Below are 57,671 nucleotides of genomic sequence, written 5' to 3' on the forward strand. Positions count from 1 at the left end.
TATGGGCGCTCTGGTTTGGGGAATGTGTAGCCTTCTAGTCATGCCTCTCTCTCCGGCGTTCGGTGAGAATTCCCAAGACACCTTTCATCTTTCGCCGAAGGTCGTGGCTGATTTTATTCATTCGGTGATCCAGGCGGATCGGACGTTGTACACCACCCATATTGTGGAGCGGTTAGAGGGACACAAGGTGGTGACTGCTCAAGAATATTGGAAGCAGCAAAAGGCGCTGCCCTTACCTGCCCAAATGCTCATGCTCTCTGGTTTACAGGTGAAGCAAGAAGGCACGGGGCTTCAATTTCGATTAGCCAGCCTTTACCCCATTTATGAGAAGAATGGACCCACGACAGATTTTGAAAAAGTGGGCTTGGAAGCCGTAGCCAAAGATCCCAGCCAACCGTACACTGGTGTCATTCAGCGTGGGGATAGAAATTTTTTCAAAGCCATCTATGCCGACAAGGCGGTCTCACCAGCCTGTGTCAATTGTCACAATGGGCACATTCTCAGTTCCAAACATGATTATCAGTTGGGGGATGTGATGGGAGGGATTGTTATTTCCTTTCCGTTGAATTGACGGGTAATTGGCAAAATTGAAGGTGAGCTCAGTTATTTGTGGGATTGCGTTTGAGGGTTGACCCAGTTGAAATAGGGAAAAAATATGGCACAATGATGTGGGTATTAGGTAGAGAGTATCGGAAGATGAAGTGTTCACATGGAAGGCGTGATTGGAGAGGGATGTTTCGTGAAATTACAAGTTGGTGATTTCGTTATCGTCAAAAAGTTTAAGGCCTCGACCCGTCCCAGCCTTCGGGCCAAAGATATCGATCCCGCCACCCATGGCGATACGTACTCCTACCGGATCGACAAATATTGGAAAGTGGTTGAAGTGGGGAATGATGGCAGGATTGAAATTGAGACCCGACGGGGTAAGCGTCATACCATCGATACGCGGAATCAGGATTTCCGCAAAGCCAACATACTTGACCGTTTCTTTCATCGTGATCGGTTCTTTTAAGAATGCCACGTGAGAGGCAGGGCTGGAATCTGAACTTCCTTACCCCAGCCCTCACGCAGCCGATTCTATTACGACTGACTTTCTTCCTCCTGTTCATGGTTCTCTGCCATGGGCTGAATCTGCACCGCGTTTTTCCCCTGGCCCTTCTCATTTTCTTTGCTCGGGGTTTCCTGCCAGATATTGGGAGCGCTTTTCACAAGGGTAAATGTGACACGTCGGTTGGTCCTGGCGCATGGGTCGGTGTCTTCCAGGCATTCCAAGGCAAATTTCCCCAAACTCACGGCATGCATACGAGTCTTTGGGACCTCTAGAGTGACAAGGTAGTCCTTCACAGCCTCAGCCCGTTGTTTCCCCACTTTCAAGTTGAATCCTGTGGAACCTCGATCATCGGTATGGCCTTGGATTAGCACATCCCATTTGCCGGATTTTAACTGCTTAGCATGTTTAGCTAGTTGGGTTTGTGCCTTTTCCGGCAACTCTCCTTTATTAAAGTCAAAGTAGATAGGGCCTAACTTCGGAACCTGCTCCGGGTCTTTAACCTCACCGGCGGATAGCTCCTGATTTATGGCGGGCGGAGTCGTTGTGTTGCCAATGAGCATTGGCTTGGCGGGTTGTGCATCGTTCGGTAGGTTTGCAAAATTGGAGGTAGGCGGGGCGAAATTTTTGGCATGCTCTCTGATCTGTTGAGACCGTGCCCGTTTTTGCGCGTCCGATAACACTACTGGTGTTGTCCGAGATTGGGTTGATTGGACGATGGTCGTCTTCGACTCGGGTTCCTTAAGAATCTGATAGGTGAGAAAACAAATAGTTAAAACAGCGATAGTGGTAAATCCTGCGAGTACAGCATCGGTACGGTTTAGCATTGCGACCTCCATATGATTAAAGTTTAAGAAATTGGTGAGCTGGCGACGGATAACTCATGGTCCTCCTTTCTGGTTTTCAGATGGCGGGACGCCGCCAGCTCGTTAACTCTTAAAGCAACGCCCGTACCAGAATTGGGCATATCGAAAATTATGGAAATACAATTACTTATGGCTGATGCGGGGACAAGGTCGGTGCTGGACCCATGCGGGGATTATGGGGGATTGTTCATCCCCGCAATGAAGGGATGGAAGGTTAATTCCTTTTGGCTTCCTGTAGCTGCGGCATCTCATGCCGCGTTCTTCTGCCCTTTGTTTGTCTAAGGGGTCAGGATGGGATCGTGCAGCGACAAAAGATAAGAGGTATTGACTCTAGGAGGAAGAAGGAAAGTGTTGACGAACCAGTGTTTCTACTGCTGGGAAATAGCGATCAGGTAGGTTTTTGAATCGGCGGCGGCAGTCGGAAATGGCTTCCTCTACATTTTGATAATGTTTGCGACGGGGAAGCAAGTTGGCTTCATACTCTCGAAGTTTGTGCTCGACGAGATCTTCCAATGATTCATCATGGGCCAAGTCCTTGGCCGCCAATGCAAAGTCCCCTTGGTGTTTGACCAACACTTCGTACCCTAAGCCTTTCAATCGTTGCATGATCGTACTGCGATCACATTTGAGGTCTTGAGCCGTGGCGCCCATATCAAAGCGGTGTTGTCGTAAGGCGTCGAGAATGGAGGCATCGTCTTTGATCAAAGCCTTTTTCGATTTCCCGTTTTTGGGGGAGGAGGAATGGATACGCACAGTGTGACTTGGGGGGGTGGTCTGGGCATCCAATCGAAGATCCGTCTTGGTAAGCATGGTGTTTTCCGCCAGGGACACGGCCTGTGAGAGGGTTTGCTTTAACTCTCGAATATTCCCAGGCCAGGAATAGGACATGATGGTTTGTAAGGCTTCGGGAGTGAGGTGAAAATTCTCTCGCTTTTCGTGTTGGGAATATTGTTCAAGAAGATGCTGGGCTAGGAGTTGGAGGTCCTCGGGTACGCGTTCTCGTAATGAAGGTAATACCAACACGATACTCCGAAGCCGGTAGTACAGATCTTCCCTAAAGCGGCCTTGCTCAACTTCATGTTTTAAGTCTCGATTTGTAGCGGCAAGAATTCGGACATTGGCATGTCGAGTCTGAGCCTCGCCTACTCGGTTAAAGGTATGGTTCTCCAGTAGGCGCAAAAGTTTGGCTTGAAGATCTAGACTTAATTCGCCTATTTCATCCAGAAACAATGTGCCACTTTCAGCAGCTTCAACATATCCCTTGCCACCGACAGCGCCGGTGAATGCCCCTTTCACGTGACCAAAGAGTTGGCTTTCGAACAGTTCTGAGCTGATTGCCGCCATGTTGACGGGAATAAAAGGCCGACGTGCCCGATCGCTGAATTGATGGGCAGCCTTAGCAAACACCTCTTTCCCGGTTCCCGTTTCTCCAAGAAGCAGAATGGGATTGTGACTTTTGGATGCTTTCTTAAGGTCGGAAAATACTTTGAGCAGCGTGGGGTCTTTGGTGATAATGCCAAAGGCTTTGGCTTCCAAGGAAAGTGCTTCCAGATTGCGAGGTAATGGGGAGGATTCGATCGTTCCCGTGTTTTGTTGCCGAAGCGTGGTGAGTTCCGCCTCCATTTCTTGAATGCGGTATTTGGTGGCCTCCACTTCTGCCTGCGCTTGGGCGAGTTGGGTGAGACGTTCGGTCGATTCCTGCTCGGCCAGTCTGGCCTGGCTTAGTGCTTCCGTGAGTGAGTGTACTTTCGTTTCTTTTAGGGTTAAGTCTTGACGAATCTTGGAAAGATTGTTTTCTAACGTTTTCAATTGAGCCGATGTTTGAACGTTCCAGGTGTTGGCTTGAACGAGCCATATTAATGCTGTGGAAATAGCTATCGCGAGAAGGGGGCTCATTAGCGGTAGGATCAATCCAAATTGATTTTGAAGAAACACAGCAACGGCGATACTGAGGGTGGCCACTCCCAGCAATGCGATAAGTCCTTTCCAATGTGGAAACTTCCAAAATATCCAGGTGGCGCTTAACGAAATCACGAACATTAGCAAGATGTCGGCTAGTGGGCCAATGGGGTGGAGCCATGAGCCGGTCAATGCGGCGTTGAGCATGGCTATCTGCATGCGGTGGACTTCATCCATTGTTGGCACAAGAACGACAATCTTGCCTTGAACCTGGCTGTGGAGCGCAGTCCATTGTTGGGATTGAATCAGATTCCATAAGGCCTCAAAAGGAATTGTGGATACTGGGGGGTCTACCCAGGAAGCGGAATGGGACGGGAAACTATCGACAAAGTTAGGATCGTACGCTTTGGCAATGGCCAACCCAAACGGGGGAATGTTGGTCTCTTGCCAAGTGGTCTGGTCAAGACGCCCGACGCCTCTAGCCTGATTCAGTAAAGAGGGAAAGGCCGAATTGGCATAAACGACTCTTCCGGATAACGTGGTGGCTTCGATGAGTGTGGCATCGGCAGAAGCCCCGCCGCAGGTTGAAGCACTTGGACCGTCGAGAGGAAGCATGGGCGCAATAACTTTGGCCTCGGCTTGGCTCAACCCGGTGATGGTTTGAGCCAGAACCGTACGGTTCCAGCCAGTGGTCCCACATCGTCCCAAAGGTGAAGAGTCTATATTGACAATTGTGATGATGGGATGAAGTTTAGCATTGGTTATGTGCTCAACCTGCCACCCAGAGATTCGTTGGGTTGCTTCCGGAAATATCATTCCAAACCCTGACAGAAGGAAGGTGGTGCCTAATGCAACCAAGGCGGCGAGTGGTAACGGTTGTTTTGGAAGATAGGTCATGAAGGGCATGTTTCGGCGCTTTTTTGATTCAATCCTACCGGTACAAGGCTGTAGGCGACAGAAAGGGTTTTGAGGAATTGGCAGGATTGTGGGGAACCTTCTCTAGCGGTCTGTGATAAATACTCAAAAATTGGCGAGTGCGGTTGCTGGATAATGTGTTGTTTCGCCAGGTCTTCTAACAACTTATGTGCCTCTGGATGTAAGGCAAAGGCTTCTTGAATCAGAATGGGAATTGCAGCCTCCTTCTGCCCTGAACGGGCGAGTGTGACTCCCACGCTGGTGCCAGGTGATACCGAAAAATTGATTCCGAACTGTTGCTGAATGTCGAGTCGAATGGCTTGAAATCCATCTGAAATTTGCTGGATGTAATCCGGGTGTCCCTGGTGGGAAAAGACCCACCGTCGCAGTCTGGATAGTTGTGCTTGTGCCTGGTCCGACCCCTCTTCATAAGATGAACTATGTGCGGCTTTGAACCACCATCTCATGGCCTGAACCAAGTCTCGTTTCGTTCCACTGCCATTGGCATACATGGTGCCCAACATTTCTTGGGCCTCTCCCAGTCCTTGTTCTGCCGCCAAGCGGATGTGCACCAAGCTATCTTCGGGTCGATTCGCGGCTCGGAGTGTCACGCCGAGTTGATACTGCGCATCTGCATAATCGGGATTAAGCGTAATGACTCGTTGATACGATTCAATCGCGGCATCGAGATAACCTTGGTTGTATCGGGTTTGACCCAATTTGAAATATGGTAAGGCCCATGTCGGCTCCTGCCGAATCGCAACAAGATAGTGGTCGCTAGCCTTTATCCAATTTCCCTCAAGTTCGTATGCTACTCCTAGTTGGAAGTGAGCCTGGGCTGATTCGGGATGCAGTTGGAGCGCGCGTTGAAAAGCCATGATGGCTTTGGTGTTCGCATTGGTCATGCGGTAGGCCAGGCCTATGTTGTACTCCAGGTTATAGGCATATGACGCGGAAGGATTTAGGGCGAGAGCGGTCTGCCATTCCTTAATGGCCCGTGGCCAGTTGGTTGTGGCACTCAAGGCTGTTCCCAATAATGCATGGGCCTTCGCGAAATGAGGTTTGAGCGCAAGCGTCGCCTTCATGTGATCAATAGCTCTGTCCCAGTCTTGTTTCTTTGCATACAGGAGCCCGAGGTTGAAATGGGCTTGGGGCAATGGCGCTTCGAAGCCGATGGCCGTGGTGAAAGCCTCTTCGGCTGCTCCAATGTCGTCCTCCGCGAGTTCTATGAGGCCAAGGTTGGAATATGCTCTGGCGTATTGAGGGCTTAGTGTCAGGGAATGCTCAATGGATGTTCGAGCGTTGAGATAGTCTCCATTTTGAAAATAAGCCATTCCGAGCTGGTTGTGGGCCTCAGCCCAATCAGGAGCCCAAAAGACGGCCTGTTCAAAGTATCGCTGAGAAAGAATAGTATTGCCCTGGGTAAGGTAAGCTTGCCCAAGTGCATAATGTACCTCTGCTAGGTCAGGCTGAATTCGCAGAGCTTGTTCCCATTCAATAATGGCCCGCGAGAGTTGTCCCCGCTGAAGAAGGGCGACCCCATAATTGTAGGTGACTAAGGCCGAGAGGTTGTATTGGGTGGGGAATGTTGATGGCTCTAATCGTTCGGCTTGTGCCCAGGCGGTTATGGCTCCATCTAGGTCTCCCAGCTTGGCCAATCCAACTCCCAAGTTCCAATGAGCATGGCTATACTCTGGCCATAGGTGTTGCGCTTCCCGAAATTGCTGAACTGCTGGTTCCAGTTGTTGGGTAAGATAGAAATCGATTCCAAGATTAAGGTGGTCACGGGCAGCTTGAGTATTGGTGGTCAGAGGGGCGAACTCCGTACTCTGTGCCCAGAGTTCGGAAGAACAAGATAAGGCCTGAAAACAAACGAATACAATGCCAAGAAGAACTCGTTGTGAGCGTGGCATGAAGCCTCCCAAATGCAATCCTAAGAAGATGTCGTGGTCAGTTTGAACAGGCCCAAGATAGGCAAGTGCTCAATACACGATAACATCTGAACCGGGTGAATTTGAAATAAGGATTGGGTAAGGCTCGGGCTATAGGGAGGTATTCCGAGGGTGGTTCTTCCTGGACGTGCGTGGGACCAAGTACCGGCCACATGCACGTCCTACAGATGTGAGGGTTTGGGCGTTTTTACCCCACGTTATTTTGAATTTTTATGAGTTGGATGTTCGACTAAGAAATTGCCAATGGCCAAATAATCCAGGTTTCCTTGGAGAAATGCTCGGATACCGTCATGGGGGGAATTGACAATCGGTTCCTCGTGCATGTTGAAGCTGGTATTGATCACCGAGGGTACACCGCTGAGCTTATGATACTCTTTGAGTATGCGATAGTAACTTGGATTGCCTTCTTCTCGTACCAGTTGTGGGCGGGCTGTCCCGTCAATGTGGACGGCAGCAGGGCATGTTTCCTTCATAAAGTCCGTGCAATTAAATGTCACAGTCATGAACTGTGACGTGTGTTCAGCACCCTCCATCCCGTAGTAACACTTATTTCGTTCTTCATACAGCGTGACGGGGGCGAATGGCATGAATTCCGTGCGTCCGAGACGTTGATTTAACCATTGGTTTACTTCAGGCTCTGAGGCGCGATACAAGATCGATCTGTTGCCTAAGGCGCGAGGACCGTATTCCATTCTTCCATTAAACCGTGCCACGACTTTTCCTTCATGGATGAGTTTGGCGATGGTCGGTTCAATGGGTTCCAGATGTTGATATTCCAAGCCGGCGGTTTGCAATTCCATTTTGATTTCTTCGTCAGAGTAATCCGGGCCAAAATATACGTTTTGATAGGGCTCGCGTTTCTTGAGGTCTTGACGACAGGAGAGGAAGGCTGCGCCAGTCCCGCATCCGCCATCTCCCATGTTGGGGTAGACCCAAAGATGATTGACTCCAGGAATTTCGAAAATCCGTTGATTGAGTTTCACATTCGCGATCACACCGCCTGCCAAAACCACGGTATCGATTCCGGTTTGTTCCACATAATGATGGATGTAGGCGGTGGCCACGACTTCGAGCACGTGTTGGTATGCCGCTGCTATATCAATCTTTGGAAAGAGGCTAGAGAGGTAGCGGGAAAAATATATATTGTTGCTTTCGATGATTCGGAAATTGCCAGGCTCTTGATGGAACCGGCTCAAGACTAGATCTACGAGAATTTTGGGATCGCCATAGGCTGCCAATCCAACGATTTTGCCTTCATGACGTGAAGGTTTAAATCCCAGCGAAGACGTCACACTTTCGTAAAATGTGCCCAAAGAATTGGGATACTCGATTCCATGGATGCGGCGGATTTTGGTGCCTTCTCCAATACAGACCGAGCCGGCCAATCCTGAACCATATCCATCGAGCGTGACAATCAGCGCCTTTTGAAACCCACTGGCAAAAAAGGCTCCGGCTGAATGGGACAAGTGATGATCGTATCGCCGAAGTTTTTCTTTTAATCCCAGTCCTTCAAGATTCTCTTCCAGGTCTTCTTGCCATTCCTTGTGATAGGTCATGGCTTCCCGTTTCCAGGCGCGCGAAGACCGTTTGGCAATATTTCTGGACAATACACCCTCCGGCCCCACGAGTTTATACAGCATGCGATGGACCAGGGATTTTTCCATCTTTTCATTGGGATCAGGGAGCCCCGGAACTACAGGACGATTTTTGGGGATATTGGCCAGGGCTTTGTCGACTTGTCGCTGAATGCCATCGACTGGAGCTTCTTCCAGGAAGGCGGTTTCGTCTTTAAGGTTTTTGGTAAATAGTTGCGTTTCTTTTTTCCAATCGAAAAATGGATAGGCGACGACATCAATGTCGTCGATCGAAATTCCGGTATAGCGGAGGCCGGCTTGTAAGGCTTCGGCTGGAAACCCGCTTTGCAGCTTGTTGCGCGTGAACCGTTCCTCCCCGGCTGCGAACAGGACCTTCCCATCCTTCATCAAGGTAACCGTCGAGTCTTTATCCAAGGGTGAAATGCCTAAGACAATCATTGCGCCTCCACTAGGTTTTGCGTAGTTCTTGTTTCAATATCAGTGGAGTGCTTGCGACTCCCTGCATCTCTCCAAAAAAGAAATCGAAAAATCGGCGAAGCCGTCCAAGAAAATCTTCAAGATCGGCTTTGGTTTGGACGTATGGCGTATGGCCGGGTTCTACCGATGGGCTATGAAAGGCCATGGAAAACACTCGCAGACCGGCATTATAGAGGGTCCGAGTGAGTTGTTGGTGTTCAATCGTCGGGTATCCTTCGGGAGAAAGCCAGCTTTTATTCAATAACTTGAGTCGTCCCAAAATGCCGGGTACGCGGAGAGAGGTAAAAAAATCATTAGAGGCCAAGGGATGCAGAACTGGCCCCAAATGTCTGAGCAATCCGGTGAACCCGACGGTAAGGGGAAGTTCGAGGAGTTGCTTTTCTTTCCCAAACCAAAAAGGCCAGGATGTGTTGGCCGAATAATCTGGCCCTTCTTCTGAGGAATAGTCCATGTGGGGACAGACGCTGAGATCAATTTCATACCCGAGTTCTTCCAAGATGGTCGTGGTATGGGGTCCAACCCCATAGCGTCCGGCTTTATATATTGTTGGTCGGCGACCAAAATGCGCTTCGATGCATTCTGTCAACACCAGTAACTTGGTCTTTTCTAAGGTCATGGGAAGGTTTCCGGCAAATGAATTTTTTCGATTGACCACTTCTTCGAAAGGCGGATTGACCCAAGGGTGTAAATGTGTGCCAATAATGCACCGCCCGTCCTTGTGGATTTCAACGAGCGGTTCGTAGCCGTTCGGTTGAGAGGCCACCGGATAATCGATGACATACACCGGAGTGATCCCATAGTCATCAAACACGGATTGGGCGCGTCCAACCCATTGCATGGCCTGCACCGAGGTATTTTCTCGTGCAAAGTCCCGAGACCAATCAAATTCTTCCTCAGTATCGATGACTACCGTGAGGCGCGGTTTCTCGTAGGGCGCGATGTTGCAATAATCGGAAGGTTCGACATTAAACATAAATAAGACCACTCATTGTTCGCCAATGATCAGGTATCGATATCACTTCACAGTCTGGGCCTGGCTTTGAGCCGTAGTTTCCAACGAAGTCTTTGGGTACTGTATCGGTCATAGACCTTTGATAATTTACATCGTTTTTGGCTTTTGCGATTGGGAAGAATTATGATGTCCGACTCGGAATTCTTTAAACGGATCAGTCGGTACCCGTGGCCAACTCCAATTCCTCGTGCAACGTGGTCACGGGGAGGAGTACTTGAATGGGTTCCCTGATGGGTTGAAAAAGCGAAAAATTGTGTAAGCGGGTCAACATGGTAAAGGTGACCGGTTGACCTTTGGGAAGGACAATAGCCCCTGATTTGGCACGAATATCCTCAGCCAAGATCATAGAGGGATTCAGGTCTGCCATGGCAACTTCTTTAGTTTTGAAGGGCAGAGTTTTGCTTGAAAGTGCGCGAAGGGCATTAAGCACGGCTGGATCATATTTTTTTGCATGTTGACGAAGGGTGTCCAGCGCTTGCTGCTTGGTATGTCCGGTGGATTCCAGCCCATCTAAATCTATGGCCACTTTCAGAATACGCGATTCAAAAGGTACGATCTTGGACTCGATCGAATCGGTCGTCTCATCCAACGTATCTTCCTGATATTCAATAATGTCCGCGACCTTCTCCATTCGGGGAATTTTCCGAATCATTTCAGCGCCAATTGAGGGATATTGATGGTAGAGGAGGGTTTCTTGGTGACTTAATCCTCTTCCGCGTGCGAGGTTGTGCAACAGTTCTGGAGGAAAAGTAATAAAGCCGATTTGCGAAAGCAACGCGGCAACTTCCAATTTCCAGGTCACGGACAGATTTAATTGCTTGGCAATGGCTGTGGCATATCGGGTAATGCGGATCGAGCGATTAAAGACCTCGGGATTCATGATCGAAAGCACATGCGTCATGGCTTCGAGTGAACCAATCAGGGTTTCTTCCAGCACTTCTTTTTCGCTTCGGATTCGGCGTAAGAGTTCGCGGTCGGCCGCTTCCATCCGTAGCTTTTGTTCGATATTTTGCTGACGAAGCCGATGTTTTTCTAAGGCATTGAAAATCGTTCGTTGCAATGTCGGTGCGGTTAAAGTGGCTTTTGTTAAGTAATCAGCCATGCCCTCTTTCAAGGCCTGTACGGCAATGCGCTCATCTCCATGTCCCGTTAACAAGATGACGGGGTTTAAGTAACCAATCTCTTGAATGTCTTTGAATGCTTCCACACCGGTTTTTGCGCCTAAACGGAAATCGAGAAAGAGCACATCTCCTGGATTGTCCTTGAGTGCAGCCAGGCCTGCATCCAATTGTCGGAAACCTTGAAAATTGACGTGGATATTTGGAATTTCCCACAACAACTCTTCTAGCCAACACAGATCGTCGCTATCATCATCAATCGCCTGAATAGTCAAAGTGTGGTTCATCGATGTCCTCGTGTCCTTAGCTCAACATGCTTGAAGGAAGTTTTTCCATACCTCAGTGAAGATTCGCGGGATTGTCACGACGATTAGCTTCTTGCTCCAGCTCTTGGATTGTCTGTTGAATTTCCCATGCTCGCTCTTCTTGGAGCGCGGCTATATCATTAAGTTGTTGCTTGGTTTGGACGTGATGATTCCACCGCTCTGTGAGGGAGACGGCAAGCTGGCGTATTTCAATGGGATCGAATGGTTTGCGCAGAATAAGCAGCTTGTCGTGTTGAGTCAGTCGCTTTAGCAAGTGTTCCCAATCATGATCGGAGTAGGCGGTACAGATCACCATTTGAATGTCAGGATCCACTTGCCAAATATGCTCTATGGTTTCTGCTCCATCCCATCCTGGGGGCATCCGCATATCGACAAACGCCATGGCGTAGGGGGTGCCGTTTTGAAGGGCTTCCTGGACCATCGCCAATCCCTGTTGGCCTTGGTCTGCATAGGCAATATGAAATGCCATGGTGAGTGGAATGGGGACCGATTCTCCAAACAACTCACTTCGAATGCTTTGAAAATCCTTCTGAGGGGTGGGGATTTGAAGGATTTTTCGAATATCCTCGAATATGGCTGGGTTATCGTCAATGACCAATAGCCGGCGATTGTCTGAGTTCAAGGTCATGAAATGAGTGCCTCCACGGGTGTATAGGGAAGGTCGAGAGTAAATCGTGCCCCTTGTCCTTCCCCGACGCTAAAAGCCTGAAGTGATCCTTGGAGGGATTGGGCCGCCAAGGCGCTGCTATGAAGTCCTAATCCCTGCCCTTCCTGTTTAGTAGAAAATCCTTGGGTGAAAATCTTGGTAAGCAGCTGAGGTTTGATGCCCACCCCCGTATCTTGAACGATGAGAAGGACTCGATTGGGTGTGCGCGTTCCGTCGATTGTGAGACTCAGGCAATGGGAAATTCCTGGTTTTGCCATCATGGAATGTTTCGCATTCCGAATGAGATTCACCAATATTTGGAGAATCTGATGTTTGTCAGACATGATGGGGGGGGCATCGGCAAAATCTCGTACAATGGATACCTGGTGTTGTGGAAGTGTGCCAAAATTGATGGTCAGTGCCTGCTCCATCAATTCTGAAAGAATGACGGGTTCTTTTTGGTTTGTCCCAACCGTGTTTGCCTGTTGGGCTTGAACAATGTGTTTGAGATGGTCGAGATTTTTTGTCAGGGCTTGGATCTCTTCCAGCATCGTTTGATGCTGTTTGGCCACTTGTTTATCTAATTCGCTTAAATACGAGGGGATCAGCTGACCTTTAGTGTCTTGTGTGAAAAAGTGTCCTAAATCCTGTTGATGGGCTCGGATCATGGAGGCAATTCTTCCAATGTCATTGGTATAGGAATTTTTCAGCAGGGTGGTGATTTGAGTGGCAGAAACGTTGATGCTATTGAGAACATTTCCCACATTGTGCAAGACATTGACCGCAACCTCTGCCCTTCCTAATTGACGGGAGGTTTCTAAAAGCTGATCCATGAGATCTTCACGTTCTTTTTCAGCTTTGTGGCGTTCTAGGGCATAACGAATCGATCGTTCTAATCCTGAGGCCAGCAGCTCTCCTTTGACCAGGTAATCTTCGGCTCCACTTTCCCCCGCACGGACATCGACATGATGATCATCTTGCCCCGTTAACAAAATGCAAGGGGTAGAACATTGTATGGTTCGAACATATTTTACGAGGTCAAGGCCCGTGTGGTTGCCCAAGCGGTAATCGAAAAGAAATATCGCGTACCCATGTGTTTGAATGCGGTGTGTTGCCTCGTCATAGTCCGAAACCCAATCAAGGTGAAATGTCGTTTCCTCTACTTGAGAAAGTATGTTTTTGATGATGTGATAATCATCTTCATCATCTTCAACCAGTAATATTTCAAGGGGAGATTGTGTTATGAGTGAGGTATTCGTCATCATCAATGCGGGGCTCCAGGTGTGGGGATGGCCAGGGACAACAATGAGCCAGGTGAATACTGTGGCCTGGCATGAGTTGCGTATGACCGTCTATCGATCTTTGTCCACTTCCTCTTGTGTTTCTCTACTCTAGTAATCGGTGTATCATTTGCGTACTTAAGTCCTCTCTGCTTTGCGAATGGGCGATATTCCTTCGTATTTATGAAGGTTTCACAGGGTTTTGCCCATAAAGATAAAGAATGGGGCTGAACAATAGAGCAAAACAAGTAACAACCAGAGGTTTGAACAATACGATTTTGAAGACTTATTGGGTAAAGAAATTTTTTGGAAGGGTTGTATGATTTATGGCTGGGGAAGTTGGACGAGGTGTAACCAGTAATAATCCAACGCCAACAGGGTGTCTCGATATCCCTCGAATGACGTGGGTTTGGTCATGAACGCATTTGCGCCTTCTTGGTAGGCGCGAAAAATTTCTTCACTGTTCCTCGTGGTAGTGAACACGACAATGGGGATGGTGTAGAGGTCTTGATCCTTTTTCAGAATCCCAAGGACTTCATGCCCATTTTTTTTCGGCATATTGAGGTCCAATAAAATAATGCCCGGACGAGGGGCGGATTGAGCGTGAGCAAATTCTCCATAATGGTACAGATAATTTAAGACAGCTTGGCCATCATGGATAAACCTCAGTTCATTCCCGGATTGAATTTCTTCCCAAGCCTCCTGGGCGAGTAAGCAATCATCTGAGTCATCATCTACCATCAGAATGATTCGGCTTTGGTGGTTCCCCTGAGCAATTGACACGGGACCACTTTTGGTGGAATCCGGTGGAAAGGCGGCAAGCGGGGAGGGGACTGCTTCTTCTTCCCTAGTGCTGGCTAGAGAGGTGTCTGAATGGATCAATCTGTGGCTCCTTACTAGTGAGACAAAGAGTCCCAGGCAGGTTTATCGCTGCCATAGGGAAGTTCTACCATGTTGGTCCAATATTGGCTTAGGGCACCCACGATGGTATGAAATTCTTGGGCCGAACGTGGTTTAGTCATGCAGGCATTGGCTCCCAAGGCATAGGTTCGACAGGTATCTTCTTCATCAATCGAGGTGGTCATGACTACTACTGGAATATGGCGAAAGATTTCATGATCCCGGATTTCCTTTAAGGCCTGATGGCCATTTTTTCTCGGCATGTTCAAGTCAAGCAAAATCATACCTGGAAGGGGAAAATCTTCAGTATCAGAAAACTTTCCACGACGATGGAGATAGTCGAGAAGTTCTTCGCCATCTCGAACAAACTTTAGGGCATGAGGACATCCATATTCTTCCCAGGCATCCTGAGTGAGTAAACAATCGTCTGGGTCGTCATCGGCCATCAGAATCGTTCTGGAAGGATTCTCTATGGACATCGTTGCTAAATGTGACATTTTCATACTGGTTCTCCCTAGTGATTCGCGGAAATAAGGGTCCGTTGATTTTTTAAGGCAGACCAAGCTTGCCGCACATCCCGCATCACCCGAAGATATTCATGAAAAGTGGAAGGCTTCGTGACAAAGCCATAAGCTCCTAAAGCATAAGCTTCTGAAGCTTCTTTGGGTGTTTTAGAAGTACTGAGAACAATAACAGGAATATCTTGAAGGGTCGGATCGGCTTTGATGTCCGCGAGAGATTCCAAGCCGCTTTTTTTGGGCATGGACAAATCTAGTAAGATAAGTCCTGGGCGGGGAGCGGTCTCGGGAGAGGAATAACGATTTTGTTGATACAAATAATCGATTAATTCGTTCCCGTCTTGCACAAACCGAAGCTCATTGCCATGCCCTGTTTCTTCCCAAGCTTCCATGGCGATGAGGCAATCATCAGTATCGTCATCAGCAATTAATACCGGTTCCAGAAGTTGTAGCGACGGCATGGTGGCATCTCCTTATAGCAGCACACGACCAAAAAAAACGCCCATCCTGTAAAAGGAATGGGCGCAACAATGCCAACAGCGGTCATCGTGGTAGCCGGGCGTACCCTGGGAAACGAGTTTCCCTTATCAGGTCCCTTGGCTTTGCGTCCCATCCTCTCGGGTGGTTTGCCTTTGTCACCTTGTAGAAGGATGTATCGGTGTCCTCGATAGAAACTTAACCTGAAACCGGACGCTGATAGGTTTTTTTCGTGGATAGAATCCTAAAGATTACACTTGAGGCTTCAAAAGGGTAGTTGCCTATGGATGAGTGAAAGAACCGCGGATTGATCTAGTGGCACGAAGTTTTGAGACACTTGCATACCCGTGGCAATGGAATGGAGTAGGGTGTGTTGGAAAGTAGACTGGTGGCCGCCTTGTTAATTATGACCGGGCGGCTTGGCCTGCGAGGCCCTTTTGGATGAGGGTGAGAAGGTCTTGTGCCTCAAAGGGTTTCTCTAGATAGCCCAAAGCCCCAAGTTCCTTGGCACGTTCTCGGAGGCCGGGTTCTTTACTGGCCGTTAAGAAGATGACGGGAATGTCAGTGGTGAGTGAGGAGTCTTTTAGCCGTTCGGCTACGGTAAATCCCGTTCCCCCAGGCATGGAAATATCCAACAAAATAATGTCCGGATGATGTTGCATCGCCTGGGCCGTGGCCATGACGGCATCAAAGGCTACGACCACATCGTACCCCTGGCTTTTGAGCCTAATGGTTAAGGCTTTAATAATTTTTTCATCGTCTTCAACAAGCAGTATTTTGGACTTCACGGGACACTCCTTGGTTGAGTCTATGGCTGATGGGGTTGGTGCGGTTCTTTGGCAGGGTCAGGGTAAATTTGGTTCCATGACCCATTTGGCTTTGAACGTTAATCTGGCCTCCATGGAGGATGACGATCTCGCGGGAAATGGTTAGTCCCAATCCGAGGCCTCCCTCTTTTCGCGCATGTCCTTCTTCTACCTGATACAAACGGTCGAAAATATGGTCAAGATGTTCCGGCGCGATTCCGCACCCCGAGTCCTGGACGGAAATGCGAAGATTTTCCGGCTTGTCAGGATCTTCACAAGCACTGAGCGTGATGGTTCCTCCGGGAGGGGTAAATTTAATGGCATTGTTCAGTAGATTGGTTATCACCTGAGTCATGCGGAAATGGTCAATCCAGGCAATAAGTGGGTTCGGTTGGACCGATAACGCAATGGCGACGGACTTGTGTTGGGCTGAGGTATTCATGGCCGTTACGGCATGCGACAATAACAAACCCATATCTTCCTGTTGGCAGTTGATGCTTAGTTTGCCTGTATCGAGCCGAGTGATATCCAATAAATCATTGACTTGGTTGGTGATCTGCCCCAGACATTCTTGGGAGATCTGAAGGTATTCCCGTTGCTCTGGGGTGAGTGGACCTGCCAATTCATCGAGCATGATTGCCGTAAACTCTCTGGCAGCGGTGAGAGGGGTTTTTAGTTCATGTGCCAGCGTGTGATAAAAACGCTGTATTTCTTGATTTTGTTTGGTGAGCACTTGATTGCTGTGTTCTAAACGGTGTTGATGGTCGGCAAGCGTTTGGCGGAGTTGGGATTTTTCCAAGGCGTTGGTGATGGCCCTATGCAGACTTTTGGTCGTCATCAAATTCTTGGTCATATAATCCGCCGCCCCTAATCGTAGTGCTTCGGCTGCAACTAATTCCCCTCCCGAACCGGTCAGGAGAATGATGGGGCTGTCGCATCCCTGGGCAATGCCTTGGCGAAGCAACTCGAGTCCGGTACGAACTCCGAGCCGGTAGTCAAAGAGATAGAGGTCATGGCGGTCTTGATTGACGAGGTCCAGACCGGTTTCAAAGGTGGGCGCCCAATCAAGTGAACAGAGGGGGGAGGAGATCTCTGCCAATGCGTCGCGTGTCAAAATATAATCATCCTCATCGTCCTCGACTAGAAGGATGCGAATGAAATCTTTGGACGAGTTTTCTTCCCGAGTGGGGATTGCTTGGTCAGGAAGAGTTTTGGCTAATGAGGCGCTCATGAGTGTGCGATCGATACCTTTTGTTTCAATCCAGGTCGGAGTTTTTACAAACCATATGCCTCGATGGTGGTTACGTGCAGGATGCCAGTTGGGCTTCGTGCGTCGCGCGGGCAGCATCCCGTGCCGCCTGAGTTTTGGTTCCTGTTGCTTGTGGTTGTTCGAGTGGCAAAGAAATCCAAAAAGTCGTTCCCTCTCCTGGGGAGCTGGTAACAGAAATGGCTCCTCCATGTCGTTCCACGACCTTTTTGCATATTGATAGGCCAATGCCAGTTCCTTCGTATTCATCACGTCCATGCAGGCGTTGAAATACACCAAAAATCCGGTCAGCGTATTGTTGTTCAAACCCAATCCCATTATCTCTCACACCAATATAACAATGAGGGGCATCGGGCGAGATCATGTCCTCTATGGGTTTGATAGTCTGGGCAAATACCTGGACATGGGGTGGAGTTTCCACTTTATGAAATTTGAGGGCATTCCCTATAAGATTTTGGAACAGTTGCCGAATTTGAGTGGGATCGGCATCCACGGTGGGAAGAGGAGTGCATTCGACCGTGGCTCCGACCCTAGAGATTAAGGTTTCCAGATCATTCAGGACTTCAGTGACCACTTCGTTGAGAGCAATGGGTTGAAATGGATTTTTCTTAGTACCCACTCGAGAAAAGGCTAACAGATCACGAATCAGGGTTTGCATCCGATTCGTGGCTTTGTGCATCCGATCTAAATATTCCAACTCTTGTTTCCCTAACAGTGGGGCACATCGTGAACGTAAACGATCCGAGAAAGTTTGAACCTTTCTGAGTGGTTCTTGGAGATCGTGGGAAGCGATGTGGGCAAATTGTTCCAGCTCGGCATTGGATCGTGCTAATTCTTGGGTCTGGAGTCGAAGCCGCTCCTCGGATAATTTACGGTGGGTGATATCGTTGATCAGGGAAAAAAATCCTCGAATCTCCTGGTCTTCTCCCCGGTCGGGGACATAGGTCACTTGGAGCCAACGGGAGGTCCCATCTTCTTGTGGTGTGCGTAGCTCAAAATTTACCATGGTTCCGGTTAAGACCTGATCCATATACGGGCTCACCTCTACGTAGAGGGTTTCTCCTAGCACTTCCCGAGCATGGTGTCCGATAATAGCTTCTCCAGATTGGTTGACCCACTCCTGATACTGTTGATTGGCCAGACGATATCGTCGTTGATGATCAAAAGAGGCAATCATCGCTGGTACATGATCCGTGACCAGTCGGTACTCCATTTCTCGTTTTCGAAGCATCTGCTCGATTTCTTTGTGTTCAAAAAATCTCGTGATTTGATTGGCGAAGGCTTTCAAGATTGACAAGCGTTCTTGGGAAACCTGGCGAGGCTGTTTGTACCAGCATTCTAGGATGCCGATCACCCGTTCCCCTACGAGGAGAGGAAGCGCGAAGGCTCCGGTCAGGCCAAGATCCAAGGCGCATTGAATTCGAGGGAAATGCTCCAGGGAGGTGAGATTTTTGACAAAAACCACATTTCCAGTTTTCCAGCTTTGTCCTGGGAAATCCTCCCCCGGGGTGAGCAAGGTTTGTTGCGTGAGCTGGCTAAAAGTCTGGCATGGATTGCAAGAATTCTGGCAGTGAGTCAGATTTCCGAAATTTTGGACCCCACCTGCATATTCCAGGTGGGTCTGATCGGCATTGGGGATCCAAAGAAAACAAGCCTGCCAATCCATGCCTAAGCCAATGGCTTTGATAATTTCGCTAGAGCCCTCCCTAAAAGTTTGAGCCGTGGCTAAAATCTGATCAATTTGAAGTTGGGCTTGATGTTCCCTCATGGCTTGCGCCAATGCGGCGTTTTTCAACGCTCCCAAGACAGACCTTTTTAATTCTTGAGAGGTGAGCGTGCCTTTGACCAGATAATCATCAGCTCCGCTCTTCATGGAGTTGACCGCAATTGCCTCGTTTCCTTGCCCGGTTAACATGATGATGGGGATCGTTGGTTTGCCATCTCGTTGGGGTAGCTGCTGCAAAAAATCCAAGCCGTTCATGTCCGGAAGGTAAAAATCAAGCAACAGGCAATCGGGACTCTCAACCCGGGCGAGTCGTAATCCTTCTTCTCCTGACGGAGCGAGGCTATAGGTGAACTCGTGAGGTTTGCCCTGTGCCGATAAGTATCGACTATACACCATGGCATCTTCCGGGGAGTCATCAACTATGAGAATGTGATGGGAACCGGTCATGAAATTCCTTCCAAGAGTGTGTAGTGAGTGGACTAATACTTGCGCTCAGAGGATATTGCGAAAATGGGTGTGCCAGCTTCTTCCAGATCATTGTTATGGGCCCATTGCAGAATCATTTCGGCCAAGTCCTCACGTCTGATGGGTTTAGGCAATGTTGCCACCACGGGGTATTTGGTAGGAAAGGTGTTCCCGGTCGCGTCGGGAACATTGGTCATGAGAATCATCGGTATGGAGGATTCCAAGAGTCGTTGAGATAGGGTCGCCATCGCAGCGGGATCAAATTCGCTCAGCCATTGATCGCACAACACCATATGATAGGGATGTAAATGAACGGCCATGGCGGCATCTTGTCCGGAATCTACGACATCGACTCTTGTGCCGAGGGCTTCTAAAGTGCGGATGATAACCTTTTGATTGACGGCATTATCATCCACAAGGAGAATCCGAGTTTTTCCCTTGGCCTGGGCATCGCGGAGACTGTGTTTTGTAATTATCGATTTTGAGTGCGTCTTCATATTGGAAGAGGCTTGGGACGATGGGTGAACCATAAGGCGAAGACATTCAGAGAATTGCCAGTGTTGGAAGGGAGTCGTGAGGTAGGCGGCGATGCCAACCTCTTGAGCTTTTTGAGCTTCTCCACGTGAGCCTTCGGTAATCATGAGGATGGGCAGGTGTTGGAGTTCGTCATCAGCTTTGACTCTTTCGGCAAACGAGAACCCGTCAAAGGTTGGCAGGGAATGGTCAATAATCATTACATCGAATTTGCATCCGTGGGAGGCGGCTTCCTTTAGAACCTTGAGTCCTTGTTCGAAATCCGACGAGGTTTCCTGAAGCATTCCCAGCATTCGACAGTGGTGTATAATCGAAGATTGATTTACAGGATTTGCGCAGAAGAGGCTTGCTTTTAATTTTCCTGGATCAAAAGTGGAGGCCTGGGATTCATCCTTACTGGTCAGGGATGTCGAGAAGGGGATCGTGACCCAAAACCGGCTGCCTTTACCGACCGTACTATCAAACTCGATGGTTCCACCTAAGAGTTCGGCTAGGTGTTTAGTTACCGACAAACCTACCCCTGCTCCTGAATGGAGTCTGGTGCTTGACCCATCAGCCTGCGAAAAAATTTCGAATAAATGGTTCTGCTGTTTTTCACTAATGCCAATACCGGTATCCGCAACACAGAGTCTAAGGAATATGGTTCCTTGTGCTTGGCCTTCAACAGTCACGCGAATTTGTATTTCGCCAGATTCTGTAAATTTGATGGCGTTCCCAAGGAGATTATTCATAATCTGACGAAGTCGTCCGGGGTCCCCTTTAATCATTCCCGGGACAGTGGCTTGGACCATCGTAAGGAGATCGAGATTCTTGCGCTGGGCTTGGGGAGTCAGGCGAGTGATGATGTCATCAATGGTGGTTCTGATATCAAAATCAATATTTTGAAGATCGAGATTTCCCCCTACGAGTTTAGAAAAGTCGAGGAGATTATTGATCAGGACGAGTAGGGTCTCGGTGCAATCTTCCAGGGCCTGCATGGCCCCTCGTTGTTCGGTGGTGAGGGGAGTGTCTTTCAGTAATTGGATGAGGCCCATCATTCCGTTGAGTGGGGTTCGGGTCTCGTGGCTGATATTGGACAAAAATTCGGTTTTCAAACGATCCGCCACCATGGCATCATCGCGAGCGATGGCCAACTCTTGGTTTTTACGTTCTAATTCCATGGCGTAATCTTTAAGTGCGAGTTGGTTTAATCTATGGCTGAGGGCATGTCGAATCGAGCGTTCTGCAGAACTCGGGTGAAGTTCGCTTTTGACCAGGAAGTCCATGGCCCCCGCTTTCATGGCCTGGATATCCGCTTCCGGGTTAGGTTCGCCGGATACCATTAAAATCGCTGGGGTGTTTTCTTCAAGCCGTGTTAGTTGCTGGAGGAGTTCCACTCCGGTATGGGTTCCCAGGTAGTAATCCAAGAGACAGACGTCATAGGCGTGGGTCATAAGGGCCTTGAGCCCATCGGCAAAGGTCTTGGACCATTCGATGTGGAAATAATTTGACCCTATTTCATTTAAGCAATCTCGCACCAGGATAAAGTCTTCCTCATCATCCTCTATGATGAGGATTGTAATAGGTGCTTGTGACAGTGGTGGTGGGGGAAGGGTTGCTGAATTGTTGCTATGGAGAAAGGTATCCATTTTATTTGTGAATGGTCAAGGGATTGCCAATATAAACGTTTTTTAGGGGTATCGTTCCTTGTTGTTGGATAATTCTACGTATTCAGTTAACCCTTGTATCGGTCATCGATGTTAGAGTCTTTATAACAGCAATTGGTTATTGACGGATCCAATTCGAGGGTGAGTCGGTAGCACATTTAGAATGGATAAAAACTAGATTCTCCTGTCATAGGGTATAAGGAGGAGAAAGGGCGAAGGTGGATTGGAAGGGGAAGGTTGGGAATGGTGACCGGGGTGATTGCCAGCCATCTGTTAACGAAGGAAAGGAAACCCGGCCATCGGTTTGGTTTTCTTTTTCCATAAGGAACGGGGTTCGGTGATCCAATTCAGGGAACGATGCCACAATTGCGTAGAGGTGGTATCTTGCCAAATCCGTATCCGCCAGGGAATGGGAACGGAGGAGTACTTGAGTTGGTGCCGTGAGGGTATGTGAGCCGTGGTAGAGGATTGGTTGCCGCAAACATGATTCATGTTCACACCGGTCCTTCCCTAGTGGGGTGTGGTTTCGTCTTGATATCCTCTGTTGAGCCTCCTGCTCAACGGTTGGTTTGTGTGCTCGTTTCCAGTTTATCGGCAATAGACGAGTTCAACTTAATTTGATCAATGTTGATACTGACTGATTTTTGGCGGTAAAAATTCCTTACGGAAAAAAATAAACATCCGCCGGGAACGTTCCTGATGGCTATGTTTTTTGGCAATATCAGAGCTGAGTAGAAAGAAGAATTAAGGAGGTACCATGTTGTGTAGAAGGTTCTGTCTGTTTATTGTTTTACTTATTTGGGGAAGTCTTTTGGAAAACGGAATTCTTGCTCCCACTGTTCCAGCGGCGGTTGCGGCTCCAATGGCATTGGAGAAGATTGGAAAGGATGGGGCTCCTATGATTTTGATCCCTGAAGGGACCTTCTTGATGGGGGTGACAAAATGGGCGCGGGACGGTGGCCGTGATGAATATCCCAACCATGAGGTAGATCTCCCTGCGTATTATATTGATAAGTATGAAGTGACGAATGGGCGCTATTTGGAGTTTATTCGAGCTACCGGGCATCGGGCTCCCAAACATCCTCGAGATGCGACCAAAGATTTATGGCAGAGGGGACTGATGCCAGAATCCATTGCCCAGCTGCCGGTCATTAATGTCGATTGGTTTGATGCTCAAGCGTATTGCACTTGGGCAGGCAAACGACTGCCGACTGAAGCCGAATGGGAGAAGGCTGGGAAAGGGACAGACGATCGTCGATTCCCATGGGGCAATGTGGAGCCGACTCACAAGCATCTGAACTTTAATCAGAAGTGGCGGGGTGAGCAAACCCTTGTGCCGGTTGGCATTTACGAGCCGGGAAAAAGTCCCTATGGCCTTTACGATATGGCGGGGAATGTGTGGGAATGGGTGGCGGATTGGTATGATGCCGCCTATTATCAAACCAGTCCTCGGTATAATCCCCAGGGTCCTGATCAGGGAACCTACAAAGTCTTACGAAGTTCAGGGTGGCAGGTAGAGACGCCGCAGGTCCGGGTCTTTACACGGGTTGCGAGTGATCCTCTCGATCGCAATCATTCAACCGGCTTCCGGTGTGGGGCGGATGCTCCCAAACCCTAATGGTCGGTGGGTACCTCATCCTTTTTTTCTGATGGGTGATATGCTCAGCAAGTTTGGCTGCTCCGGGTAAATCCGCTTTTACCATTTTTTAGAGGTGCCCATTAGAAATTTTCTTATTCCCATGATCAGTAGTCGTCAAAGTCTACCCTGTCTACATGAACGTTCGGCCCACAAAAAATGGGTAATGTGGAATTGGTGTATTCTGTCGAAATGGTGGCATTCGCATTTATGGAATATTCCCCGGCCGTGGCTTCTTATTTTTTGCCTCGTGACTTTACTAAATCCTTGGGGTTGCGCCAATATTCCAGATGGAGAAAAAAATGAGCCCCGGTTGGACGAACAAATCTCAAAAGTCCCTGATTCTCTTGAATCCCTTTCTGGACATTGGGAATATCATGAGGGTGAAGTCATGTATAATTTGGTGTTGGACCAACAGGGAAATGGGACTTATGACTGGCAACAAGGGCGTTTTAAGACAACTTCTCTTTTAGATAAAACGTGGAAGGGAAGATGGATTCAATTGGGAAATGATCGTGAAGGAGGTTTTGAGGCTCAACTGGAAGAAAGCGGACTAACAGCCCACGGGAGATGGTGGTATACCCGAATTGGAAATGACCTCGACCCCATAGAACCAGGAGGGAATTTTATTCTTACGCGCAGCCCTTAAGATGAGTGATTGCTGCGGCAGTTAGGAAATGTGTCCTCTTTCTGGATAACATTGTCTCTTAGTGTCCATGAATTATTGCAGGTTTTTTTGCCCAACCTTGTCTGGTACAATCGGGTGGAAAAATGGCCATGATAAGGGGAGTCCTTCGGTCCCTCTGTACGTTTGAAGATGTTGTAAGAAATTGCTAATGATTTTTCTGTCTTTTGCCGATATATATTACCGAGGGGTTTGTGTCTTGACAGGGATTGGTGTTGTGATTAATCTCTCAAGGAAGTTGTGCGAAGTCCGAAAATTTTAATAAAAAGAGGCACTTAGATATGAATTTGTTGAAGAAATCTATGGTAAGACGAGTTATTTCAACTTCGGTCGTGATCCTGATCGCATTGCCTTCATTTTCATTCGCACAGTCAAATGCCATTTCTGTTTCCCAAGATTTATTGCCGACCACCCAGTCCTCATCCCTGGCCAAAGGGGATTCGGGCCCAAATTCTCTTGGAGCAACTGGGCCTACTCCACCTGTCGAGGAAGAAGTAAATGAGGAACCTGGACTCCAGGTGGAAGGGGGTTCCAGTGAGATCGCTCAGTCTGGGAATTTAAAGGGACTCTCAACATCCGAGAGTGTTAAATCCCAGACTCGGGTGACCCCTATCAAATCTTCGGTAGGGGTATTAACAGATGAGCCACAAGAATTGGGAAACCAATCTGAAAATTCATTAAAAAATATTCCTCAGGTTCCATTATTGGAGGCAGGTAAAACATTACGGAATGAAGGTTTACAAAATCATCAGCTTCCTTTGCCTAGCCTGGAGGTTGGTTCTACTCCGAAACCTTGGCGCTATAAGAAACTTTTTGCCGCATCTTCCAGTGAGGTTGAGCCCGAGCCTGAACTTCCTTATGGCGAAATTTCCCTTATACTGAATCCCTCCGTTGAACGAAACATTCGTTACTTTCAAACCGTGATTCCTGAGCGTTTTCAGGAATGGCTGGATCGCTTTAGCAAATACAAACCAGTGGTTGATCAATTTTTTGCTGAGCTCGGACTGCCGAGAGAATTGGTTTACTTGTCGATCATCGAAAGTGGGTTTAATCCAAGAGCCTATTCACGGGCGCGGGCGGCAGGACCGTGGCAGTTTATGAAAGGCACGGGCAAGACCTATGGCCTTCGCGTCAATTGGTACCTTGATGAACGGCGTGATCCGATTAAGTCCTCGGTGGCAGCTGCCCAACATTTACGTGACCTCTATGACCGATTTGGATCATGGCCTTTGGCATTGGCGGCTTATAATGCTGGAGCAGGGAAAATTTCTCGGGCCATTCGAAAAAGCGGAACCCGTGATTATTGGAAAATTCGTCGAACACGGTATATTCGTCGAGAGACGCGGGAGTATGTACCAAAATTTATGGCTGCGACCATTATTGCTACAAATCCAACTTTATTTGGATTTCGCGCTGGGACGACTTCGGAGGTTCATCAATACGATGAAGTCCTTATGCATGATACGATTCATTTGCGAACCGTGGCCAAAAAAACGGGTCTAGACTTCGAAGATCTTCGGCGCCTTAATCCAGAATTGCGCCGTAGTATTACCCCTCCGGAAAAGGAAGGCTATTTTTTAAAGGTGCCCGTGGGCATGGGATATCAAGTAGAAAATATTCGGGATGAACTTAAGCAATGGGTTCAACCTCCACCTCAAGTGACATGGTATCGGGTGCGCAGTGGTGATAGCCTGTCGGTAATTGCCCATCGTTTTAATTTGAGCATGAGTAAACTCAAAAGCCTCAACAATCTCTCTGGAAACCTGATCCATGTTGGTCAACGATTGCGTGTGGGGGAAGGTGGGGGGCAAACTTCAGGAGAAGGGGACGCCAAGTGGTACAAGGTTCGTCGAGGCGATAGTCTCTGGACGATTGCGAAGCGATTCAGCGTGAGTGTGAGGGATTTGAAAGTTCTCAATAATTTGCCAAGCAGTGTGATTCGAGCCGGGCGAATGTTAATGGTAAGTCCTTAACCCTATCCTTTGATTCTGAGGTTAGTCTTTCTGTTCTGCTGCCGGCACTTCGGTTCCGGCGGCATTCTCTTCTTTGGCTTCAGGAATTTCCTTTGGTGGTTCAAGCACCCGAATACGCATGATGGCTTCATTGACATAGGGTGAAGCCGGGTATTCATCTTGGAGTTGCTTGAAATGCGTCAGTGCCTGTTCTGTCTGATTCTCGGCTTCCTCGAGTTTTGCCATTTCAAAAATGATTTGATCTTTATTGAGTGTTCCGGTGACATTCAGTGCCTGAGAATAGGTTTCCATACCCTTTTGCCGCTGTCCATTGAGGATATAGGCTGACCCCAATCGCTGATATACCAGACCGAGAAGGGCCGGATTATCCCGGAATGAAGAAATATACTTTTCATAGGCTTCAATGGCACCAGTATAGTTTTCGCTTTCTGCGCGGGCATTGCCCAAAAAATACCATGCCAGCTCAGCACTTGATGTATTAGGATATTTCTCAAGGATTAGTTCGTAGAGGGCACTGGCCTTGTTCAGATTTTCCTTTGCCTTGTCAGGATCGTCTAACGAACGGTCCAGGTATAATTGCCCAGCCTGATGTTCCATTGCGAGGGCTTCTTTCTCTTGTTGTTGTTGCCACCAAAATATACCGCCGATTGCCATCATCACGACACAGATCAGCAAGACTCCCGAAATCACCGCACCACGGTGTTGCTCGGCAAATAGCCAAATTCGTTCAGAGCGGGACAACAACTCCGGATGTTCGGAGGAAAACGATCGACTGGTATCTCGAATTCTGAAACTCATGGTTTTAAATGGACGGGGCGAGTATTTCTATGAAAGTGAGTGCCATTTTGAAGCCTCAGGCCTTATACTCACATGATAAGACCTTGTCAAATTCACAATATCGCTAAGAAATCACGAAGAACTAAGATAAGAATTGAACACTGCATTGGTGAAGGAAGTTAATCCTTGATCCAGAAGAGTGGGAAATTTCCACCGGATATCATTAGGTTGACATGGACTACATGCTTGATATAATTCATCTTACGTAAATCCGAAATTGATCGAATGGGCGGATAGCTCAGTTGGGAGAGCATTGCCCTTACAAGGCAGAGGTCGCAGGTTCAATCCCTGTTCCGCCTACCAACTACAGAAAATAAATCCGGTAGAGCCTAGGCCATACACCCGGTTAGTTCTTTTGTAATTTTAGAAGAAATTCCCAGGTCTAAATGCCAGAAAAAGGCTCCTTAATAAGCAAGGTATGTGGGGCCGTCGTTCAGCTGGTTAGGACGCCAGATTGTCAATCTGGAGGTCGCGGGTTCAAGTCCCGTCGGCCCCGCCATACACTTCTCAGCGTGAGTGTTCCGAACATTCCAAATCCACAGGCATTGTTTCTCTACATCTTCCCCCTACAGACAACCGGAGGTCTTGATGTTCTCTAGTAATCCTTTGGAAACGCTTGGATCTCTTGGACCAGTTTCAATTTTTGTCTTGTTGACCCTCCTGTTGTTCTCGGTATCTTCATGGGGGATTATTGCCTATAAATGGAGAATGTTTCGCACAAGCGATCTGGAAGAGTCCCAATTTCTTCAAGCCTTTGAGTGTTCGACTCTTAATAGGAAGGAGTTGGCAAATTTAAAGAAAACCGCGAATGTGCTTTCGCAAAGTTCAAGCGGAGCCGTCTTAGTTGGAGTCATCAATAAAGTCGATCAACATCGAGATTTCGTGGAAAGACAAGATCTTATAGGGGATCAGCGAGGCCGGCGATGGCCAGACCGCCAATATCTTGAAAAAGTGGTACAGTACATCGTGCAAGGTCAAATTAATCATCAAGAAAGTTACCTTCCCTTTTTGGCCACCACAGGGAACATCACTCCCTTTATCGGATTATTTGGGACCGTGGTGGGGGTAATGAATGCGTTTCGAGAAATTGGAGTCCAAGGATCTGCCAGCATTGCTGCAGTTGCCCCGGGTGTCGCGGAAGCACTGGTCGCCACTGCCGCCGGGTTATTCGCGGCGATACCCGCCGTGGTTGCCTATAATTATTTTTTGACAAAGATTCGAAAAAGTGCCTATCGCGTCGAAGCGTTTAGTATTGAATTTCTCAATGCTTTGGATGAGCTGTCTAACAGGGTCGATGAGGCTGAAGTCGTCCGGTGATGTTTGAATCCCGTCATCGCCGTTTTTTATCTGAAATCAACATTATCCCGCTAGTGGATGTGGTGCTTGTTTTGTTGGTGATCTTTATGGTCACTGCGCCCATGCTTCATAGAGGGATTGATATCACCCTCCCTCGTTCTTCTTCCAATACAATTACTCCTGATGAGCGGCTCATTATTTCCATTGAACCTGACGAAGCAATCTATGTTGGAAAAGATCGTGTCACAATTATTAGTTTACGCAAACGCCTTCATGAAGCGAGAGCGACGAATCCGATGGTGTCAGTCTATCTCCGCGCCGATAGTAAAATTCCCTATGGGCGAATCGTCCAGGTCATGGATGAGGTGAAACGGGTGGGCATTGAAAAATTAGGAATGGTGACCAACCCGAAAGGAACCCAGCTGGAGGAAGAATCCATTGACCTCTCCTAAGTGGAGAGGGCGATACGCTGGATGTTATGTCCTATGCCGGCCACTATAGTCTTCTCTCTGGGCATTTAGCGGAATCTTCCGCATGGGTGGATGACCGATTTAAACGAGGCCTGGTGGCCTCATTGGTGGTGCATGCTGTCCTGCTTTTGGGTCTTATGAGTGTCCGTTTTTCCCCGACCATTCAACAGCCCTTGGCCTCATATCGCGTGAACCTTGTGACTCTTCAGGAGTCGACGGCGCCTGCGCCATTGAAGAAAACTACACCCATAAAAAAGGCCAAAATATCTCAATCTACGACGCCTGCGCCCTCAAAGGAAACCACACCTGTACAAAAAACCAAAACTCCTCCGGAGGCGGCAACTCCAAAGCCAAAAATTGATCCGGTACCACCTCCAATTGTCGAACCGGTTCGGACGGAACAGGTGACGCAGTCTATTGTGGATGCTCTTGAGAGTGTCGCGGTGCCCCAATCTCGGGATATGGCTTCGGTGCCCAATACTCCTGTCATAGCTCCAACGGCGACTGAATCCGTGAGAGAACCCATTGAAGAGCAGTCGATTACCATGCCAGTGATTCCTCAGGCTCCAAAAATTTCGGTGCAGCAACCGTCCCCTAAAGATGATCCGCCGGCTCCTTCAGTGCCTTCCCCTGGCTCATTGGCGGATACGCTGAAACAGGCTGTCCAGTCTGTCGCTGTTCCTCAAAATCCTCAGAGGCCACCAGCGCAGATAAAACCTTCGCCAAATTCTAAATCAGAGAACCTAGCGAGTAGTAGCCAATCGTCCAAGGTAGAACCTCAACCGAAGGTGCCCTCTCGTCCTCGGGTGGCGGATTCATTGAAACAAGTACTGCAATCGGTGGTGGTTCCGGAAATGAAACAATCTTCAGGGGCTCCAAAGAAAAATGTACAGGCGGTTCCGGTGCCTAATCCATCACACCAGGAACCCCCTTTGCAGCCACGCAAAGAGCTTGAGGGGATCGTTATGCCTTCGGAAGCTCCACAATTAGCTGCGGTGGATCGTTCCAAAATTCAGGCATTATTGAAAAACGCGTCGAGAGAGCATTCTCCAAATTCCGTTCACGAGAATGCGGTGAATCAAAAAATCGCTAAGCTCATGATTCCCGATGTTCAGGCGCCTGAACCACATCATATTTTTTCGAAACCGGTAGAGAGCGGTACACAAAATGCCACGACTACTCTCCAGGTGTCGGGCTCTTCTCCAGAGGGCCATCCGTATTGGGGACGGGTGTGGTCAAAAATTGATCGAGAGTGGGTGGCGCCGACTGTTCAGGTGAGTTCCCTCAACCCTCTTCGAGTTGTTTTGGCCTTTCGAATTGAGCGCAATGGGGCTGTAAAGAAATTGGCCATCGAACAATCATCGGGGAATGAGTATTATGATATTGCCGCGAAACGGGCGGTGTTAGATGCCGCTCCCTTGCCAAAATTTTCTCCCGATATGCGCGAGGCCTATTACGATGTACAATTTCAATTTACCGTTAATGTGGATTCCTAATGAAAATACCTAAACGTTTCATGTGTGTAATCGCTGCGCTTCTCGGTGTGGGAGGGGTGGCCTTATTTGAGTCTAAGGCCGCAGACGTGTTTTTGGAAACCAAACGATCGGAGTTTCAAAAGATTCCCATTTGGGTTATGGGCTTTGGCGATGGAAATGCCGGTGCGGACTCGGGGAATCCCATTGGAGCACAGATAGCTCAAATTCTTAAGGCCGACTTAACCAGGTCTCAGGTTTTTGAGGTCGTGGGCGAGCCCATTTCCACCCTGGAATTTTCTCAATCGCATTGTCAGGGAACAGAACTTCTGGGAAAGGCCAAAGGAAGCGGAGCCACCGTATCCAGCTGGGGGCGTGTAGGGCGGAAGAATAGCAAGCTTGTGATGGAAACCTGTGCCTTCGATGGAGGGAGCGAAGATCTTGCTTTGGGGAAACGCTACGTAGGTAGCCCGATCACTTTCAAATTACTACGGCTCATGGTGCATCGGTGGGCGGATGAATTGGTTTCCCGGTACACGGGAGATCCTGGGATTGCACGGACCAAAATTGTATATGTGGCGGAAGACGCCAAGGGCAATCGAGATTTGTTTGTGATGGATTATGATGGGTTTGGTCCAAAGCAGATAACGGCCGATCAGCGATTGAGTCTCATGCCTGCTTGGTCACCGGATCAACGGCACGTGGCCTTTACGACTTATAAAAAAAATAATCAAGAGATCGTTCTTCTTCATTTAGCTTCGGGCACAAAGACGACGTTGGTTTCAGCCAAAAGTTTGAATATTACTCCAGCCTTTTCTCCCAACGGAAAACTGTTAGCCTTTGCGTCGGCGACGGAGGGAAATTCGGATATATATACGTTGGACTTGACGACGAAAGACTTGCTGAAACTCACGTTTGACTCCAGTGCCGATCTTTCTCCGGCATGGTCCCCCAATGGTCGGGAAATTGCATTTACCTCCGATCGAGGGGGGCGTCCTCAGATCTATCTTATGAGTGCGGATGGCTCAAACGTTCGACGTCTGACCTTTGAAGGGCAATATAACGCTGCCCCCGCCTGGTCCCCTCGCGGAGATTGGATTGTGTATGTCTGTCAATTACCACAGCAGGGGTTCAAATTATGTCGGATCACCCCGGATGGGCAAAAACGCATGCAAATTACCTCAGGCCCATCTAGCGAAATCGATGATTCCCCTTCATGGGCACCAGATGGGCGACATTTGGTTTTTAGTTCCACCCGGGGTGGGACGAGTCATATTTACATGGTGAATGTAGATGGATCGGGGTTGGAGCAATTGACGACTGGAGGAACCCATCATAGTTCTCCGTCCTGGTCGCCATTGTAGCGCTTCTGGGATTTCCTGCCATTATCAAAGAGGTGGTGATGGGATGGTTGGGCATTGCCCGGACGTTTCGTCCTGGCCAGGATATAATCAGGGAGTTCAGATTGATTTTGGGTGTATTGGTGATATGTGCATAGGGGGGCGGTAAAAATGGCGCAAAGAGATTTAGAGTGGTGCTCATCAAAGATGGGGAGGCTTGCTTTGTTCCTACGTCGTCTGCCGAAAATGATCTTGATTGGTGTGCTGTTGGTGAGTCTGCCATCTTGTGTGGCCCAACAAGCCGATCTTGTGCGCTTTCAGCAAGAGTTTGAAACCAAGATTGCCAAACTTGATCAGGAGAAAAAAGCCCTAGCTTCCACCCTGGCTCAAGCCAACCAATCGATTAAAGAATCCCAGGCCGTCTTGGCTCAACAAAAATCAGAAGTGTCGGAATTGGTCAAGGCGCGTGCGCAAATCAATAGTGACTTGCGAAGCCTTCGGGAGGAAAACCTTCCAAAGTTAAGCGGCGAATTAGAATCAGAATCCCATCGACTGCAACGCCTGGAGAAAAAAGTTGATGACCTGGTCCAGTTGGAGAAGAATCTCAGGGCGGAATTGGAAAAAAGTAATAAGGCCCGTGCTGCAGAAATCGTGACGCTTCGCGACAATGTCCAAAAAGAGTTTGATCGTCAGGGTAAAACCATGAGTGAGCAGATGGCTGGATTCAGAACTTCGCTAGTAGAGTTCAAGGAGGCTCTGGCTGGGATTGACACGCGTTTGGTTGCCGAACAGGCGAGGGCAACAGCTGCCGAGACCAAAATGAAAAATGAGGTAGAGGCACAGCAAACCGCATTACAAGAGAAGTTGGATTCGGATACTCAAACCCTCAAACAATATTTGGAGACCGATGTCAAAACCAGCATTGGTTCGGTGGCGAAAACACTTAAAGAGGTCAATGCGGATTTAGGCAAGCAAGTCGATGCGCAAGCGGCCGAACTTAAGGCCCAATCGGCATTACTATCGAACTTGAACACCAAAGTGGGGACGGAATTGGCTGCGCTCAAGGAGCAAAATGAAGGGGCCAAACAGAATCTTGCAAGTTTGACTCAGTCCATGACCCAGTTTCGAAATGGGTTGGATGCCGTGAGCGCACAATTAGGATCGAAGGTGGATGAGCATGGCCAGACCCTGGAGCAATCGGGAAGCCGATTAAAGCAAATTGAGGAGCAGTACGCGTCTCTCTCCAAAAAGTTTGATGCCGAGACCCAAGGTCTAAAGGCTGATTTAAAGCAGGCACGCACGCAGGTGGTTTCGCAAGATAAACATATCCAGGATTTAAATCAGTCCGTGGTCTCTATGCGCGAAGTGTTGGATTCCATGGCAGGCATGCTTGGGAAGCGGAGTGATGAGCAACTGCAACAAATGGGAAAATTGGCTGCGCAATTAGAGCAGGTCCAAAAGGCCAAATCCCAAAATGCTTCTCAACAGGATGCGAATCTTCAAGCGCTCTCTTCCCACGTCAATGAGGTGACCGCAAGCGTACAATCCGTGGTGACTGCGCTAGATCATCTCAAGTCGTCCCTCTCATCTCGGCTCGATGCTCAGGCAGCCCAACTAGCGGAGCAAGAGCGACGGATCACGGAAACCGCAAACAACTCGTCCTCTTTACAGGGGGTCAATCAAGAGTTGCAAGCGAATGTGGAACACCTGAACCAATTAACCTCAAGCCTCGCCCAACTCAAGGAAGTCGTCAATACTATTGGGACCAAGCTTGGGAAAAAAGTCGATGAACATGAAAACCAAATTGCTGGGTTGTCTCAGCGTGTTCAACAATTGCAGTCTTCTAAAAAGAGCGCAGCCTCCAAATCGTCTGCTCCCAAATAACCCAAGCACCGTGCATATAGCTAATTGATCTGATGAATGCCATGGTCATGAAAATATTATGTATATCTCTGATTATGGCGACTTATAGCCTCAATATAGGGTTTGCTGCGGACCGGTCAGATTTCGAGCATCAATCTTCCAACGGAACCTCCGAGACTAAGCGATTAATCAAACCGAGCCAGGCGTTTCATTTTGCCTATCAGGATTATTTGAAAGGACACTTTGGCTTGGCATTGTCCCAGTTTCAGAATTTTATTGCCGATTACCCGGAGAGTTCCATGGTCCCCAAAGCCTATTTTTATTTGGGGGAGTGTTATGAACAGGAGGGCAATCTGAAAGAAGCGGCTCGCGCATTGACGACTCTTATTGAACAGTATGAAATGAGTCGACAGGTGCCTGCGGCCTTATTCAAATTAGGAAAAGTCATGGTGAAAGCCCGGAAGCCTCAAAAGGCCAAAGCCTACTGGATTAAGTTGATTAAAGACTTTCGGGGGACACCTGAAGCCAAATTAGCCTCACGAGATCTTAATCGGATTCCCTAGCGACCTTTTCAAACAGCCTCGTCTTTGATTACGATACGCCGTTTAAGCATGACCACCTTATTAGGATTTCCATGACAAGGTCTCCTGACACCAAAATCCGCGTGTTGCCTGATTCCGTCTCCTGCCAGATTGCGGCCGGAGAAATTGTGGATCGTCCGGCGTCCGTGGTGAAAGAACTCCTGGACAATAGTTTGGATGCTGGGAGCTCCATGATTGCAATAGATGTGGTTGAAGGTGGCAAGCGGCTGATTCGTGTCACGGACAATGGCGAAGGGATGACTCGGGCCGATGCGCAAATGGCCTGTCAACGATTTGCCACCAGTAAGCTTTCCAATGTGTCGGATTTATTGAACATTGCAACCTATGGGTTTCGAGGAGAAGCGTTACCAAGCATTGCATCAGTATCGAAGTTCAGTTTGTTGACTGGAAAACGCGGGGAGTCAGTGGGCACACAGCTAATTGCCGATGGTGGTCCCGTATCTTCCATGAAAGAGCAGGCATGTCCGCCTGGTACCCGAATTGACGTTGCAGAGTTATTCTACAATACCCCAGGACGTCAAAAGTTTTTGAAATCCACGCCCACGGAATTTTCACACATTTGCCATGTGGTCCAACAGGCCGCCTTGGCGTCTCCTGGAACCCAATTTCGTTTGACCCATAACGACAATGTGGTATTCGATTTTCCCGCCGTGGATTCCCTGCAAGATCGCCTGCTCCAATTGTATGGAACCAGGGTGATGGATCAGATGCTACCTCTTGATTTTGAACGTGGTGGACTCAAAGTTGAGGGGGTAACGATTAACCCCTATCACGCACGAACAAGTCGCTCCCCCCAAGAAATGTTTGTGAATGGACGGGTGATAAAAAATACGACCATCTCGCACGCGATTTATGAAGCCTATGGGTCGTTTCTCCCAAAGGGGCGACACCCGGTGTTTGCGTTATTTTTAACAATCGATCCTGCCGTGGTGGATGTGAATGTCCATCCTGCCAAACGCGAAGTGAAATTCTCTGCACCTGATATGGTGCATCGAGTCGTAAAAGAAGCCGTGAGACGTCCCCTCCAACGAAAATCAGCGATGCAGCCAGTGGATGATCTGGAAGGGTACCGGAGGGGGCAGCCCTCAAACCCAAGGGCATATGGGGATCAACAACACTTTGAGCAGGATGTTCTGAGGATGAATCCTAGTGAATTCGTTCGGGCGAATACTGAAACAGGCACTTCATCGGCTACACCTGAGGACAGGGTGACACTGTTTTCCCATGAAACTCTTCAATCCGATCATATTGGTGAGGCGAAGGCATCGTATTTACTCGAACCTGATTTCACGGTTCGGGTGTTAGGTCAAATAAGCCATACCTACATTGTGGCTCAAGTGGGGGAAGAATTTCATGTGGTGGATCAGCATACGGTGCATGAACGCGTGTTGTTTGAGCGTTTATGGCGAAGTTGGGTGGAAAAAACCGTGCAATCACAATCACTGTTGATTCCCGAGCCAATTGAACTCCAACCGCATACTGCCGCACTCCTGCAATCGGCCCTACCGGAGCTCTCAAGTTTGGGTTTAGAAATGGAACCCTTCGGGGAAACGACTTTTGTTATTCGGTCAGTCTCGGCCTTGCTTGGACCCATGGATTATGCCGCATTGGTCCAAGATCTAGTCGAGGATCTGACTGAATGGAAATCCCTGGATTCCATCGAAAAACGTGTTCGTCCCATTTTGGCATCCATGGCTTGCCAAGGTGCGGTCCAAGCAGGTCGTGCGATGGCTGAACCGGAAATGAAACTCGTGTTGGAGGATTGGGTGCAAGAAGGTTTTCCCATGACTTGTCCCCATGGGAGGAGGGTCACAATGCGATTTTCCATGGACGAGCTTCACAAAATTTTCCGTCGAATTTAGAACAATGTCGATTCCTTCAAAGGCCAAAACCGCTGTGTTGTCCACGAATACCTCCTTGCTTCCCGTGATCGTGCTTGTTGGACCTACTGCTATTGGAAAAAGCCGTGTGGCAATTGAAATGGCGAAGGCCTTGGGTACGGAAGTGCTCACGGCTGACTCAACCCAAGTTTATCGGGGCATGGATATCGGAACGGATAAACCGTCTTTCGACGAGCGCGAAGACGTGCCTCATCGCCTCATCGATCTTGTGAACCCCGATGAGCCGTTCAATGCCGGGGAATATCGATACCATGCCGTGACGGAAATTGAACGTCTTCATCGAGAAGGCCGGATCCCTCTGGTGGTTGGTGGTACAGGGTTATACATTCGGGCCTTGCTGCGAGGACTTTGGCCTGGTCCTCCGGTAGATTGGACATTACGTCGGGCGTTAGAGCGAGAAGCAGAAGACCGGGGATTGTCCGCACTCTATCAGGAACTCGGACAGGTTGATCCCGAGCGGGCCCAGAAGGTGCATCCTAATGATGCCGTCAAAGTGCTTCGTGCTTTAGAAATCTTTCGCCAAACTGGGGTGCCAGCTAGTCAGGCGCATGACCAGCACGGGTTTCAGGATCGGCCCTTTCACGCGTTAATGCTCGGCTTGACCATGGATCGGGAGGCCTTGTACCGACGAATCGAAGAACGAGTCCATGTGGAGATTGAAAAAGGTTTGGTGGAAGAAACACGCCGACTGTTGGCTCAGGGCTATTCCCGTAATCTGACATCTATGAAAAGTCTGGGGTATCGACAAATGGCAGGATTTCTTGAAGGGGACTATGACTATAATGAGGCGGTTCGTCTCCTGAAGCGGGATACACGCCATTTTGCGAAACGCCAAATGACGTGGTTTCGCAAAGAGCCGGAAGTGCAGTGGGTGTCAGTGTTGCCTGATGAATCTATCTCCAACATCACGGCTCGAATAATGACACACGTGCATCGGTTTATGACACAAGTGCGAAAAGAGACGAAACAAAATATCTTGATACCGATCAATGCTAGGTAGGAAAAGAAGGGGGATATGGCTGTAAAACCTCGAGCGGATATTGCCGTGATTGGCGGGAGTGGGTTGTATGAAATGGAAGGCCTGACTCGGGTGCGTGAAGTGCGAGTGGCTACACCGTTTGGCAAGCCTTCGGATGTTCTGGTAATTGGAACGTTGGCTGGTCAGCAGGTCGCCTTTTTATCGCGTCATGGCCGAAGGCATCGTATAAGCCCGTCCTTGATTAATTACCGGGCTAATATCTATGCCCTAAAATCTCTTGGAGTGAAAAGAATTTTTTCCGTAAGTGCAGTAGGCAGCATGAAGGAACATATTGAACCTGGGCATCTGGTGTTGCCGGATCAATTCATTGATCGAACGACTCAACGTGCGGGAACTTTTTTCGATCAGGGCCTCGTGGCCCATGTGGCGTTTTCCGAACCTATCTGTGGTGAGCTTGCGGGGATTGTTCACCGTGCCGCCCAAGAGGTGGGCGCGATCACCCATGCCGGTGGCACCTACGTGTGTATCGAAGGGCCGCAATTTTCGACAAAGGCGGAATCGAACCTATATCGACAATGGGGCGTGGATGTGATTGGCATGACCAATATTCCTGAGGCGAAGCTCGCCAGAGAAGCGGAGATGTGCTATGCCACTCTGGCCTTGGCAACAGATTATGATTGTTGGCATGAAACCGAAGAGTCGGTCACGGTGGAAGCCATTTTAAGCATCATGCATGCCAATGTGGTCCAAGCCAAAAAAGTTATTTTGAAAGCCCTCCAGTATACCGGCAACCCACGAACATGTTTCTGTGGAATCGCATTGCAGCAGGCAATTGTGACTGCGCCGGAAGCCATTTCAGCGTCAGACAGGCGGCGCTATCAATTATTTTTACCACCTCAACTGAAGAAGAAACCTAAAAGGAGTTGATGACATGGGAAAATTGTTAGTGGTGGGGTCCGTGGCCTTTGATACGGTCAAGACTCCGTTTGGTGAAGTCGAGGATGTCTTGGGAGGATCGGCCACGTATTTCTCAACGGCTGCCAGTTTCTTTACGGAGGTCGATTTGATTGCGGTCGTTGGGGAAGACTTTCCAGAACAGCATATTGAATTTTTAAAGGGGCGGGGCATTGATATCTCCGGACTTGAACGTCGAAGCGGAAAGACATTTCGATGGAAAGGTGAATATTCCTACCAACTCAATGAAGCGCAGACCCTGGATACTCAACTCAATGTGCTTGAAACATTTCGTCCTAAAATTCCCGATCATTATCGGAACCCGGATTTGTTGTTCTTGGGGAATATCGACCCCGAACTGCAACTCGATGTCTTAAATCAAGTCAAGCGTCCAAAGCTCGTGGCCTGCGATACCATGAATTTTTGGATCGGCGGGAAGCGTGAGGCATTATGGAAAGTGCTGGAAAAGGTCGATGTGTTGGTCATCAATGATGGGGAAGCCCGAGAACTCGGGCAAGATTCAAATTTAGTCAAGGTTGCGCAGGAGACGCTTGCCCGCGGGCCGAAACATTTGATCATCAAGCGGGGCGAATATGGCGTCCTGATGTTTAACGAGAAACATACCTTTGGGGCCCCAGCCTTCCCATTAGAAATGGTGAAAGATCCTACTGGCGCCGGGGACACGTTTGCCGGAGGGTTTATGGGACATCTGGCCGCCACCGGAGATTTCTCGGATGCGGGATTGCGGCGGGCGATTGTCTTTGGGTCTGTCATGGCGTCCTTTAATGTCGAAGCCTTTAGTCTTGACCGTTTGCGCGACCTAGACTATAAGGAGGTAGAAACCCGCTTTCGAGAGTTTAAACGACTCACGCATTTCGAGGACCTGTCATAAGAATGGCCCTGGGTTTGGGCTTCTTCTCATACATTTACATCACACGGAATTGGTTATGATGATCAAGAGAGGTGAAACCTGCATGCGCGATCCTCAGGGTTTTCTCTTAATGCCGTCTTCGTGTGGTCAAGATCGTCGAGGCTGACCTATGGATTCATTGGGAACATTTTTTCGAGAAGCGCGGGAAGCTCAAGGCTTATCCCTGCAGGATGTGGGTGCCTCGACCAGAATCCAGGAATTTTATTTAAACGCGTTGGAAGAAGAACAATTTGACTCCCTTCCTCAGAAAGTCTTTACCAAAGGGTTTGTCCGGACCTATGCGAAAACTCTAGGGTTGGATGAAGAAGAAGCTGTACGGCGATTTACAATCTCCGCCGGATCGTATTACCAAAAGGAAGAGGAAGAACAGCAGCAAGTCATCCAACGGGAAGAAGAGAATCGGAAAGGCAAGGCCAATAGAAATGCAGTGATCATTCTTACAGGGGTGGTACTTATTGGATTGATTTTTATATTGCCTAGAGAACAGTCGTCCCCCCCGCCTCGGCCATCTAGTGCTCCGCCAAAGGTATCTCAAGAGTCCCCGACGAAATCCAACATGCCCTCTGTGGGTGTTGGAGAGGAGGCAACGGTTACTTCGGAAACTAGTCAGGAAATCGAAGGCGGGACATCAGTGACTGCAGTGTCTCCACCGATGAACCAAAAACCATCCTCTCCCTCTCCCAAGAAACCGCCCGAATCCTCTACGCCTGCGACGTCACAAGCCCCTGACGCAGGACAAGCTGTGCAAGAAACACCTAATGGCCAACCTGCTGCTCCTGTGAAGGTGATGAGTGCTCCGTTCGAGCCTGGTCAGGGTGAACAGGATGGGCCTCTCATGTTGGAGTTGGAAGCCTTGGAAATTACATGGGTCGTGGTTCGTTCTGATGACCGAGAGCCACATGAGGCTTTGTTGCAACCGGGCGAGCGTGCCCTTTGGCGGGCACATGAGCGATTTTTTTTGACGCTAGGGAATGCGGGTGGCGTGAAAGTGAAACTCAATGGAATACCCAAAGGGCCCTTCGGGAAGCATGGATCAGTGATACGTGACCTTGAAATCAAACCTTAAGTGAAATTATCTCCTCCCATTCATCTCTCGACTTTATAAATCACCATCTTCCCATGTCAGAAAATTTTTTGGACATTCCCCCCTTAATTAAAGCGGCTGAGGCAGCATTTCAACATGCGGTCGCTCCTTCATCAGGCTTTCGAGTTGGCGCAGCATTACAAACACAAGAAGGGCCATTGTTTACGGGATGTAACATCGAAAGCCCAGTGTATCTTGGTATTTGCGCAGAACGCGTGGCGTTATTTAAAGCCTTGTCTGAGGGATATCGAAAATTTTTGGCCTTGGCCATTGTCTGTGAAGAAGGCGTACCCTGTCCGCCCTGTGGCACCTGCCGGCAACTCCTTTGGGAATTCTCTCCAGGTTTGCACATTGTGCTTGACAACAAGTTTGGCGAAACACAAATACGTATAATTGAGCACTTGTTGCCTGATGTATTCGAACGTGGAGGAAGAAAGCCATTTAAAAACAAAGAGTTGTAGTGAAATTAGGTTGGAGTTCCTTTCTTGACATTTTTAAAAAGTCGTTGATATATTCGACGGGTTTTCTCCCTTTTATAAAGAGAAAATTTGGAATAATTGATAATGAAAAGGTGTGCTTTCTGTGGCCTTAGCAAGTCGCAATGATTGCTCTTTGTTCACGGTCTTATAATCAAAGGAGGATTGCATGAAGAAGTTTTTAATGGTGTGTAGTTTGTTAACCGCTGTTGCCTTTGCGGGTAGCGGTGTGGCGTTTGCCGGTCCTGAAAAAGATCCAATGAAGCCCCGCGTGCCAAAATCTGACCGAGGCACGGCAAAAAAGATGAAGTCTCCATTTGGTAAATTGGAAGATGCTCCTGCGGATATTGTTGCTGAAGGCAAAAAGATTTTCGAAGGCAAGGGTACCTGTGTGAATTGCCATGGAAAAGATGGTGATGGGCAAGGTCCTGCTGGTAAAGTGCTAAATCCAGGTCCTCGCGATTTCACGAACTGCAAATTCCACAAGAGACGGAAAGATGGTGAATTGTTCTGGATCGTGAAGAATGGCAGTCCTGGTACTGGTATGGTGTCCATGATTCCAGCCACGATTACTGAAGAAGACGGTTGGAAGGTTCTTGCGTACGAGCGGAGCTTCTGTAAGAAATAAGTGTGTGTCCACATGTTTCCTCCTTGGAAACGTGAAGTCGTTATAGCCCCGTTTAGGCCAAGCCTAAACGGGGCTTTTTACTCTGCGTGGTTTGAAAAGAGGCCATACGGACAGTGAGAAAAAAAATCTATAAGAATTCTGTCCGAGTTTTGGGATTCATGATGGTCTTTTCCTTTATATGGACACCTCTGCTCGCGCAGGAATTCGAGCCACTGCGACCAAGAGTTCCGGTTGAGGAACGGTCCATGGCGAGAAAAATGCTCCCTCCCTTTGGTTCTACAAAGAGAGCAACTCCCAGCATCATTGCTGAGGGGAAAGCTCTGTACGAAGGAAAAGGGACGTGCATTAGTTGTCATGGCGAGTCTGGATTGGGAGATGGCGAAGTTGGGCGATCACTCAATCCCAGCCCTCGTAACTTTACGAACTGCCGATTTCATGCGCGTCGGCGAGATGGGGAATTATTCTGGATTTTGAAAAATGGGAGTCCCGGAACAGGTATGGTTCCAATGATTCCCGTTACGATCACGGAAGAGGAAGCCTGGAAAATTCTTGCCTATGAGCGAAGCTTTTGTCGAGACTGGCAACGCTAGTTAAGGGCGTGGGGGGCTTAGATTCCCCCAAATAAAATTCGGGGATTGCTTCGGGTTCTCCAGATACCATGTTCCTGTCAATTCTTTCCCATACACCTTTTAATAAAGTTGACACCCTGGAATGGCGTTGACTAGACTCCTGAAGTAGAGGAAATTGTGTATCCCAGGATGGGGCATCATATCTGAGGAGAGATTCATGGGTAAAAAACGAACGATGGAAGAAGATTTAGGAGTCCTAAAGAAAAAAGTTGCGGAAGGGCGAGGGAAAAGTCAAAACCCAGAAGGCAATGACTCATTGCGGTCGCTGCGCAAACATCTCAAGCGTACGCAACGAAAAGTTCGATCTCGGGCGGCTCGTATTGCACAGGCTGCCGGGAAAAAGAAAGCGGCCGCGGCTTCTTAAGTCAGTGGAGTGATGCGTTCAAGCTGAGGGGCTATGTGCCCTGCTCAGAAGTATAGGGAAAGGGGAGTTGTGTTATGAGTGAAGATCTCAAATCTTCTGCCGAAGAACCAGAAGCCGAAAACTCTGAATCTCTAGGAGCAGAAGAATCAGAGCAGGTGGTCACCGATGACATGGTCGATGAAGTTTCCAGTTCTCTCCTGGATGAGGAAGCGGTGGCATTAGCGGATTCCGAGACCGCAGAAGGTGCATCGGAAGAGGATGAGGAATTTGAGCTCGAAGAAGAAAAAGTTAAAGATGAGATCGATATCCAGATCGATCTTCTGCATGATTCCGATTGGGTCGTGCGTCGCGAAGCGGTCATCACCTTGGGTGAGATGGCCGATGAACGTTGTGTTGAGCCGCTCGTTCGGGCTTTGCGAGATGGAGATTGGCAGGTGCGGGAAGCCGCAGTGGAAGCAGTCGCCGAAGTTGGCCCCCCAGCCGTGGACATGCTGATTCAGTATGTCCGTGATTGGGAATCTCGGAAATATGTGCTTCGGGCGTTAGGGAAAATCAATGACGAACGAGTGCTTGATCCTCTCATTTCCTATTTGAAAAGCGATGAATTTAAAGATGACGCCACTCGAGCGCTCGTTGAACTCGGCAAACCCGCCGTCCCAAAGTTGATTGAAGCGCTCAGCAGCCAAGATGATTTTGTCAAAAAACAAGCCATTTTGGCGTTAGGCGATATACAAGATCCTCAGGCGGTCGATCCCCTCATTGCCGTGCTAACAGACACGGATTGGTTAGTCCGATTGACTGCGGCTTCTTCCTTGGAAAAAATCGGAGATCTGCGAGGGCGTGCGGCGATTAAACCATTGATGAAAGATCCCGACATGGTCGTCCGTATGCGGGTGGAACGCATTCTAGCAGCCTGGAAACAAAATCAACCCAAAGGTAAGGAGCACGAGCCGGCAAACGCGTAAAAAAGAAACGTTATTCGTGATCGGGAAGGCGTAATGAGTGGATGTAGTTTTCGAAGTTACGACACTGTTTTATTTTAGCTTGTTGTTTAAAATTCCTACCTTGTTTCACTCTTTTGAAATCAGCGCGTCCAAATCTTTTTGCGCTTCGTCAATTTTCTCCTGAGACACGTTCTGGCCGGAAGCTAACGTTTGTTTAATGGCGTTGAGTTTGTCCACGAGCCCGTCGATGACCACCTGGGAAGTTTTCTTTCCCTGGATTTCCACAGCATTTTTCAAATGGGAGAGAGATTCTCCTAAGGCCTTTGCCGCTTCACCATATTCCCCATCCAAAATTTCTGCTTTTCCATCGAGGAGTCGAGATTTTGCCTCAAGAAACTCTTGTTTAAGACCAAGTCTTCCTTCCTCTAGACCGACTGTTTTATCGACGACATTTTCCGACAGGGTTCGTATGGTTCGCTTGACCTCTTCAGGCGGTTGTTGGCCAATGTAATAACCTGCCCAAAATATTCCCCCTAGCAGAAAGACGATTCCGATGAATTTAATCATGTGGTCTCCCAATCCTCTTCGGGTGTTATAACAATTCCAGAGAATTTTGCCTAGCAAGAGAGTAAAGGCTGGTCTAATGAGAAAGTGATAATGGGTGGTTCGAAACAGAACAAAAAAAAGACCAGCAAAGCTGGCCTTTTTCTCACGACAGAGTCGAGGAATGAGGTCTTTTCAATGGTGTTGGTTAGCGTACCCTTTCCAATGAAGGTTCGGCATGTGTTCGGGTATGATCCACAATATAAAATTGTTGGACATAATCTTTCAGCATGCGTCGGGCACTGAATCGTGGAGCATTAGTCCGAATAGCATTTTTCACAATCTTCACCCATCCGTGCGGAATGCCGTCCTGGTCCCGTTGATAGTACAAAGGAATCACTTCTTTTTCGAGAAGGTGCAAGAGGGATTCGGCATCGTGCTGATCCTGGGCGGTTTCTTCCAATCCCTCGGTGGCCTGTGGAAAGGCCCATCCATTGGAACCGTCATAGCCTTCCTTCCACCACCCGTCGAGGACACTTAAATTCGGGACCCCGTTGAGGGCGGCTTTTTGTCCACTGGTACCACTGGCTTCGAGTGGTGGACGGGGATTATTCAACCACACATCCACACCTTGTACCAAAAACTTAGCCACATGCATGTCGTAATCTTCGAGGAAGGTGATATGCCCGCCGAACCCATGTTGTTTGGCAAATTGATACACTTCATGGATGAGTTCTTGCCCTGGCTTGTCGGCTGGATGAGCTTTCCCTGCAAAGATAAATTGGACGGGTTGCCAAGGGTTTTGCAAAAGGGCTTTGAGGCGATCAGGATAATAAAAAAGAAGGTTAGCCCGTTTATAGGTCGCAAATCGTCGTCCAAAACCAATGGTGAGGGCGTAGGGATTGAGTAGCGCGCCTCCCGCAAGGACTTGTTGCGCTTCTAATCGGCCATGAGTCCATCCATGTTGGATTCGTTGTCGAATAAAGCCTAGCAATTTCCGTTTCAAAAATTTTCGGACTTCCCACAATTCGTGATCAGGAATATCCAGGACGCGATGCCAGAGGGCGGACTCATCGGATTGATCCTGCCAATTGGGCCCTAAATATTTTGAGTAGAGGTGGCTCATTTCCGGAGCAATCCATGTAGGGACGTGGACGCCGTTGGTAACAAAATGAATTGGCACTTGGGCTTCCTGACGATCGGGCCACATGCTCTGCCACATGGACCGCGACACGCGCCCATGTTCTTCGCTCACGCCGTTCACGCTTTCAGATAACCGGATGGCAAGTGCGGTCATATGGAATTGGCCAGGATGTTCTTGCGGATGTTGGCCCAATGCGAAAAATTCCTCACGGCTCAATCCCATGTCCGTCCAATAGGAAGAAAAGTGTTGATTGATGAGGTCTTCAGAAAAGACATCGTGTCCGGCAGGAACAGGAGTGTGGGTCGTAAATAAGGAACTGGCGCGAATCTGTGATATGGCGTCCGAGTAGGATACTCCTTGCTGGAGTAACTCACGCATGCGTTCCAGATTGAGAAAGGCCGCATGCCCTTCATTGGCATGCCACATGCGCGGCTGAATTCCCAGCGACCGGAGTGCGCGAACACCGCCAATGCCCAGCAGTACTTCCTGGCATAACCGGGTTCGTTGGTCGCCACCGTACAGGCGAGCCGAAAGCGTTCGATCGTCTGGTTGATTGTCTTCCACATCCGTATCCAATAAATAAAGCAGGATCCGACCGACTTGAATAAACCAAATCAAGCAATGAACCGGGCGATTTCCCAATTGGACGGTGATTTGGCATTGCTTCCCTGTCGGAAGCATCGCCGGTTGAATGGCCGAAGAGGTTCGATCAAACCGTTCATTGACGGCCTGTTGCCATCCATCCGGCCCAATCACTTGTCGGAAATAAGCTTGAGAATACATGAAACTGACGCCCACTAGGGGAATGCCTAAATCACTGGCTTCTTTCAAATGATCTCCGGCCAATACACCAAGACCTCCACTATAAATAGGGATAGAATTATGCAACCCGAATTCTGCGGAAAAATAGCCAATGGACGCTTTCGCTACCTGAGGGAAATTCGTCCCAAACCAATGGTCGGTTTTCGTCATATAGTCATCATAGGCTTTGACTGCCGCTTGGTATTGTCGGGTAAAGATAATGTCTTGGGATAGGCTGGCGAGGCGTTCAGGTTTGACTTCTTGAAGCAGTTTCACCGGATTGTGGTGCGTTTGTCGCCATACGGTTTGATCAAGATTCTCAAAGACTTGGCGTACAACCGGCGTCCAACTCCACCAGACGTTCATGGAAAGTTCATGTAATCTGGGAAATGGTGAATTATGGTTGGTTGAGTCTTGTTGTGCCGAATTGTGCATAGGTAATCTCCGGTTCCAAAGTGGTTCGGTACAAGAAGTTCGGTACAATCCCAGGGAGACTTAAGGTGGGAAAGAGAGCCGATCAGGCATGGCCGGTCGGTTGGGTAGATTCTTGGGAAAGCCTAGAGGAGAGTATGGCAAATCGGTCGCCAAGGATCTGTGAGACCCGGTTCAAATGGGTGGTGAGTTCTTTAAGTTGGTCAGGGTGTAGATCACGTCGAAATTGGGGAAAAAATCCCCAGCGGGTTTCGAATTCTTCCCCGGATATACTCGAGACCACGCTAATAAGTTTAATCGCTTGAGGACCAGCTTCTTTGGGTTCTGATGGGACGGGCTCTGCAGCCGGTTCTGCCGGAGAAGACGAGGAAGCCGCAAGATCCGCCTCGTTCTTGCCTTCAAACAGGGCCTGCATGGCCGGAATAATAGCACTGGTGCATAGGGTGGAAGCGGAAATAATCGCCTGGTTGTTGCTCGCGCCCGCCCGTCCGGCGACCCGTTCGGCCGCATGCTGGAAAAAGGCATTCCGTTCCTTGGTGTCTTCCGAGAACACGAACTTGTGCTTCTCGTAGATCGTTCGACTTTCTCCCACGGCTTGGCCGATGGATAAAATCACTTCTTGGTCGTCAATTTCAGAGGAACTCATGGAGGGGGCCAGTAAGTTCGTGAGGCGATCGCTGACCTGATCCTCAAGGCTGTTCATGAACTCAGGTTGTTGTTGAATGGGGATGTAAAAGGCCGAAATCCGGTCGGCAAGGTTAAACATCACCTTGATGAATTCCAGATAAATTTCCCATTCTTGCTCGCGCGTAAATTTTGTGGAAACGGCTTGATCACTCCGTTTGATGAGAGTAACCGATTCACGGGCGACGCTAAGCATGGTATTAGCGAGGTCCTCAAGAATTTTTCCGTATTCGTTCTTAATGTCCATCAGTCAATCGTCCCGAATGAGTAAACATCATTATAAACAAATGCGGAAAAGGCTTCGCAAGTTCGCAGAAGGAGATTGGCGAAAACACTGATGAATCCGGGTCGGTCGTTGCGCGCCCCTAGTCTGTTTGCTATACACGGCGAGGTTATGGGAAGGTAGATCCTTCTCAATGTACCTTCCGAATTTTTCAAATTTTCTCTCATGGATACCCTGAAGCCTGATCCCAAAGTCTACGTGCTCAAACGGTCGAGTGCCGACACACCGATTCGCCCCCTCTCCCGAGACTATGCCCAGGAATTGAATCCCCAACAACTCGCTGCCGTGGAGGTGGTCAACGGGCCGTCGTTGGTGATTGCCGGGGCGGGAAGTGGAAAGACCCGCGTGTTGGTCTATCGCGTCGCTCGGTTGATTGACATGGGCGTGGATCCGTCCTCGATTCTCCTGCTGACCTTTACCCGAAAAGCCGCACAAGAAATGTTGGGGCGCGTGGGCATGCTCATCGGTCCGCAAAGTGATCGCGTCATGGGCGGGACCTTTCACTCCGTGGCCAATATCCTTCTCCGGCGGTTTGGCCGGACGATTGGATTGGAACCGGGATTCACCATTTTGGATCGTGGAGATTCCGAAGACCTGGTGGGTCTGGTGCGTGGGCAAATTGGCCTGGTGGAAACCAACAAACGCTTTCCACGAAAACGAACCATTGTCGATATGTTCAGCAAATGTTCGAATACCCTCCAACCCTTGGATAATGTTCTGCTCAATGAATATAGCCACTTTGGCGACTTTCTCGACAATCTCACGAAACTGCAAGAGGGGTATAATTCGACCAAGCGTCAACGGCAGTTAGTCGATTACGACGACCTGTTGCTTCGTCTTCGGGAATTGCTCATCGCAGATGAATCCGCCAGACGAATGATTTCCGAAACCTATCGCTACATTTTGGTAGATGAGTATCAAGACACCAACCGGTTGCAAGCCGAGGTTGTCCGAAACCTCGCCGCTACCCATGACAACGTGATGGTGGTCGGCGATGACTCGCAATCCATCTATGCGTTCCGGGGGGCCACGTTCCGGAATATCATGGAATTTCCCACGCTGTTTCCCGGTACCCAGATCTTCAAACTCGAAGAAAATTATCGTAGCACGCAGTCGGTCCTGGGGTTGGCCAATGCCGTCATCGAAGGAGCCACGGAAAAATACAGTAAAACCCTGTTCACGAACAAAGAGGGGGGCGAGCGGCCAGCCTTGGTGCAGGCCATGGGGGAAAACCCGCAATCCCGGTTCGTGGCGCAAAAGATTCTGGAGTTGCGGGAAGAAGGGGTACCGCTGAGTGACATGGCCGTGCTGTTTCGGTCGAGCTTTCATGCGTTTGATTTGGAAGTGGAACTAACCAAGCGGGATGTGCCGTTTATTAAACGAGGCGGGTTCAAGTTTATCGAAACCGCGCATGTCAAAGACTTACTCGCCCATCTGCGAGTCATTCACAATCCGCTAGACAGCGTGAGTTGGAATCGCTTACTCCTGTTAATCGAAGGCGTGGGACCGAAAAAAGCCAAGGATTTGGTGGCTCAATTGGTGGCCACGGACACGCCCAGTGCCGTATTGCGGGAAGGGTCGGGACGATCGGCCTTTGGCTTGCGCAATTTAGCGGCAGCGTTGGATGCCGTAGGCCATGCTGATGACGGGTCCCCGCCGGATCAAATCAACCAAGTGCTGGAATATTATTTCCCGATTTTGAAAGATCAGTACGACGACTATCCCAAGCGCATCCGGGATTTAGAACATTTGCAGGGGATGGCGGAGCGTTATCACAGCCTAGAAGAGTTTTTGGCGGACCTCACACTGGAGCCACCGGATGAAAGCGTCTTGGATGTGGACGCCCCCGATCGGGATGATGAACGGCTGGTATTATCCACGATTCATTCCGCCAAGGGGCTGGAATGGCGAAGCGTGTTTGTCATTTGGCTGGTGGATGGACGGTTTCCCTCCTCTTATTCATTTACCAGCGATGAAGAATTGGAGGAAGAACGTCGGCTGCTGTATGTGGCGGTGACTCGGGCCAAACAACATCTCTACCTCACCTTTCCGGTCAACGTGTATGATAAAGCGACAGGGTCGATCCTGTCCAAGCCCTCGAGGTTTTTGGATGACGTGTCTACGGATCTCGTGGATGCCTGGAGTGTGGTCGATGAAGGCGAGCCATATCACTGGGGGTAACAGAACGTGATGCAGGGAACATTGAAATGGGTCTTGGGAATTCTCTTGCTGGGCCTGATGTTGGGCATGGCGCGGTTTGCGCAAAGCGCGGAACCCCCCCATGTGGCGTCCGAGGTGTGGTCGAATTTAATCAAAGAAGCCGAAGGGCTGGGCCTTCCTACCCAATTTCTTAAAGAAATCGAACCAAATTTTGTGACCGTCGTCTTCGAAGACCTTCGCACCTATGCCGCGGAGTATCATCCCGAAGATCACCGGATGATCCTCAACATGCGGCTGTCCTTCAATAGCGCGGGCGGGGTGCTGAAATCGCTGGATGGCATGACGCATCACGATGTCAGCCTGCTGTATCACGAACTGTTGCATGCGTATTTGGATTACCTGTTCAATGGTCCGGGGCCTGCGGGGTTAAGTGCCAATGCCAATCGGGTGTTGAATTTTGCCAATGAACAGTTGCGGTGCCATTATCGATTCGTGCGGATCAATCCCGTGCGGCAACGACGAGACGCCACGGAAATGCGGTTTTTGTCGAAAGAAGATGCCTGGGAAGTGCTCAACGAAACCTGGGCCGTGTTCGTAGGATGGCAGATCTGGACGAAATTGGAACAACATCGCGATGTCGCCGGGATGGGGATGTGGACAGACCCGTTAATGGAAGATTGGGCCACGCGCCTGGCCGCAGCGAATAAAAGTGGCGAGTTGCTCGGGTATTACGAGCCCGATGATCCCGAGGAACGAGCCGTGGCCCGCAAACGCTTCATTGCCCCATCCCATGGGCTCAAGTCCGAAGGCGCCAAGCTCTTACTCGAAGTCGTGCTGGAAGAACCGAAAAATGTAGTGTACGAAGGCGGCTTCGTCATCAAAGAAACGCAGGATACATCCCAAGAGAAACTCCCGTGTGATTAATAATCCCTATCCTGAGTTTCTCATTTTTTCTTTTTAGCAAAGGGGGAAAAGGGGGATTTGAATAACCGGCAATATGAAAATGTTCATGGTAAATCGGGGAACTTCCTAATCCCCCTCCTTTGTAAGGAGGGCCAAGGGGAGGTAGAATCTTTCCGTATTTTTGGAAAGATTCTCCAACTTTCTCGATGGGACCATCAGAACCTAGACAACGGCAATCCAAAGATGCTAGCGTCGAGCCAGGCGTTTGGCGGTTGAAAAACAGCGAATGATGTGAGAGAACGCGCCTGTAGCTCAGTGGATAGAGCACTGGCCTCCGGAGCCAGGTGCCGCAGGTTCAAATCCTGCCAGGCGCACCATAAATGAATTGACGAAATACGAGATACGCTTCACGAAATACCATCAGTTTCCACTTTGGGTGGGTCGTTAGCTCAGTTGGTAGAGCAGCTGACTCTTAATCAGCGGGCCACAGGTTCGACCCCTGTACGACCCACCACCTTTTCAAGCACTTACGCGCCTCACCCCGGAATCCCTCCCGGGAAAAACCTGTTTTAGATCTGTTTCTGGGAATTGGACGGTAACTTTCGTAAGGTAGGATCCACAAAAAAGTAATATAAATTTTTTTGTTTTAGCTATAAAACTTACTAAGTTTTGCGTAAGAATTGATCATATAACTCCATTGCGACCGGATCCTGTCGGTTTGCGAGATCCTGCAAAAGTCTTTTGAAACTTGAAAAAGCCACGTTGTCACCCCGAAGAGCCGTTTCGTTCGTTTGCACAACATAACTCAAAAGGGAAGAGATTGAGTCTTGCATGTCACGTTCTGTCCAAAATGAAGTGTAAGATTGTTCTCGTGCATTATCCAACCAAAACAATCCTTTCAATAGGAGAGGTTTAGCCGCCGGACGGAGAAGAAATGAACTAAGGTAGATAATGCACCCCGGACGTTCTTTAAAAGCGGAAGCCCAACGTTCGAAATCGGGAAGCATGGCCATAGCAATATCTTCACGATCCTCAGTCCAACAATAGCTCACCCCTCGAAGACCCATAAGCCAAGACCATAATTCCTCGAGACGATACCAACGCCCGCCTTTTTTGAAATCCCAATGGGGAGAGGAAAACGTATAGTCTATCATTTGGCGCCATCTCGAAATGAATGTTTCTCTTTGGGATATCGAGTCAAAATTTAATCCAATTAAAAACCATTGTCTCAGAAAATCCTCCACCCAGTAATGACCAGGTGCACCTAGATCCAAAATCCGTTGCCAGAATGAGTCAGGTTTTCCATCGTCGTTCATTTCAAGAATAAGACAGGCAACTTTACTAATTACCCAATTATCCCATTCACTTGGAGTGCCTTTAATTTCACCGTCTTCTTCTAAACCGGTGCCAAGTCGCTCAATCGTGAAATCTAATACTTCACTCCAGAAACTAATCCATTCTTGTCGCTCAGCCGTATCGAGATTCTTGAGAGATGGTGCCCACTCATAGCTAGCCTTCACTATTCCCAAGTCAAAGCCTGGCCTTTTCTTTACTTGTCTTGGCTGACCTTGGGCAGCAGTTTGGTTCACCTCTTCAGTGTCAACTTCTTCGTATTCTAAGTCCTCCCAAGGGGGGATTTCTGCTGGTATCGTACCAGTTATAAAATCTCCAATTTCTTTATCAAGCCAGGCATCAATGTTAAAAGCTTCCTTTTTCCTGAATTTATTTTGATACTTAGTCCGAAGATGCTTAAGATGGGCACTAGCCCACCTTAACGTGAAATGCTGGAGGCGGGAGAAATCTTCACCAAGAACATGTCGAAAGTTCGAAGTAGAGGCAAAGAGGTTTCTGACCGTTCCATAATGAGGTGAAGTTGCTAACAAAGCCATCCCCCTCCGAAGTTGCTCTGAAAATAAATTTTCAGACCAGAGGCAGGGAAGAGCTTGAGCGGCAAACCCGTCCCACTGCCAATCGACACTCATAATCTCCGAATCATAAGAGCTCGGCTTTGGGGGATTTTGGATAGTTTTCAAGATTTGTTCAACACACCAAGCTTCTTTATTCGGGTCCTGTTTGATCCATTGCCCGTGCAAGATTATGAGAACGGCGGCCCCACCACACAAAGCATGAGTTTGTGTATGCAGAGAATCCTCATCTTCAGAGTTAGGAATTCCCTGGATGCGTTGTAACGAAGCCCAAAAAGTATCGAGCTGCTCGGGTGGTATTCCGACTCCTTCCTCAAGGAGTTGTTTGCACTGCCAAGGAAACCCAAGAATGAGGGCCCTGTCTTGTGTGTATTGTTGGATCTGGTCACTTCGTTCTTGAAGCGCTGGTGGAGGGATAAAGACCCACACTTTACGACCATCATCAGTATCTTCCAGCCTGTAGTTCTCAATCGTGTATTGGGCGATGAGTTTTTCCAAGAATTCCTTTAGTTCATCTGCATGAGTTGCACGTTCTTGCCACTTAATTTTAGCTTGATCAAATATTGGTCTGAGCTCCTTGTTATTTAGGAATAGATGTTGGGACCATACCTGAAATCCAGGCATTCGATGAGGTAAGGAGTGCCACTCTTCCGCCATTGTGCGAAATGGTTCCTGTTCCCAGCCGATTAACAATTCATCGTGTGAGACAGTATTGTAGTGAGTCTCCCAAAGTAGAAACTCCGGGATTTCTAGAAAAGGACTTAATAATTTTTTAAACAAGCTAGGTTCCCGACAGGCGACTCCAATAAGTAACCCAGCAAATGCAACGGAATCCGCTTCTTGGATTAAAAGTTTAATAGTAGTCTCAACGGATCTTTTTTGTTCTATTTCATCGTAGAGCCACTTTTCTAGTGCCATCAAGGCGACTGTGACTGGATGAGGGCAGAAACCATTATTTCGGTACCAATAGTAAACACGTCCGTTTCCCCTCCATTTTTTACTGCCTGATTCAGAACAGATCTCTACATAGGGCATAGCCATATCATTGTCCTTGTGGAGTTCTTCCCACCGATCGGTTGCAAACTGCACAAGACGAAGAATTAATTCCAGCCCTTCTCGAGCGTTTGTCCTAATGAACTGCAGAAAGGGGCCCCTGAAATATAGTGGAGGAAACCATTCGTGCCGGTGTTCAAGGCAAAGGTCTTGCCGATGCAAACGATCATCCCCAAAGTAACGATCCGATGGCTCATCTATAAGAACTGCCAATATTATTTCTCGGGCCAGAGCTGAATCCCATTGCATTAAAGGATAAAGAGCATCGGAATCGAGCACCAATTTTTGAAATTGGCTATCAACCCTGGTAAGAGGGCCTTCTGGCCATGGCTTTTGGCGTAAACTCCGAGGTTGAGCGCCTCTGAAAAAACGCCGGCCACATGCCAACAAAGCAAATTCTTTGACCCTATCAGGAAATTCGTTGTAACTTGCTAAAACTGCCCGACATGCAGTTCCACCGAGCTGACCTAAGCGTAAACGCATACGATGTTTTTCGCCTTCATCTACTAAATGGTCTGCAATTGTCAGGGAAAGCTCTGATACATTTCTTCTTAGATTCTCATCTGGGGATCCGTACCGTAACCAGACCTCTGCAACTTCGGCGACATTAGCAGATGCTAAACACGCCACATCTTCCTTATGGCTATGAAGAAATCGAAGCATTGCTGGCCAATAGGGCCAATAAGGGATTCTTCGAAATGAAGCTGATTCAGCTTGGCCGATAGTTCCTAGGGATCTAGCAATGGTCTGAAATACAGGATCTGGAAATGTTGCCGTATGTAAAAAACGTTTTAAGAGTCTATTTAAAAATAGACCTTGGTTTTCTTTCAAATCTGGCCATACTTTCTCGAGAAGCATTTGGGGGTAGGCACCGAATATCGTTGCCTCTAAAAAAAGGTCTTGCCCCAGAGTTGATGCGCCTCCCTCAGCTAAAAGCGAGTAAATAGTGGATCGCCATTCATTAAGGTCTTGGCTTTTCTCAAGTAAGTGAAGAGCATATAGGCGAATAGCCCTATGCCAAAGAGGGGATGCAAGTCTGTCTTCCAAATATGTCTTTAGATCTTGACCCTTGGCTATCAAAACTCGTTGTCTGGCCCAATCTCCATACAAATCATGTTGGAAAGAAATAAATTCTCCATTTCTTTTACAGATTCTGTTTTGGATAAGCTTATCCACAGAAACTTGCTCCGTAATGGGAAACGAATCAATTGGAACTTCCCAAAGCAAATCGTCACCAAGTTTTTCACCAAGTCCTTTGAGGAAACTTCCTCGGACTGTTCCCTGTTCGGTACCAGTTACCTCTGCGTCCCAGAACCAGTTTATTAAGTCTGACTCTCCAACCCATTTATCAATTTTAGGGGGATTATCTAGAGATATCTTGCTCGCAAAGAGGTCAAGAATCTTTGGCTTTAACAACAATCCATACAATGAGGGGTGAATAGATAGATGCCGAAGTGCGGGAAATGCCTTCCAGACGGGATCTAATTCTTTTAAATCTGGTTCTTTAATATCTAGAATCGCCCAATCGGTTGCCTCTATATTAGCCCGTTTTAATTCTGTCTGAATTCTATCCCATTCCTCTGGTTGACATGTAACTATCAGCTTCCAAGGGCTTACTGTTTTTTCAAAGTTGAAAGAAGAAAACAGCCTTTTTACGTTCTGAAAATGCGTCATTATCCGATCCAGACCATCGAGAACACAGAACGCCTCCTCATTTGGTATAGAATCAAGCAATACTCGAAAAGGGTGAGTCAGGTTTAATTTTTGCTCCCATGAGTACATCTCGGCGGTATCTAAAGTCCCGGCTTGTACCCAAAGGACTTTAGTGTTTTTGAGCTTCTCTTTAGCCAAAAACTTCGCTAAGACACTTTTCCCTGATCCGGATGGTCCAATGAAGATGACGATCTTTTTCTTTTGTAGGGCATGTTCTAGTGCAACAAACTCCTTCTTTCGTTGCAACTGAACGGAGTTTCCAATTTTGTCAGGAATTCCCTCCAAAATTTCTCTTGCATTTAAAGTAAGTCGATTCCAATCCCCTTCATAGCAGGGGAAGTCCCTTAATTCGAACTCTCTGCGAAGTTGGTGCGAAAGCTTTTCACGATCAAGGCAGCCTGCATTTGGCCTGATGCTGCGGGCAATAGTCTGAAGCTTTTCCCACAGCTTTAGAGCATCTTCTAAAGAACTATTCAGTATGGAGTCGCGACAACATTGGACTGCCTCTCGCTCGCTTTGCGAGGACTCTTGCTCGAAATCAAAAATTCTGATGCGAATACACTTGAGCAGTTCACCTGTTTGGTCTCGTGTTATGTTATGTTTTATGGCCAGTTGATCTGGGCAACAAAAACTATTAAACAGGTTTCGTTTTGTATTGGTACCTATCTTGGCTTGCAGGACGTGTTGAGAAAGGGTTGCAGAATCTTGATCTCTAGCCCATTGGAGTAATCTGCTCAACTCGCCATATACCCTTTGAGAAGGAGGACTTGTAATAATTCCAAGAATGTCATCATCTCGGTTAAATTCAGTGGTTCCTTCATGAAGGAATTGTTCCCAGGCACTTGAGACAAATTCTCTAGGAGCTCCATTGACAGTAAACTGGCTATTGCTCTTAATAGAAAAACCACAGAACCGCTTTTTTTCTGTATCTGTGAGAGTTAAAAGTAAATCATCCAGATACCATCCAATAGGACGAGTTTGGAAATCGATACGGTGAATGGTTCCAAGATTGGGATCCAGCGGAGGTTTATCTCTTAGGATGCAGGCCAGAAAATATGCCGTTACCTTATCTTCGAAATTAAAACCACCACCACCAGTTTGTTTAGGAGTCGCGTTTTTCTTTGGCATTATTTATTAACAATTTTTGTTAAATCTCATCATTTCCAAGACCTGTGGATTCAATCCTTAGTTTTTTTGGGAAATTATTGAAATCGTAGTCCATGCATCGAGAAATGTACAGGAGTTACGGATTAAGAAATCATGGAGTTGTGATTAAATGGAAAATCCCTCGACATGCATTGCATGGTACCTCTAATTATCTGACTTTCTTAAGATTCCCTTAATTAGGCTATACGTTCGCAATAAGGAAAAATACTTTGGACCTTCTTGAGTTGAATTGGAAAAAAACAAGAAGTGGAGCCTGGGCCGGTCGTGGATTCCATTATCAGCATTTGTTTACGGTGTTGATATTAATAAGGCAGTGGGCAGGGCTAGCACCAATTGGGTTTGTTATACCTGAAGGCTTAGAGGATTGTGTAATCCAACTTCATGATCGAACAATCTGGATTCAAATTAAGTCCAGAAATGACGGATCATTTGGTCGGCATGAAGTAGCGACTATTCTTGAAGGTGTCAGGCAAAAGACTTCAAAATTAAAGTGCAAAAATGAATTACATATTGCTCTAGGGCTAGAACGACCTTGCCAAGGCATTTCTCTATATGGGCTTGATCAACTGTTTGAGAATCCAAAAGAACCGATTTTCGTTTGTCGGCATCCCGAAAAGGAAATCGTTTATTTACTCAAGGAAAAGCTTAATACTGCAGACGTGATTGCAGAAGGTATCGCGAGTGACCTTTATAAATTCGTGGCGGATACCTCTGCCACAAACGCGTCTGTTTCCTATAAGGATAGGAAGCGTATATCAACCACGGATGTAGAGAGAAGAGTCTTTGAACGCTTAGAGGCTGAGGATCCATCGTGCATTGATCAAGCGGTTACCTCGGGAGCCTTAGAACCTATTGATTTTATGAATCCGATCAATGAACCAGGATTTTATCAAGGTGTCAAAACCCAACCAGGGCATGTCGCCGCAGGTTTGGTATTTAAGCGTTCCCAGGAAACCGAAGCCATAGTAAATCTCATTCGAAAACGACGACAGCTTCTTATCTCTGGACCATCGGGATCGGGAAAGTCATCACTTTCGTGCTTAGTTGCCCATGCTCTAGCACAAGAGTGCAGATGCTTTAATATAACGTCCATGGCAGGCCCCAAGGAAGCCGACTCTATAGTACGATTTATTCGCTCTCGGCGACCAAGTGAGATGTCCCCTATATTAATTGTCATGGATGAAGTCAAGCGTTCGAATTGCAATCTTTGGGATATTTTGGCTCGGGAGCTTTCTCAATTACAGAGGGTTTATCTGTTGGGCTCGATTCGTAACGAGGACTTGAACTTACTTGTGAGCCATAGCGATGTCGAGATTGTTGAATCTAAGTTGGATGAAAAGTTAGCAGAACGGATTTGGCAGGGATTACGTAGTAAACTGCAAACTAATTGGACTCATTGGCGTGAACCCTTTGAGAAATCCGAGGGTTTGATGCTCGAATATGTGCACCTTTTAACACAGGGAAAGCGTCTCGAATCCCTTATTCGTGACCAAGTGAGGGAAAGAGAGAAGGAGGGACGAGAGGACGAATTGGCAATAATCAGGGCTACATCAGTTCTATGCTCTTATGGTGGAGAATTGAATGCACAGGCATTATTTGCCACCTTGGGGATCGCTCCAGAGAATGCGAGCATTGCCTTAAAAAGGCTTTTGAATGAACATCTAGTTCGAGAAAGTCGACCAGGAGTTTTAGGGGGTCTTCATGCTCTACGCTCAAGCGCCTTGAGTATTGCCTCCCATGATGAATTGAGTTTTCGACAAGAGGATTCAATTTGGCTTGCTATTAGTGCTGTGCCCCCAGAAACCTTGCCCCAAATCGTCCATTCCATTCTTCGCGATCACGAGCGTTTCCCCAGGCAGGACGTCCTATGGAAATTGGCAAATATTCTTGCAAACGACAAGTCAGTAGATCTATGGGTGGCTGTTCTTACTGGACTTGGACTAGCCACGATTGAAGACTCTGTGAATTTGTTCATAGAAAGCTTGGAAAATAACAATGTTCAACGGGCACAATGGTCTTTTGCCTCAATGTTTGCGGATACAGATATTGAACTTCCAGATCTGAATGAATTTCACCAATGGGGGCGAATTCGAAAGGGAGTCCATGAATTCCGACAAGTACCCAAATATGACTATAGGCATGAGTGTGTTGCCTTGTTCCCTCCTGGAATGAAATTTCCAGAATGTAGAACCCTCGATAAGGCAAACCAACTCCTCTCTTGTCTGGTCCCCATCTTCGGAGGAGAACAAGTGCATCTTCCGTTAAATTGTCTGCATAATTTTGAAGGTGAGCCCGACATAAGCAAAGTGGCTAAATTACTTTCTAC

The 57,671-nt window shown here is 48.3% G+C and carries 45 protein-coding genes, 4 tRNA genes and 1 riboswitch (2 of these 50 running past the window's edge); of the genes, 29 read left to right on the plus strand and 20 right to left on the minus strand.

Features of this window, described 5'->3' with window-relative positions:
• Both PPG34_RS14805 and PPG34_RS14810 read left to right on the plus strand, forming a co-directional pair.
• Nucleotides 1-571, plus strand: partial view of a Tll0287-like domain-containing protein gene (locus PPG34_RS14805; RefSeq protein ID WP_313834190.1) — the 3' portion only. 20 nt of this gene lie to the left of the window's left edge; 571 of the gene's 591 nt are visible here — the last part of the coding sequence; the start codon falls outside the window, past its left edge; its stop codon occupies nt 569-571.
• Nucleotides 572-739: 168 nt separating this feature from the next.
• Nucleotides 740-1,012 carry a hypothetical protein gene (locus PPG34_RS14810; protein ID WP_313834191.1) on the plus strand — a complete coding sequence of 91 codons (273 nt, stop codon included), beginning with the start codon at nt 740-742 and terminating at the stop codon, nt 1,010-1,012.
• A 68-nt stretch (nt 1,013-1,080) separates the two neighbouring features.
• Here PPG34_RS14810 and PPG34_RS14815 read toward each other — a convergent pair whose 3' ends face one another.
• The 8 genes from PPG34_RS14815 to PPG34_RS14850 form a co-directional block, all read right to left on the minus strand.
• Nucleotides 1,081-1,875, minus strand: coding sequence for an OmpA family protein (locus PPG34_RS14815; RefSeq protein WP_313834192.1), 795 nt, complete (start codon nt 1,873-1,875; stop codon nt 1,081-1,083).
• Between the two features lie 369 nt (nt 1,876-2,244).
• A complete protein-coding gene (locus PPG34_RS14820) occupies nt 2,245-4,710 on the minus strand; it encodes a sigma 54-interacting transcriptional regulator (RefSeq protein ID WP_313834193.1) in 2,466 nt (821 codons plus the stop codon).
• Nucleotides 4,707-6,641 (minus strand): tetratricopeptide repeat protein, encoded by a 1,935-nt coding sequence (locus tag PPG34_RS14825; protein WP_313834194.1) that lies wholly within the window; start codon nt 6,639-6,641, stop codon nt 4,707-4,709. The genes PPG34_RS14820 and PPG34_RS14825 overlap by 4 nt, the downstream gene beginning before the upstream one ends.
• Nucleotides 6,642-6,877: 236 nt before the next feature.
• The gene (locus PPG34_RS14830; protein ID WP_313834195.1) at nt 6,878-8,713 is read right to left on the minus strand and encodes a carbamoyltransferase family protein; all 1,836 of its coding nucleotides are present in this window, start codon (nt 8,711-8,713) and stop codon (nt 6,878-6,880) included.
• 10 nt (nt 8,714-8,723) lie between these two features.
• Complete coding sequence (locus PPG34_RS14835) at nt 8,724-9,725, minus strand: polysaccharide deacetylase family protein (protein WP_313834196.1); 1,002 nt, start codon at nt 9,723-9,725, stop codon at nt 8,724-8,726.
• A gap of 193 nt (nt 9,726-9,918) precedes the next feature.
• Nucleotides 9,919-11,169 (minus strand): HD-GYP domain-containing protein, encoded by a 1,251-nt coding sequence (locus PPG34_RS14840; RefSeq protein WP_313834197.1) that lies wholly within the window; start codon nt 11,167-11,169, stop codon nt 9,919-9,921.
• A gap of 52 nt (nt 11,170-11,221) precedes the next feature.
• Nucleotides 11,222-11,836: a response regulator transcription factor gene (locus PPG34_RS14845; RefSeq protein ID WP_313834198.1), complete on the minus strand. Its 615-nt coding sequence runs from the start codon at nt 11,834-11,836 to the stop codon at nt 11,222-11,224.
• Nucleotides 11,833-13,119: a hybrid sensor histidine kinase/response regulator gene (locus tag PPG34_RS14850; protein WP_313834199.1), complete on the minus strand. Its 1,287-nt coding sequence runs from the start codon at nt 13,117-13,119 to the stop codon at nt 11,833-11,835. Before PPG34_RS14850 ends, PPG34_RS14845 begins: the two co-directional genes overlap by 4 nt.
• Here PPG34_RS14850 and PPG34_RS14855 point away from each other — a divergent pair.
• A complete protein-coding gene (locus tag PPG34_RS14855) occupies nt 13,097-13,249 on the plus strand; it encodes a hypothetical protein (protein WP_313834200.1) in 153 nt (50 codons plus the stop codon). The genes PPG34_RS14850 and PPG34_RS14855 overlap by 23 nt on opposite strands.
• 209 nt (nt 13,250-13,458) lie before the next feature.
• Here PPG34_RS14855 and PPG34_RS14860 read toward each other — a convergent pair whose 3' ends face one another.
• From PPG34_RS14860 to PPG34_RS14890, 7 genes are all read right to left on the minus strand, one after another.
• Nucleotides 13,459-14,016 (minus strand): response regulator, encoded by a 558-nt coding sequence (locus tag PPG34_RS14860; protein ID WP_313834201.1) that lies wholly within the window; start codon nt 14,014-14,016, stop codon nt 13,459-13,461.
• A gap of 14 nt (nt 14,017-14,030) precedes the next feature.
• Nucleotides 14,031-14,537 carry a response regulator gene (locus tag PPG34_RS14865; protein WP_313834202.1) on the minus strand — a complete coding sequence of 169 codons (507 nt, stop codon included), beginning with the start codon at nt 14,535-14,537 and terminating at the stop codon, nt 14,031-14,033.
• Nucleotides 14,538-14,548: 11 nt separating this feature from the next.
• Nucleotides 14,549-15,013, minus strand: a complete 465-nt coding sequence (locus PPG34_RS14870) for a response regulator (RefSeq protein WP_313834203.1) — start codon at nt 15,011-15,013, stop codon at nt 14,549-14,551.
• A gap of 86 nt (nt 15,014-15,099) precedes the next feature.
• A riboswitch (cyclic di-GMP riboswitch) is annotated at nt 15,100-15,193 on the minus strand.
• Between the two features lie 240 nt (nt 15,194-15,433).
• Nucleotides 15,434-15,817: a response regulator gene (locus PPG34_RS14875; protein ID WP_313834204.1), complete on the minus strand. Its 384-nt coding sequence runs from the start codon at nt 15,815-15,817 to the stop codon at nt 15,434-15,436.
• Nucleotides 15,792-17,183, minus strand: a complete 1,392-nt coding sequence (locus PPG34_RS14880; RefSeq protein WP_313834205.1) for an ATP-binding response regulator — start codon at nt 17,181-17,183, stop codon at nt 15,792-15,794. The genes PPG34_RS14875 and PPG34_RS14880 overlap by 26 nt, the downstream gene beginning before the upstream one ends.
• On the minus strand, nt 17,137-19,275 hold the full coding sequence (locus tag PPG34_RS14885) for an ATP-binding protein (protein ID WP_313834206.1): 2,139 nt from the start codon (nt 19,273-19,275) through the stop codon (nt 17,137-17,139). Before PPG34_RS14885 ends, PPG34_RS14880 begins: the two co-directional genes overlap by 47 nt.
• A 32-nt stretch (nt 19,276-19,307) precedes the next feature.
• Nucleotides 19,308-21,455 (minus strand): response regulator, encoded by a 2,148-nt coding sequence (locus PPG34_RS14890; protein WP_313834207.1) that lies wholly within the window; start codon nt 21,453-21,455, stop codon nt 19,308-19,310.
• A 775-nt stretch (nt 21,456-22,230) separates the two neighbouring features.
• Here PPG34_RS14890 and PPG34_RS14895 point away from each other — a divergent pair.
• The 3 genes from PPG34_RS14895 to PPG34_RS14905 all read left to right on the plus strand — a co-directional run bounded on the left by PPG34_RS14895 (nt 22,231) and on the right by PPG34_RS14905 (nt 25,767).
• On the plus strand, nt 22,231-23,091 hold the full coding sequence (locus PPG34_RS14895; protein WP_313834208.1) for a formylglycine-generating enzyme family protein: 861 nt from the start codon (nt 22,231-22,233) through the stop codon (nt 23,089-23,091).
• Between the two features lie 331 nt (nt 23,092-23,422).
• On the plus strand, nt 23,423-23,758 hold the full coding sequence (locus PPG34_RS14900; protein ID WP_313834209.1) for a hypothetical protein: 336 nt from the start codon (nt 23,423-23,425) through the stop codon (nt 23,756-23,758).
• Between the two features lie 317 nt (nt 23,759-24,075).
• A complete protein-coding gene (locus tag PPG34_RS14905) occupies nt 24,076-25,767 on the plus strand; it encodes a lytic transglycosylase domain-containing protein (protein WP_313834210.1) in 1,692 nt (563 codons plus the stop codon).
• 21 nt (nt 25,768-25,788) lie between these two features.
• Here PPG34_RS14905 and PPG34_RS14910 read toward each other — a convergent pair whose 3' ends face one another.
• Nucleotides 25,789-26,565, minus strand: a complete 777-nt coding sequence (locus PPG34_RS14910; RefSeq protein WP_313834211.1) for a tetratricopeptide repeat protein — start codon at nt 26,563-26,565, stop codon at nt 25,789-25,791.
• Nucleotides 26,566-26,831: 266 nt separating this feature from the next.
• On the opposite strand from PPG34_RS14910, the gene PPG34_RS14915 reads away from it, so the two are divergent.
• The 18 genes from PPG34_RS14915 (at nt 26,832) to PPG34_RS15000 (ending at nt 42,558) form a co-directional block, all read left to right on the plus strand.
• Nucleotides 26,832-26,907, plus strand: a tRNA-Val gene (locus PPG34_RS14915).
• 119 nt (nt 26,908-27,026) lie between these two features.
• A tRNA-Asp gene (locus PPG34_RS14920) sits at nt 27,027-27,103 on the plus strand.
• Nucleotides 27,104-27,192: 89 nt separating this feature from the next.
• Nucleotides 27,193-27,921 carry a MotA/TolQ/ExbB proton channel family protein gene (locus tag PPG34_RS14925; RefSeq protein ID WP_313834212.1) on the plus strand — a complete coding sequence of 243 codons (729 nt, stop codon included), beginning with the start codon at nt 27,193-27,195 and terminating at the stop codon, nt 27,919-27,921.
• Entirely contained in the window at nt 27,921-28,352 is a 432-nt protein-coding gene (locus tag PPG34_RS14930) for an ExbD/TolR family protein (protein WP_313834286.1), read from the plus strand. The genes PPG34_RS14925 and PPG34_RS14930 overlap by 1 nt, the downstream gene beginning before the upstream one ends.
• A gap of 26 nt (nt 28,353-28,378) precedes the next feature.
• Complete coding sequence (locus PPG34_RS14935; protein WP_313834213.1) at nt 28,379-29,866, plus strand: TonB family protein; 1,488 nt, start codon at nt 28,379-28,381, stop codon at nt 29,864-29,866.
• Nucleotides 29,866-31,206, plus strand: a complete 1,341-nt coding sequence (gene tolB, locus PPG34_RS14940) for a Tol-Pal system beta propeller repeat protein TolB (RefSeq protein ID WP_313834214.1) — start codon at nt 29,866-29,868, stop codon at nt 31,204-31,206. The genes PPG34_RS14935 and tolB overlap by 1 nt, the downstream gene beginning before the upstream one ends.
• 147 nt (nt 31,207-31,353) lie before the next feature.
• Nucleotides 31,354-33,066: a coiled-coil domain-containing protein gene (locus PPG34_RS14945; RefSeq protein WP_313834215.1), complete on the plus strand. Its 1,713-nt coding sequence runs from the start codon at nt 31,354-31,356 to the stop codon at nt 33,064-33,066.
• Nucleotides 33,067-33,113: 47 nt separating this feature from the next.
• Nucleotides 33,114-33,608, plus strand: a complete 495-nt coding sequence (locus PPG34_RS14950; RefSeq protein WP_313834216.1) for a tetratricopeptide repeat protein — start codon at nt 33,114-33,116, stop codon at nt 33,606-33,608.
• A gap of 71 nt (nt 33,609-33,679) precedes the next feature.
• Nucleotides 33,680-35,509, plus strand: a complete 1,830-nt coding sequence (mutL, locus tag PPG34_RS14955; protein WP_313834217.1) for a DNA mismatch repair endonuclease MutL — start codon at nt 33,680-33,682, stop codon at nt 35,507-35,509.
• Nucleotides 35,510-35,513: 4 nt separating this feature from the next.
• Complete coding sequence (gene miaA / locus PPG34_RS14960) at nt 35,514-36,548, plus strand: tRNA (adenosine(37)-N6)-dimethylallyltransferase MiaA (RefSeq protein ID WP_313834218.1); 1,035 nt, start codon at nt 35,514-35,516, stop codon at nt 36,546-36,548.
• 15 nt (nt 36,549-36,563) lie between these two features.
• Nucleotides 36,564-37,454 (plus strand): S-methyl-5'-thioadenosine phosphorylase, encoded by an 891-nt coding sequence (gene mtnP, locus PPG34_RS14965; protein WP_313834219.1) that lies wholly within the window; start codon nt 36,564-36,566, stop codon nt 37,452-37,454.
• A 4-nt stretch (nt 37,455-37,458) separates the two neighbouring features.
• A complete protein-coding gene (locus PPG34_RS14970; protein WP_313834220.1) occupies nt 37,459-38,373 on the plus strand; it encodes a PfkB family carbohydrate kinase in 915 nt (304 codons plus the stop codon).
• 148 nt (nt 38,374-38,521) lie between these two features.
• A complete protein-coding gene (locus PPG34_RS14975) occupies nt 38,522-39,478 on the plus strand; it encodes a helix-turn-helix domain-containing protein (protein ID WP_313834221.1) in 957 nt (318 codons plus the stop codon).
• A gap of 53 nt (nt 39,479-39,531) precedes the next feature.
• Nucleotides 39,532-39,957 (plus strand): cytidine deaminase, encoded by a 426-nt coding sequence (locus PPG34_RS14980; protein WP_313834222.1) that lies wholly within the window; start codon nt 39,532-39,534, stop codon nt 39,955-39,957.
• Between the two features lie 184 nt (nt 39,958-40,141).
• Complete coding sequence (locus tag PPG34_RS14985; protein WP_313834223.1) at nt 40,142-40,600, plus strand: c-type cytochrome; 459 nt, start codon at nt 40,142-40,144, stop codon at nt 40,598-40,600.
• A 158-nt stretch (nt 40,601-40,758) separates the two neighbouring features.
• Nucleotides 40,759-41,190 (plus strand): c-type cytochrome, encoded by a 432-nt coding sequence (locus PPG34_RS14990; protein ID WP_313834224.1) that lies wholly within the window; start codon nt 40,759-40,761, stop codon nt 41,188-41,190.
• Between the two features lie 196 nt (nt 41,191-41,386).
• Entirely contained in the window at nt 41,387-41,593 is a 207-nt protein-coding gene (locus tag PPG34_RS14995) for a hypothetical protein (RefSeq protein WP_313834225.1), read from the plus strand.
• A gap of 74 nt (nt 41,594-41,667) precedes the next feature.
• Nucleotides 41,668-42,558 (plus strand): HEAT repeat domain-containing protein, encoded by an 891-nt coding sequence (locus tag PPG34_RS15000; RefSeq protein WP_313834226.1) that lies wholly within the window; start codon nt 41,668-41,670, stop codon nt 42,556-42,558.
• A gap of 105 nt (nt 42,559-42,663) precedes the next feature.
• Here PPG34_RS15000 and PPG34_RS15005 read toward each other — a convergent pair whose 3' ends face one another.
• From PPG34_RS15005 to PPG34_RS15015, 3 genes are all read right to left on the minus strand, one after another.
• Nucleotides 42,664-43,104, minus strand: a complete 441-nt coding sequence (locus PPG34_RS15005; protein WP_313834227.1) for a BRO1 domain-containing protein — start codon at nt 43,102-43,104, stop codon at nt 42,664-42,666.
• Between the two features lie 184 nt (nt 43,105-43,288).
• Nucleotides 43,289-45,460 (minus strand): alpha-glucan family phosphorylase, encoded by a 2,172-nt coding sequence (glgP, locus tag PPG34_RS15010; protein WP_313834228.1) that lies wholly within the window; start codon nt 45,458-45,460, stop codon nt 43,289-43,291.
• 82 nt (nt 45,461-45,542) lie between these two features.
• Nucleotides 45,543-46,388, minus strand: coding sequence for a hypothetical protein (locus tag PPG34_RS15015; RefSeq protein WP_313834229.1), 846 nt, complete (start codon nt 46,386-46,388; stop codon nt 45,543-45,545).
• A gap of 201 nt (nt 46,389-46,589) precedes the next feature.
• Here PPG34_RS15015 and PPG34_RS15020 point away from each other — a divergent pair, with 201 nt between their 5' ends.
• The 4 genes from PPG34_RS15020 to PPG34_RS15035 all read left to right on the plus strand — a co-directional run bounded on the left by PPG34_RS15020 (nt 46,590) and on the right by PPG34_RS15035 (nt 50,001).
• Nucleotides 46,590-48,605: an ATP-dependent helicase gene (locus PPG34_RS15020; RefSeq protein ID WP_313834230.1), complete on the plus strand. Its 2,016-nt coding sequence runs from the start codon at nt 46,590-46,592 to the stop codon at nt 48,603-48,605.
• Between the two features lie 6 nt (nt 48,606-48,611).
• Complete coding sequence (locus tag PPG34_RS15025; protein ID WP_313834231.1) at nt 48,612-49,508, plus strand: hypothetical protein; 897 nt, start codon at nt 48,612-48,614, stop codon at nt 49,506-49,508.
• Between the two features lie 280 nt (nt 49,509-49,788).
• Nucleotides 49,789-49,864 (plus strand) — tRNA-Arg (locus tag PPG34_RS15030).
• A gap of 61 nt (nt 49,865-49,925) precedes the next feature.
• A tRNA-Lys gene (locus PPG34_RS15035) sits at nt 49,926-50,001 on the plus strand.
• A gap of 148 nt (nt 50,002-50,149) precedes the next feature.
• Here PPG34_RS15035 and PPG34_RS15040 read toward each other — a convergent pair.
• Entirely contained in the window at nt 50,150-55,306 is a 5,157-nt protein-coding gene (locus PPG34_RS15040) for a hypothetical protein (RefSeq protein WP_313834232.1), read from the minus strand.
• 248 nt (nt 55,307-55,554) lie between these two features.
• On the opposite strand from PPG34_RS15040, the gene PPG34_RS15045 reads away from it, so the two are divergent.
• A protein-coding gene (locus tag PPG34_RS15045) for a hypothetical protein (protein WP_313834233.1) crosses the window boundary here: on the plus strand, nt 55,555-57,671 show its 5' portion. 1,720 nt of this gene lie beyond the right edge of the window; only the first 2,117 of its 3,837 coding nucleotides appear in the window; its start codon is at nt 55,555-55,557; the stop codon falls past the right edge of the window.

The organism is Candidatus Nitronereus thalassa, from assembly GCF_032191465.1.
Lineage (GTDB): Bacteria > Nitrospirota > Nitrospiria > Nitrospirales > UBA8639 > Nitronereus > Nitronereus thalassa.

Coding starts and splice junctions, on each gene's coding strand:
- PPG34_RS14950 (WP_313834216.1), top strand. CDS start 33,114: ATGAAAATATTATGTATATCTCTGATTATGGCGACTTATAGCCTCAAT.
- PPG34_RS15040 (WP_313834232.1), bottom strand. CDS start 55,306: ATGCCAAAGAAAAACGCGACTCCTAAACAAACTGGTGGTGGTGGTTTT.
- PPG34_RS14870 (WP_313834203.1), bottom strand. CDS start 15,013: ATGCCGTCGCTACAACTTCTGGAACCGGTATTAATTGCTGATGACGAT.
- tolB (WP_313834214.1), top strand. CDS start 29,866: ATGAAAATACCTAAACGTTTCATGTGTGTAATCGCTGCGCTTCTCGGT.
- PPG34_RS14970 (WP_313834220.1), top strand. CDS start 37,459: ATGGGAAAATTGTTAGTGGTGGGGTCCGTGGCCTTTGATACGGTCAAG.
- PPG34_RS14990 (WP_313834224.1), top strand. CDS start 40,759: ATGATGGTCTTTTCCTTTATATGGACACCTCTGCTCGCGCAGGAATTC.
- PPG34_RS14930 (WP_313834286.1), top strand. CDS start 27,921: ATGTTTGAATCCCGTCATCGCCGTTTTTTATCTGAAATCAACATTATC.
- PPG34_RS14820 (WP_313834193.1), bottom strand. CDS start 4,710: ATGACCTATCTTCCAAAACAACCGTTACCACTCGCCGCCTTGGTTGCA.
- PPG34_RS15005 (WP_313834227.1), bottom strand. CDS start 43,104: ATGATTAAATTCATCGGAATCGTCTTTCTGCTAGGGGGAATATTTTGG.
- mtnP (WP_313834219.1), top strand. CDS start 36,564: ATGGCTGTAAAACCTCGAGCGGATATTGCCGTGATTGGCGGGAGTGGG.
- PPG34_RS14865 (WP_313834202.1), bottom strand. CDS start 14,537: ATGAAAATGTCACATTTAGCAACGATGTCCATAGAGAATCCTTCCAGA.
- PPG34_RS14825 (WP_313834194.1), bottom strand. CDS start 6,641: ATGCCACGCTCACAACGAGTTCTTCTTGGCATTGTATTCGTTTGTTTT.
- PPG34_RS14910 (WP_313834211.1), bottom strand. CDS start 26,565: ATGAGTTTCAGAATTCGAGATACCAGTCGATCGTTTTCCTCCGAACAT.
- PPG34_RS14850 (WP_313834199.1), bottom strand. CDS start 13,119: ATGATGACGAATACCTCACTCATAACACAATCTCCCCTTGAAATATTA.
- PPG34_RS14885 (WP_313834206.1), bottom strand. CDS start 19,275: ATGACCGGTTCCCATCACATTCTCATAGTTGATGACTCCCCGGAAGAT.
- PPG34_RS14845 (WP_313834198.1), bottom strand. CDS start 11,836: ATGACCTTGAACTCAGACAATCGCCGGCTATTGGTCATTGACGATAAC.
- PPG34_RS14835 (WP_313834196.1), bottom strand. CDS start 9,725: ATGTTTAATGTCGAACCTTCCGATTATTGCAACATCGCGCCCTACGAG.
- PPG34_RS15020 (WP_313834230.1), top strand. CDS start 46,590: ATGGATACCCTGAAGCCTGATCCCAAAGTCTACGTGCTCAAACGGTCG.
- PPG34_RS14880 (WP_313834205.1), bottom strand. CDS start 17,183: ATGCTGCCCGCGCGACGCACGAAGCCCAACTGGCATCCTGCACGTAAC.
- PPG34_RS14945 (WP_313834215.1), top strand. CDS start 31,354: ATGGCGCAAAGAGATTTAGAGTGGTGCTCATCAAAGATGGGGAGGCTT.
- PPG34_RS14815 (WP_313834192.1), bottom strand. CDS start 1,875: ATGCTAAACCGTACCGATGCTGTACTCGCAGGATTTACCACTATCGCT.
- PPG34_RS14925 (WP_313834212.1), top strand. CDS start 27,193: ATGTTCTCTAGTAATCCTTTGGAAACGCTTGGATCTCTTGGACCAGTT.
- PPG34_RS14995 (WP_313834225.1), top strand. CDS start 41,387: ATGGGTAAAAAACGAACGATGGAAGAAGATTTAGGAGTCCTAAAGAAA.
- PPG34_RS14980 (WP_313834222.1), top strand. CDS start 39,532: ATGTCAGAAAATTTTTTGGACATTCCCCCCTTAATTAAAGCGGCTGAG.
- PPG34_RS14840 (WP_313834197.1), bottom strand. CDS start 11,169: ATGAACCACACTTTGACTATTCAGGCGATTGATGATGATAGCGACGAT.
- PPG34_RS15000 (WP_313834226.1), top strand. CDS start 41,668: ATGAGTGAAGATCTCAAATCTTCTGCCGAAGAACCAGAAGCCGAAAAC.
- PPG34_RS15015 (WP_313834229.1), bottom strand. CDS start 46,388: ATGGACATTAAGAACGAATACGGAAAAATTCTTGAGGACCTCGCTAAT.
- PPG34_RS14830 (WP_313834195.1), bottom strand. CDS start 8,713: ATGATTGTCTTAGGCATTTCACCCTTGGATAAAGACTCGACGGTTACC.
- PPG34_RS14935 (WP_313834213.1), top strand. CDS start 28,379: ATGTCCTATGCCGGCCACTATAGTCTTCTCTCTGGGCATTTAGCGGAA.
- PPG34_RS14890 (WP_313834207.1), bottom strand. CDS start 21,455: ATGGATACCTTTCTCCATAGCAACAATTCAGCAACCCTTCCCCCACCA.
- miaA (WP_313834218.1), top strand. CDS start 35,514: ATGTCGATTCCTTCAAAGGCCAAAACCGCTGTGTTGTCCACGAATACC.
- mutL (WP_313834217.1), top strand. CDS start 33,680: ATGACAAGGTCTCCTGACACCAAAATCCGCGTGTTGCCTGATTCCGTC.
- PPG34_RS14905 (WP_313834210.1), top strand. CDS start 24,076: ATGAATTTGTTGAAGAAATCTATGGTAAGACGAGTTATTTCAACTTCG.
- glgP (WP_313834228.1), bottom strand. CDS start 45,460: ATGCACAATTCGGCACAACAAGACTCAACCAACCATAATTCACCATTT.
- PPG34_RS14985 (WP_313834223.1), top strand. CDS start 40,142: ATGAAGAAGTTTTTAATGGTGTGTAGTTTGTTAACCGCTGTTGCCTTT.
- PPG34_RS14855 (WP_313834200.1), top strand. CDS start 13,097: ATGAGTGAGGTATTCGTCATCATCAATGCGGGGCTCCAGGTGTGGGGA.
- PPG34_RS14895 (WP_313834208.1), top strand. CDS start 22,231: ATGTTGTGTAGAAGGTTCTGTCTGTTTATTGTTTTACTTATTTGGGGA.
- PPG34_RS14975 (WP_313834221.1), top strand. CDS start 38,522: ATGGATTCATTGGGAACATTTTTTCGAGAAGCGCGGGAAGCTCAAGGC.